Raw genomic sequence first — 57,671 nt, 5'->3', positions numbered from 1 at the left:
CCGGCCTGCATATTGTTGTTGCACATGACCCAGTAGGCGCCCAGTTTGCCGTCCTTCAGGGCGCGGCTTTGCGCCACGGCGTGCAGGCCTGGCTTGTCCGGGATGGTACCGGGCGGCAGCTTCCAGATTTTCTCGGCGATCTGGCGGTGCTTGGGATTGGCCACCAGCATATCGGCCGGCAGGCGGTGCGAGAAAGTGCCCACCTCGCGCGCAGTGCCGCAGGCGGAAGGCTGGCCGGTCAGCGAGAACGGGCTGTTGCCCGGTTCGGAGATCTTGCCGGTCAACAGGTGGATGTTGTACAGCAGGTTGCTGCACCAGGTGCCGCGCGTATGCTGGTTGAAGCCCATGGTGAAGAAGGACATCACCTTGGTTTTCGGATCGGCGTACAGCTGCGCCAGGCGTTCCAGGCGGTCTTTCGAGACGCCGCTCAGTTTTGCCACGGTGTCGACGTCGTAGGCGCTGACGAACTTGGCGAATTCCTCAAAGGTGCTCGGCTTGCTGCCGCCGGCCTCGCCGGCATTGGCGGCGGCTTTCTGCAGCGGATTGTCCGGGCGCAGGCCGTAGCCGATATTGGTGTTGCCGACCACGAAACGCGTGTGCTTGTTGATGAAGTCACGGTTCACGCGGTTGTTCTTGATGATGTAGTTGGCGATGTAGTTCAAGATCGCCAGGTCGGTCTGCGGCGTGAAGACGATAGGCTGGTCGGCCAGCTCGAAGCTGCGGTGCTCATAGGTCGAGAGCACGGCCACTTTCACATGCGGGTGCGACAGGCGGCGGTCGGTGATGCGGGTCCACAGGATCGGGTGCATCTCGGCCATGTTCGAGCCCCACAGCACGAAGGCGTCGGCCGCTTCGATATCGTCGTAGCAGCCCATCGGCTCGTCCATGCCGAAGGTGCGCATGAAGCCCGCCACGGCGGAGGCCATACAGTGGCGCGCGTTCGGGTCCAGGTTGTTGGAGCGGAAGCCGGCCTTCATCAGCTTGGAGGCGGCGTAGCCTTCCCAGATGGTCCATTGGCCGGAACCGAACATGCCGACGCCGGTCGGGCCTTTCTCGTTCAGCACCTTCTTGAACTGCTTGGCCATTTCATCGAAGGCGGCGGTCCAGGATACCGGCTGGAATTCGCCGTCCTTGGCGTATTTGCCGTTCTTCATGCGCATCAGCGGCGTGGTCAGGCGGTCGGCGCCGTACATGATCTTGGACAGGAAGTAGCCCTTGACGCAGTTGACGCCGCGATTGACTTCGGCGTTGATGTCGCCATGGGTGGCCACCACGCGGCCGTCCTTGACGCCGACGTTGACGCCGCAGCCCACGCCGCAGAAACGGCACGGCGCCTTGCTCCAGGTGAGCTGGGTTTTGCCGGCGTCGGTGACGACGTTGGAGGCGGCAGCCGGCAGGCTGATGCCGGCGGTGGCGGCTGCCGTCATCGCGGCAGTCTGGGTAATAAATTCACGGCGGGTGTTTTTCATGGCATTTCCTCGTCCATTGCGGTGGCGGGTTCGGCATGTTGGTAAACCAGGGCGACGTTCAGGACGCCGGGCAGGGCGCGAATGGCGTCCATGGCGTCGAGCGTGCGCGGGGCGCTTTCCGCTTCCAGCGTCACCACCATGCGGCCGTCGTCTTCGACGGCATGCACAATGGCGTGCGGCAGGAGTGCCAGCTGGGCGCGGATGTCCGCTGTTTGGGCGGGCCGGGCGTGGACAATGACGCCGGCGATGTGGATCTCTGCGGCCATCGTCATGCTCCCGGCGGGCGACCGCTCAGCAGCTGGTACATCCAGACGATGAACCCGTACCCGCCCACGGTGGCGACGGCCAGGATCGGGGCCAGCACCACGGTCATGAACAGGAAGACCTTTAATTCTTGCGCTTTCGTGGGCGCTGTTTCTTTGTTTTCCATATTGATCCCATTGTATGGTTACAAATACAAAGCAAAAAATGACGCAGATCAACTATTGCTGCGAGGCGTTGCGGGGACTCAACTCAATCACGATGCTGCTGGTGCCGGGAGCCACGGCGGCGGCCTGGCCTTCCAGGTCGCCCGGCTGCGGGGTGGCGCTGCCGCTGGCGGAAATACGGGCGCCGACCACCAGCTTGGGTGTGTCGGCCAGTTTGCTGCCGGCGGCCAGCAAATTGCTGTCGTCGAGCGTGAACGAGAGCGGCAGCGCGTCGGCCTGGCGCCGCACGGCGGCCAGCGGCATGGGCGGGCCGTCGGCGGCGCGCGCGTACACGTACAGGGTCTGGCCTGGCGCCGGCGCGGGCGTGCCCGGCGCCAGGCGGATGGTGCCCGACAACACTGCCACCGCTGCCGGCAAACCTTGCCGCGCGCGCGCTTCGGCAATGCCGGCGCGGGTCGAAGTGGCGAATTCGGAGTCGGCGGGGATCAGGGCCAGCACCGCCGTCCAGCGCTGCTCGGCACGCGCGTAGTCGTTCTTGGCAAAAGCCGCGCTGCCGGCCAGGGCCAGCGCTTTCACCTGTTGCGGGTCGATCGCCAGCGCGCGTTCGATCAGGCGTTCCGGCTCGCCATCGAGCTTGCCGTCCTGCGCCGTGCCCAGGGCATCGGCATAGTCGGCCAGCACGCCGGCGTCCTGCGGCAGCTTCTCGGCCAGGTGGGCGTAGGCTTTGGCGGCATCGGCGTAGCGGTTCATGGCGCTGTAGGAGCGCGCCAGCATATGCCAGCCTTCGATATTGTCCGGCTCATTGCGCAGGCGTTGCGCCAGGCCTTCCACCATGGCGGGAATGTCCGCTTCCGACGGGCCGTGGTCGGTCGGGGTGGCGGCCGCTTGCAGCAGTTCCGGCGGCATGGTCAGCACGTCGGGACGGCCCACCTGCAGGTAGATGGCGGCGGCGGCGGCCGGCAGGCCGAGGGCCAGCAGCAGCGCCAGGCGCGGTTGCTGGCGCACCAGGCCGGTTGGCGCCGTGCCGGCCGTGCCAGTGGCGCCGGGCGCCGGCGTGGCCCTGCGCGTCAGCAGCGGCGGTACCACGCAGGCCAGCGCCAGGGCGGCCATCAGCGCGATCACGATAACAAAAGTGCTCATGTTTTCTTTCTCCAGAAGCCGCGCAGCGCGAACACGCCGACGGCCAGCAGCAGGGCGGGCCCAAACCACAGCAGGGCGGTGCTGCTATTCAGCGGCGGCTCGTACAGGACGAAGTCGCCGTAGCGCTGCACCATGAATTCCACCACCTGTTTCTCGCTGCGGCCCTGTGCCAGCTGCTGCTGGATCTGGGCGCGCAGGTCGAGCGCCAGCGGGGCGTGCGAGTCGGCCAGGCTCTGGTTCTGGCACACCAGGCAGCGCAGTTCTTCGGCCAGCGCCATGGTGCGCGCATCCAATGATTTGTCAGCCATTGGCCAGCTCCTTCACCATGCGTGCCACCCGCTCGCGCGCGTCGGGCGAGGACAGGGGACCGATATGCTTCATGCGGATGATGCCTTGCTGGTCGATGACAAACGTCTCCGGCACGCCGTACACGCCGAAATCGATGCCGATGCGGCCGTCGTGGTCGAAGGCGACCTGGCGGTACGGGTTGCCTTGCTCGCGCAGCCAGCGCAGGGCGTCGTCGCGCTGGTCCTTGTAGTTCAGGCCGATCACCGGCGCATGCACGGCGCGCGACAGGTCCATCAAGTCCTTATGCTCGATGCGGCAACCCTCGCACCACGAAGCCCACACGTTCAGCACCCACACGCTGCCTTTCAGGTTGGCCGGCGAGATGGTGCCGGACGGGTCGTCCAGGCGCTGCGCCGAGAATTGCGGCACCGGCTTGCCGATCAGCGGCGACGGCAGCTCGCGTGGGTTGCGTTGCAGGCCGACCGCCAAAAAGCCGAGCAGCACAACGAACAGGGCGGCGGGGATGATGAAGCGCTTCATGGCGCCTCCCGCACCAGGGAGCCGGTCGCCAGCACCGGCGCGGCGGCTGGCTGTGCGTCGCCGGCGCCCGGCTCGCGGTCGTGCGCGTGCTGGCGCGCGGCGCGGTAGCGGCGGTCGCTCGCAGCCAGGAAACCGCCCAGCGCGAACAGCAGGCAGCCGCCCCAGATCCAGCCCACGAAAGGCTTGACCTGGATGCGCAGCAGGTAGCGCCCGTCGCCCGTGGCGTCGCCCAGCGACACGTACAGGTCGCGCAGCAGGCTGCGGTCGATGGACGCTTCGGTCATGGTGTCTTGCGCCACTTTATAGCGGCGTTGTTCCGGCAGCAGCACGGCAACGGCCTGGCCGCCGCCGGCGCGCGTCACACCGACGCTGGCGCGCAGCGCGGTGTAGTTCGGGCCGCGCACGTCCTCCAGCTTCTGCAAGGTAAAGCTGTAGTCACCCAGCGTAGCCTGCTGGCCAGGCGCCAGCACCACGTCCTGCACCAGCTCATGGCCCTTGACCATGGTCACGCCGATGACGAACACCGCCAGCCCGGTGTGCGCCGCCAGCATGCCGTACCAGGAGCGCGGCTGGCGCGCCAGCTTGCCGCGCTGCTGCAGCACCTGCCAGGCGGTGCCGGCCAGGATCCAGGCCGCCAGCAGCAGGCCCAGCGCCACCATCGGCGAACTGCGCAGCAGCAGCGCCACGCCGGCCGCCGCGCCCAGCGCGATGGCCGCCGGCCAGCGCAGGCGTTTCGCCAACTGCGCCAGCGTGCCGTGGCGCCAGCCCGCGAACGGACCGGCGGCAACCAGCAGCAGCACCGGCAGCATCATCGGCACGAAGACTTTTTCGAAATACGGCGGTCCCACCGAAATCTTGCCCGCGCCCAGCGCGTCCAGCAGCAGCGGGTACAGCGTGCCAAGCAGCACGGTGCCGGTGGCGGCCAGCATCACCACGTTCTGCAACAGCAGCAGCGACTCGCGCGCCATTGGCGTGAACGCGGTGCGCTGGCGCAGGCGCGGTGCGCGCCAGGCGTACAGCAGCAGCGAGCCGCCCACCACAATCGCCAGGTAGACCAGGATGAAGGCGCCGCGCCGTGGATCGGTGGCAAAGGCGTGGACCGACGTCAGCACCCCCGAGCGCACCAGGAAGGTGCCCAGCAGCGAGAGCGAGAAGGCCAGGATCGCCAGCAGCGCCGTCCAGCTGCGGAACACGCCGCGCTTTTCGGTCACGATCAGCGAATGCAGCAGCGCGGTGCCCACCAGCCAGGGCATGAAGGACGCGTTCTCCACCGCATCCCAGAACCACCAGCCGCCCCAGCCCAACTCGTAGTAGGCCCAGAAACTGCCCATGGCGATGCCCAGCGTCAGGAAGCTCCACGCCGCCAGCGCCCACGGCCGCGACCAGCGTGCCCACGAGGCATCCAGCCGTCCGCCCAGCAGCGCCGCGATAGCAAAGGCAAAGGTCACCGAGAAGCCGACGTAGCCCATATACAGCAGCGGCGGGTGCGCGATCATGCCGGCGTCCTGCAGCAGCGGGTTCAGGTCGTTGCCGTCCGGCGCCGCCGGCAGCTTGCGCATGAAGGGATTGGAGGTGAACAGCATGAACAGCAGGAAGCCCACCGCCACCAGTCCCAGTACCCCCAGCAGGCGCGCCTGCACTTCGCGCGGCAGCTGCCGCGACAGGCAAGCCGCCGCAAAAGTCCAGGCCGACAGCAGCCAGGTCCACAGCAGCAGCGAACCCTCGTGCCCGCCCCAGGCCGCGCTCAGGCGGTACTGCCAGGGCAGCAGGGAATTGGAATGCTGCACCACGTAGCGCAGCGAAAAGTCGTTGGCGTAAAAGCTGTAGAACAAGCAGCCGAAAGCCAGGGTGCAGAAAGCGAACTGGCCCGCCGCCGCCGGCTTGGCCAGCGCCATCCAGCGCGAGTCGCCGCGCTGCGCGCCTGCCAACGGCAGCGTGCCTTGCAGCACCGCCAGCAGCAGGGCCAGCACCAGCGCGAAATTACCTGCTTCGCCGATCATGGGGCGCCTTTCAGCGAAGCCGGCGCGCGGCCTTGCTCCAATGCGTGCGCAGCTTCCGCCGGCATATAGTTTTCATCGTGCTTGGCCAGCACTTCCTGCGCCAGGAACAGCGCGCCGTCACCCAGGCGGCCCTGCGCCACGGCGCCTTTGCCTTCCTTGAACAGGTCGGGCAGGGTGCCCTTATAGTGCACCGGCACCTGCTTGACCTTGTCGGTGATGACAAAACTCACGGTCAGGCCGTCGGCCAGGCGTTTCACGCTGCCTTCCTCCACCAGGCCGCCGATGCGGAAGATGCTCTGGCGCGGCGCGCTGCCTTCCGCCACTTGCGACGGCGTGTAGAAGAACACCAGGTTATCGTTAAATGCGTTCAGCACCAGGGCCACGGCCACGCCGCAGGCGGCCAGGCTGGCGCCGATCAGTGCCAGTCGTTGATGGCGCGGTTTCATTCAGTCTCCGCCTGTTGCTCGCGCTGGCGCAGCGCCCACACTTCCAGCGCCATGGTGGCGAACACCACACCGAAGGAACCCCACACATAGCCGGCATAGCCGCCCATGGCCAGGAAATCCTGCACACTTGTCCAGTTCATTTTGTTCTCCTGCGCAGCCACGCCGCGTTGCCGTGCCGTTCCAGCACGATGCAACGCGCGCGCCGCAGCGCCACTGCAATTGCGTAACACCAGAAAGCAGCCACCATCAAAAGCATGGCCGTGAACATGTCCGGCGCCATGCTCGGCGCCTTGCCGAGCGTGACGGACGGACCCTGGTGCAAGGTATTCCACCAGTACACCGAGAAATAGATGATCGGGATGTTGACCGCACCGACGATGGCCAGCACGCCAGCGGCGCGGTCGGCGCGGCGCGGGTCCGCGATCGAGGCGTGCAGCCCCATGTAGCCGAGATAGAGGAACAGCAGGATCAGTTCCGACGTCAGGCGCGCATCCCACACCCACCACGCGCCCCAGGTCGGCTTGCCCCACAGGGCGCCGGTCCACAGCGCGAGGAAGGTGAACAGGGCGCCGGTCGGCGCCAGCGCGCTGGCCATGATGGACGACACGCCCGTGTGGTAGGACAGGCCGATGGCCGCCCAGCCGGCCATGGCCAGGTAGATCAGCATCGACATCCAGGCCGCCGGCACGTGCACGAAGATGATGCGGTAGGCGTCGCCCTGCTGGAAATCGGTGGGCGCGAACAGCATGCCGAGTACCAGCCCGGCCAGCCCGCTCAGCACGCCGAGCGCGGTAAACCAGGGGATCAGCCGCCCGGCCAGGTGGTAGAAGTTGCGTGGCGAAGCAAAGGCAAATACCGTGAAGCGGCGCCGGGCGCCGTTTGCGGTGGAATAATACGGTCGATTCATTGGATCTCCTTCCTACTCGTGCGCAATCCGCAACGCAGCGGCGGTAGCCCAGGGCGTGGCGGCCAGCGATGCGGCGAGCAGGGCGCCCAGCAACATCAGGTGGGGCGCACTGCCGGTACCATCGCCGGCGGCTACGACTGCGGAGCTGCCGAGAATTAGTAAGGGAATATACAGGGGCATCAGGATCAAAGCAACGAGCACGCTGCCGCCGCGTGCACCCAGCGCCAGGGCGGCGCCGATGCTGCCCAGCAGGCTGAGAACCGGGGTGCCAAGGAGCAGGCCGAGCCACAATACCGTCAGGGCGGTGGCGTCCAGGCCATACTGCAGGGCGACCAGCGGCGCCAGCACCAGCAGCGGCACGCCGGACGTCAGCCAGTGCGCCAGCACTTTGGCCAGCACCAGCAGTTCCAGCGGCTGGCCCGCGAGCAGCAACTGCTCCAGCGAGCCGTCCGCATGGTCGTCGGCGAACAGGCGCTGCAAGCCAAGCAGGGAGGCCAGCAGGGCCGCCACCCACACGATGCCCGGCGCCACGCTGCGCAGCAGTTTGGAATCGGGGCCGATGGCGAGCGGGAAGAGCGAGGTCACGACCAGGAAGAAGGCCAGCGGCATCAGCGCGTCGCTGCGGCGGCGCATGGCCAGCAGCAGGTCGCGCCGCAGCAACTGGGCGGAAGTACTCAGCACGGCGCCCCCAATTGCAGGTGCCGCACGCCGGGAAAATCCGGCTGCTGGTGCGTGGTCAGCACCAGCATGCCGCCGCGCGCGCAATGCGCTTGCAGGATGGCGCCCACTTGCGCGGCGGCTGCCTGGTCCAGGGAGGCGATCGGTTCGTCGAGGATCCACAACGGGCGTTGTGGCGCCAGCAGCAGGCGCGCCAGCGCCACGCGTTTGCGCTGGCCCTGCGACAGCAGGCGCACCGGGCGCTGGGCTGCCGCCGCCAGGCCGATTTCCGCCAAAGCCTGTTCGGCCTCGGCGCGGGTGCAGCGGGCGCCGGGCAGGGCGCCCAGGGCCAGGTTTTCCCAGGCCAGCAAATCCGGCTTCAAGCCGTCCGCATGGCCGATGTGCAGCAGTTCGGAATGGAATTGGGCGCGCGTGGCGAGGATGGGCTGATCGCGCCAGTGCACGGCGCCGCGGTCGGGACGCGCCAGGCCGCACAGCATGCGCAGCAGCGTCGTCTTGCCGCTGCCATTGCGGCCCTGGACCCAGATGGCCTCACCCGCTTGCAGCTTAAAATTAACGCCCGCAAACAAGGTGCTGCGGCCGCGGCGGCAAGTGAGCTGTTGACAGGTCAGTCCCATCAATCCCCTTTCATGAAAGTGGTCACATGGTAGCATCGCCATATTCACTTGCCGTGTGCGAATTGGCAAATCTATAATCTAGATCATGTTTGCACGAAATTTCGCCTCCGTGCTGGCCGTATGCCAGTTTGCCATTCCCGTCCCAGCTTTAGCCGCCGCCGAAAGTGAAGAACCCAAGCGCCGTAGCCTGGCCGCCCATGTGGCGCGCCAGCCGCTGGCGCTTGCCCTCGACGGCCGCCTCGACGACGCCGCCTGGAACCAGGCCGCCAGCAACACGCGCTTTTTCCAGTACCAGCCGGAGGACGGGCGCGACGCTCCCGCACACCTGCGCACCAGCGTCAAGGTGCTGCTGGACCAGGACGCGCTGGTGTTCGGCGTGCGCGCCTGGAATGCCGATCCGGCCAAGCTGAATGGCACCCTGGCGCGGCGCGACAAGGTCGACCGCGACCAGGACTTCATCGGCGTGTGGATCGATCCCAGCGGGCATGGCCGCTCGGCGCAATTCGTGCGCGTCAACGTGGCCGGCGTCATGAGCGACGGCATTTACCGCGCCGACGAGGATGAGGACGACCTGGGCCCGGACTATCCGGTGGAAAGCGCCGTGCACCATCTGCCCGACGGCTATTCGATGGAGATCCGCTGGCCGCTGTCGAGCCTGCGCTTCCCGTACGGCGCAGCCAAGCCGTGGCTGGTGCGCGTCGAACGCAGCGTGCCGCATGCCGACGGCATGCTGCTCCTGAGCGCACCGCTGAAAAAGGAATCGCTGCACTTCATCGCCGAGATGGACGAGCTGGAAGGCATCGCCAAAGTGCTGCCGGAGATGCAGGACAAGCCGTTCTGGGAACTGCGCCCGGAACTCACGCACCGTGTCCACGACAATTACGGCAAGGGCAGCAGCCAGACCAGCGTCGGCCTCGACATCAGCGCCCGCCCGCGCGCCGACTGGGTCTTCAACGCCACGCTCAACCCCGACTTCTCGCAAGTGGAGATCGACGCCCCGACCAGCAACGGCACCAGCCAGATCGCCTTGAGCCTGCCGGAAAAGCGCCCCTTCTTCCTGGAGAGCGCCGACGTATTGGGCATGCGCCTGCCCGCCTTCTACTCGCGCACCATCGCCGAACCGCGCTGGGGCATGCGCGCCACCTGGCGCGGCGCCGCCGCCGACGCCACCGCCCTGGTACTGAGCGACCGCGCCGGCGGCGTGGTGATGCGCGGCGCAGCCTACGGCACCGACGAGTACGTGAATGCCGGCGACAGCAAGGCCACCCTGCTGCGCGCCCGCCGCCATGGCGAAGCAGTGGTGGCCGGCGCCTTCCTGTCCGACCGCGACTACGGCAAGGGCGGCCGCAACACCGTGCTCGGCGTGGACGGCCAATGGCGCCTGCCCGCAGGCCGCGAGGGCGGCGGCAACACCCAGTTGCTGTGGACCGCCATGAGCTCGCGCACCACCTCCCGGTTCGACGACGCTGGCCGCAGCCACGCCACGCACGCCCGCACCAGCGGCTACGGCTACGGCCGCCTGAACTACAGCTCGGACGACTGGTTCAACATCGCCCAGCTCGAAGTCATCGGCAGCAACTTCGCCAACGACAACGGCTTCGTACCGCAAGCCGGCATCATCAAAGGCGACGTCGAGCTGAACCGCCGCATGGGCGCGCACAAGTTCGGCCCGCTGCAAGCCTACGAGACCGAGCTGCACCTGGGCCTGCGCGAAACGCGCACCCTGGCGCACGAAGTAGTGGAACGCTGGGTGCGACCCGGCATCTGGCTGTTCGCCGGCCGCCAGACCCGCTTCTGGGCCAATGCCGGCTTCGACCAGCAGCGCGCCCATGCAGGCGGCCGCCTGCACCGCGTGCATGCCGCGCATGTGGGGATTGAAAGCTCGCCCTCGGCCCGCTTCGTCAAATTGGAAGGCGAACTCACGCTCGGCCGCCAGCTCGACACCGACGCCGATGCGGTCGGCAAGGGCGGCAACCTGGAACTGGAAGCCAGCCTGCGCTTCCCGCTGGCCGGCGGCTGGAGCCTGGAATCGGACCACCGCTGGAACCGCGCCTGGGTCAAACACGACAAGCTGCAGGACTTCAGCGACAGCGGCTGGCGCTGGGTCGGCACCCTGCACGCCACCCCGCGCGACGCCTTGCGCGTGATCGTGCAGAACACCTCCGCCCAACGCCAGGACCGCATGCCGCACCTGATCGAAGCGGAAGACGCCCACTACCGCCACCGCTCGCTGCTGTACAAACGCACCACCCGCCACGACCGCATCGTCTCGGTCGGCGCCACCACCGACGCCAACGGCGCCCTGCCTGGCGCCAACAAAGGCCTCACCCTCAAGGTGCAGTGGGGCATCTGATAGATTCTAGCCGCGGACTTTTCTTTGCTTGTCGCGGTACATCGTGCGGTCGGCTTTGGCCAGCACGTCGGCCACTGAGCTGCCGTCGCCGGGGAAACAGGCGTCGCCGATGCTGGCGGTGACGCGCAGGGTCTTGCCTTCCCAGTGCATGGGCTGGCCGATCCGCATCGAGAGCGCCAGGCGCAGGCTGTGCAGGCGATCGGTGCTGCCATGGGCGAGCGGGATGGCGATCACGAATTCGTCGCCGCCCAGGCGCGCCACCATGTCTTCGCTGCGGATCAGGCCCGACATCCGGCGCGCCACCTCCACCAGCACCGCGTCGCCGGCGGCATGGCCATGCGCGTCGTTGATCGGTTTAAAGCCATCCAGGTCGATGTACAGCAGCCCCACGCTATTGCTGCCCAGGGTGGCATTGGCGCACAGCTCCTGCATGCGGCGCTCAAAGCGCAGGCGGTTCGGCAAGCCGGTCAAGTGGTCGTGTTCAGAGATGTGCTGTGAATGGCGCTGCTCATTGCCCGCATCCTCCAGGTCCTTGCGCAGCATGTGCTTGAGCAGGAAGGCCTGGCGCGAGAACTTTTCGCGCGCCAGCATCGACAGAATCCCGATCAGGTTGGTGCTGGTGAGGAAGAACAAAATCGCCACCAGGGCGCTGCTTTCCGGCCGCCGGTGCAACTCCTGCCAGCCGATGGCGATGGCCGCGTAGCCGGCCGTGAGCGACAGGCCCAGCACACTGGCCGCCAGCGGCGTCACATAGCTCCAGGTATACAGCGCGGTGGTGACCAGGGTCAGGCCGGCATAGTAATGGGTCCACGACGCCTCACCCGGGAGGGCGGACGCAATGATCGCCACCACGCCCACTCCCCACAGCGCGTGCAGGCCGATGGTCAGCGAGCCGTAATGGCGCTCAAACCACTGCCGGTCCTGCCAGGCGCGCAGCAGGCAGGCCAGGGTAGCCAGCAGCACCACCGTGCGTACGCTCCAGGCAAAGCCGAGCGCGCCGGGCAGGGCCCAGATATCGATCACACCGAAGCAGACATATAACAGCATGCAAAGGATGGACGCCTGGCTAAACGAGCGAAACTTCGCCGGCACGATGTCCTGCTGATAGTTTTCCTCCAGCGCTGGCGGGAAATCATTGGCCGCCGCCGGAGGGCGCCGGGCCGGGAAAAACTGGGTAGGGAGTGAAAGTGTGCGCACAGCCGATTCCTCGATGGAATGGTTGGCGAAGTCTAGGCCGGGATCAGGAAGTTGCGCAGGGGTAAGGCGCGAGGTTCGATGCAGTATAGCAATTCGGGGTCAGGTCTGACAATCGGACATTTATTGCACTCCGTGCAATAAATGTCCGATTGTCAGACCTGACCCCGAATTTTGACCCCGAATTTCTCAGAAGCTGCGGGCCAGGCTCAGGGAGAGGGTGCGGCCGCGGCCGGCGAAGTAGGAGGCGGCGTCTTTGTAGCTGGTTGATTGTGGGTAATAACCAACATATTGGCGATCGGTCAGGTTTTCCAGGCCGAGGCCGACTTTGCCCCATGGGGAGTCGACGCTGCCGGCCAGGTCGACCAGGGTGTAGCCCTTGAAGTGCTCTTCCAGGATGGCGGTGCCGACGCTGCGGCCAATGTTGATGTCGCGGTCTTTCAGCTTGGTCGCTTGCAGGCGCAGGTTGGCTTTCGGCATCCATTGCCAGTTGGCGCCGGCGACCAGCTTGTCCGGGCCTTGCGAGCGGGCGCCCAGGGCGACGTCCATCGGAGCGCCGGCGGTGGCGGCGGTCTTGCCCAGGGTGCGCGAGTAGGAGCCGAAGGCCGTCAGCGTGCGCGCCGGGCGCACTTCGCCGGAGACTTCCCAGCCGCGCACGGTGGTCGGTACGCGGTCGAGCTGGCCGATGCCGGCGGAATTGATGCGCAGGGCGGTGCCGAGCTTGGAGCGTGAATCGTAGAACGAGGCGCCCACATTGCCCAGCGCGCCGCGCCAGTTGACGCCGATCTCGTTGTTGCGGGTGACTACCGGTTCCATGTCGAACAGGCTGGCGACGGATTGGCCCGGGCGGTTCACCGCGCGCAACACCAGGCCCACATCCGGCAGGCCGAAGCCTTCGGCGCTGGAGACGAAGGCCGACCAGTTCGGGCTGAAGCGGTACACGGCGCCGATATTCTTCACGTTCTTGGTGAAGGCGCGCTGGCCGCCCTGCACCAGGCGGCTGCCGTAGGCGGCCAGGGTGGTGTAGGTGTCGACGTTCAGCTTGGCGTCTTCATGGCGCACGCCGCCGCGCACGGTCAGCGCGCCGATCTCATATTCGAGCTGGGTGAACGGGGCGACCGAGGTGAAGTCCAGGGTCGGCACCCAGGTGCGGCCGGTGCCGGCCAGCCATTGCTTGGTGCGGTCGCGCAGGTAGTCCAGGCCGGCGGTGAATTCCAGGCCGTCGATCACGGTGTTCGGGCGCACATAGGTCAGCTTGGCGCCGTATTTGTCGGCCACCACTTCGGACTGGTCGAACAGCTTGCCCGCCGGCGCCAGCGTCACATCCTGGAAGGTGGCGGTATTGGTGGCGCCGTACAGGGAGGCGAAGTCCTGTTTGAACAGCTGGGCATTGAAGGAGCCGCCCAGCACGTCGTTGTGGCGGTATTCCAGGCTGCTGGTTTCCACCTTGTTGCGCGGCGGGGCGCCGACCGGGGTGCCCGGCGTGGAACTGGTCGGGGTGCCGCTGGCGAAGTTGGCCGGCACTTGTTTGTAGTCGCCGTCGCCTTCCATGCGGAAGCGGTTGACGGTCAGCTGCAGGCGCTGGTCGCCGAAGTTCTTGCCGATTTTCAGGAACAGGTCGGTCCCTTCGGAGTCCATGGTGTCGCCCTGCACCGATTCGATGCCGAGCGGGCGGCCCTTGCCGTCGTAGCCCAGGCCGCGCTGCTGGATGCTGCCGAAGGCGAGCAGGTCGAAGCCGCCGGATTTGTGCTGCAGGGTGTAGCCGGTTTTCCAGTCCAGGCTGTCGTGCCGTAGTTGCGACGACAGGCGCGCGTTCACGCTGTGGGTGGTGCCTTCGCCCTTGGGCGATTTGGTGATGTAGTTGACGATGCCGCCGGTGGCGCCCATGCCTTGCATGGCGGAGGCGCCGTTGATCACTTCCACCCGTTCGATGATGGCGGTGTCGGCCACATAGCCTTCGCGCATGCCGCCGCGCAGCGGGTTGGTTTGCGGTACGCCGTCCAGCAGGATCAGGGTGCCGCGCCCGCGCAGCGATTCGCCGGTGGAGCTCATTTTCTGACGGCTCGGCGCGTAGCCGGGGATGTAGGTGGCGAGGGCGGCGGATGGGTCGTCGGCCAGCAGGTACTGGGCCTCGAGTTCGCGCTGCGAAATCACGGTGACGGCGCCGGGGATCTTGTCCACGCTCTTGCTGTTGCGGGTTGCGGTGACCACCACTTCGCTCAGCGGGGCCTCGCTGGTCTGGGCTATTGCGGCGTGGCCGGAGGCGGCCAGGCAGGCCAGGGCGACGGCGCGGGTGAGCGGATGCAGGGTGGTCATCGAGTAATTCCTAAACAGAAAGATACAAAAAACAGGACGACAATGATAATCATTCTCATTTATAATTTCAATTAATTTATTGCTGGTTCTTTTATCAATGCTCACCGGTTTGCTGCGCGCGCGCCTGCGCGACCTCCACTTGTATGCGTCCCTGCTGTTCGGGGCGCTGTTCGTGCTGGCCGGCCTGACGGGTGTGCCGCTGGCCTGGATGCATGAACTGGATGCGGCGCTGAATCCGGCCCTGCTGCACTCGCGCCAGGCCGAAGGCTTGCCCGCTGCGGCGCCGACGCCCGTGCAGGTGCAGGCGGCGCTGGACAAGCTGTCCGCCATGCCGGGCTACGGCAAACCGACGCAGCTGATGCTGCCGCATGCGGCGGACGAGGTGTATGTGGCCTGGTACCGCCAGCCCAGGAAGGACAAGGGCGCTTTCGCGACCGATGTGTCGCGCCAGGTCATGCTGGACCGCCATTCGCTGCAGGTGCTGGGTGAGCGCAACTGGGGCGAGTTCGGCGTCAGCCGTCCCCTCCTGATGCCGTCCCTGTTCCACCTGCACCGCTATCTGTTCGCTGGGGAGGTGGGCAAGACGGTGATCGGCATCAGCGGCCTGTTCCTGACCATTACCTCGCTGCTTGGCCTGGCGCTGTGGTGGCCGAAGCATACGCTGGCGAGCCTGGGCAAGGCGCTGACCGTGCGCGGCAAGGTGACGTCGCGCCAGTTCAACTATAGCTCCCACCGCGCGGCGGGCTTCTTGATGACGCCGGTGCTGGCGGTGCTGGGCTTTAGTGGCCTGGCCATGAACCTGCCGGAGTGGGTGCGTCCGGTGGTGGGCGCGGTGGCGACGCTGGAGCCGAATGCCAAGCCGGCCAACGGCCCGGCCGAGGGCCGCCAGCCCATCAGCGTGTCGGCCGCGCTGGAAGCGGCGCAGCAGCATTTGCCGCAGGCCCGCCTGTCGCGCGTGGCGCTGGGCTCGGCCAAGGCGCCGTATGAAATCCGCATGCGCCAGCCGGGCGAGGTGCGCGAGGGCGATGGCAGCACGCGCGTGAGCGTGGATGCGTTCAGCGGGGCGGTGCTGCGGGTGCGCGATCCGCTCAAGTCGGCGGCGGGCGATACCTTCTTCAACTGGCAGTATCCGCTGCATACGGGCGAGGCCTTCGGCTTGCCGGGGCGGGTGCTGGTTTCGGTGTCCGGCCTGGCGCCGCTGTTCTTCATGGTTACCGGCCTGGTGCTGTGGCTGGGGCGGCGCGCCATGCAGCGCAAGGCGCGCGCGGCGGCGCTGGCGGTGGCCGCTCCTGCAACAATACGACATACTGCGGCGGCCTGATTGCGCTAATCTGGCCTTTTCAAGGGAATCCTTCATTGCCCCATGAATCGCGCCATTGTCACCACCGATCACGTTACCGCGACACTGTTGGCCCACGCCCCGCAAGGTGTGGCCGCCGGCCAGCCTTTGCAGCTTGGTTTGCAGTTGGTGCATAAGGATGGCTGGCATACCTACTGGAAAAATCCCGGCGACTCGGGCTTGCCCGTTACGCTGAAGTGGACCCTGCCGGCGGGCAGTTCGGCCGGCGATATCGCCTGGCCGGTGCCGCAGCGGCTGCCCTATGGCCCCCTCATGAATTATGGCTACGATGGCACGGTGCTGCTGCCGGTGCCGGTGCGCGTTGGCGCAGGCGCCGCCGGGCTGGATGTGAAACTGTCGGCGGAGTGGCTGGTCTGCAAAGATATCTGCCTGCCGGAGTCGGGCGAGTTTGCGTTGCGGCTGGCGCCCGGGACGCCTGTGCTGGCGTCGCGGACGGCGTTCGAGGCGGCGGCTGCCGCCGTGCCGCGTGGCGTGGCCGGGGCAAAGGTGGCGGCGCGGGTGGAGGGGGCGGCGGTGGAGTTTACCGCTGACGGCTTGCCGCCGCGCTTGCGTGGCAAGCAGCTCTTGTTCTTCCCGGAGGAGAGCGGTGTGTTCGAGCATGCGGACGCAACCACCCAGCGCTGGGCGGATGGGCGGCTGGTCCTGCGCGCGCCGCTATCGGCCATGCGTAGCGAGAGTCCGCCAGCGCTGAAGTTTGTGCTGGCCGAAGCGGGTGTTCCGGGCGGCGTCGCGCTCTCGGCGCCCGTTGCAGCCTGGCCCGGTCCAGCCAGCGCGTCCGGCGCTGCGGGCGTGGCGGGCACGGCGCCGGTAGCTGCGGGCGCGTTGGATACGGGCGGCGCGGCGGCTTTGCCGCTCATGCTGCTATTCGCCTTCCTCGGCGGCGCCTTGCTCAACCTGATGCCGTGCGTGTTCCCGGTGCTGTCGCTGAAAGCGGTGGCGCTGGCCCAGCGCGCCGAAGGGCGGGGGCGCCAATTGGCGGGCGGCATCGCGTATACCGTGGGCGTGGTGGCGAGTTTCCTCGCGCTGGCGGGCGGCTTGTTGGCTTTGCGCGCGGGCGGTGCGCTGGTTGGCTGGGGCTTCCAGCTGCAATCGCCGCTCTTCATCGCCGCGCTGGCGCTGCTATTCACCTTGATCGGTTTGAACCTGCTGGGCGTGTTCGAGGTCGGCACCTTGCTGCCCGGGCGCGTTGCCGCCTACCGCGCCCGCAACCCGTTGCTGGATGATGCGCTGACCGGCGCGGTGGCGGTGGCCATCGCCTCGCCGTGCACGGCGCCGTTGATGGGGGCGGCGGTTGGTGCGGCGCTGGCGGCGCCGTGGCCGCAGGCATTGTCCATCTTCGGTGCATTGGGGTTGGGGATGGCGGCGCCTTACCTGGCCTTGAGCGCCTGGCCTCGGCTGGCGCGAGTCATGCCGCGTCCGGGGCCATGGATGGTGCGTTTTAAGGCCTTGCTGGCGTTCCCTATGTTTGCCACGGTGGTCTGGCTGGCCTGGGTGCTGGGCCATCAGGCTGGCGTCGATGGCATGGCGGCGCTGCTGGTGCTGCTGCTTGCCGTCAGCCTGGCGACGTGGCTGTGGTCGGGCATGGGGGCGGCTGCCGGGCCGCGCAGCGCGCGCAGGGCGGCTGCCGCGGGCGGCGCGGGAGTGGCGCTGCTGGCCGGAGCGCTTGCCTGGAGCCTGCCGCTGCTGCGGGACGAACCCGCAACCATCGCCACGGTGCCAGCAGCGGCCGCTGGCGCGCCGCAAACCGGCCAATGGCAGCCCTGGTCGCCGCAAGCGGTGGCGCAGGCGCGGGATGCGGGCCGGCCGGTGTTTGTCGACTTCACCGCCGCCTGGTGCATCACCTGCCAGTTCAACAAGCGCACCGCGCTGAGCGACCCCGCCGTGCTGTCAGCGCTGGCGCAAAAACAGGTCCTGCTGCTGCGCGCCGACTGGACCAGCCGCGATCCGCTGATCGCGCAGCAATTGCAGGCGCTCGGCCGCAGCGGCGTGCCGGTGTATGTGCTGTATGGCGACAAGGGCGGCGCGCCGCAACTGCTGCCCGAAGTGCTCAGCGCGGATGCCATCCATAGCGCGCTGTCCCGTTTGTAGTCTTTCTTCCCAAGGAGGTGGTTATGAAACAACTGGCATTGAGTGCAGTACTGGCAATCGGTTTCGCCGCCAGCGGCGCGGCCCTGGCGCAAGTGCAGATCGGCCAGGCCGCGCCCGCATTCAGCGGCACCGACACCGCCGGCAAGCAAGTCGCGCTGGCCGACTTCAAAGGCAAATACGTGGTGCTGGAGTGGGTCAACCCCGACTGCCCGTTCGTGAAAAAGCACTACAAGAGCGGCAATATGCAGGCCACCCAAAAGCATGCTGCCGCCAAAGGCGCGGCCTGGGTCAGCCTGAATACCTCGGGCGCGGCGGGCGATCCGAAAACCGCCGCCAGCCTCGGCGCCTGGACCAAAGAGCAGAAGGCCGTGATCAGCAACCTGGTGCTGGACAAGGGCGGCATTGGTCGTTCCTACGGTGCCCGCACCACGCCGCATATGTATGTGATCGATCCGGCGGGCAAGCTGGTGTATGCCGGCGCGATCGACAGCAAGCCAAGCTCGAATGCGGACGATATTCCCGGCGCGACCAACTATGTGATCCAGGCGCTGGACGAGCTGGCGGCGGGTAAGCCCGTCAGCAAGCCGGTCACCCAACCCTATGGCTGCACCGTGAAATACGACACGGCCAGCTAAATACGCAGCCGGGCAGCGCGGGGAAGTTGCCATTCGTTCACAAATCGGTCACACTGGAATCTGTGAGATTGTGTGAGATTTGTGAGCGGCGGCATGATGAATGGGCTGGACCTGAACCCGGCAGTATTGCTGGACATTATCAACCTGCAGACTGACATTGCCCGCCAGGGCCTGGACCTGGGCGGCGTGATGCAGCTGGTCTGCCAGCGCGCCGGCGCCCTGTGCGGCGCCAATGCCGCCATCGTCGAACTGGCGGAAGGCGAGGACATGGTCTACCGCGCCACCGCCGGCCTGGCCGAGGCTTCGCTCGGCCTGCGCCTGCGCCGCAACGGCAGCCTGTCCGGCCTGTGCGTGGCGCAAGACGCCATCCTGCGCTGCGACGACAGCGAAACCGACCCGCGCGTGGACCGCGAAGCCTGCCGCAAAGTGGGCCTGCGCTCCATGCTGGTGGTGCCCTTGCGCCACGAAGGGCAGAGCGTGGGCGTGCTGAAGGTGGGCGCGCCGCAGCCCAACGCCTTCGGCCAGGAGCAGGCGCAGATCCTGGGCCTGCTGTCCGAGCTGATCGGCGCCGCCATCTACCACGCCGTGCAATACGAATCGAGCGACCTGTATTACCGCGCCACCCACGACGCCCTGACCAGCCTGGCCAACCGTGCGCTGTTCTATGACCGCCTGCGACAACAATTGTCGCAGGCCAACCGTGGCTGTGGTAGCGTGGCTGTGGTGAATGTCGATATGGATGGCCTGAAAGCCATCAACGACACGCTTGGCCACCGCGCCGGCGATGCCGCCATCTGCCAGGTGGCCGAGCGCATCGCGCGCGAGCTGCGCCAGGAAGACCTGGCCGCCCGCCTGGGCGGTGACGAGTTCGGCATCCTGCTGTGCGGCGCCGTCGACCGCGACGGCGTCGGCAAGAAATGCAGCACCTTGGCCGGCGCCATCAGCGCGCCATTTGAATTCGAAGGAAGGCCCCTGCGCCTGGGGGCCAGCATCGGCTACGCGCTCAGTCCCGACGATGGGCGCGACATGACCCAGTTAATGGAATTGGCAGACCAGGCCATGTACCGTGTGAAGCAGGCGCGTAAGGCGGTGGCAGCGTAGTTTTACCGCAACGATTCAGTCAGGTATTGCTATGAGGGAATGAAATAGCAACTACTATTGCTTTTGTGTACCATCTGACATGAAAGTGAGGGACCCATGAAACGCTTCACCTGGCTGGCTTTGCTGGCTTCCGCATCGGTCCAGGCGCAAGATGCGCCAGCGGCCGGCCCCTCCCTGACCACCACGGTGACCTTTGCCAGCCAATACGTGTCGCGCGGCATCCGTCAAACCTGGGACAAGCCGGCGCTGCAGGTCGGCGCCGACTATGTCCACCCGCGCGGCTTTATCGCCGGCACCTGGGCCTCCAACGTCAGCGACAAATTCGTGGAAAAGGCCAAGCTGGAATGGGACCTGTACGCAGGCTATTCCGCCACCGCCGGCGACCTGGGCTACAGCATCATCCTGTACCAGTACCTGTACCCGGGCGCCAAGGTCAGCTCGACCGACTCCACCTTCAACTACACCGAGCTGTCGCTGGGCCTGACCTACAAGGCTTTCTACGCCAAGTACAACTATACGGTGAGCCCGCACTTCTTCGGCATTACGCACGGTCGCGGCACCGGCTACCTGGACGTGGGCATGAACCACGACCTGGGCGCCGGCTATACGCTCAACCTGCATGCCGGCGATGCGCGCGTGGGCGGCGCCGGCAACGAGATCTGGGACTGGCGCGATGCCAAGGTCGGCGTGACCAAAGCGTTCGAGGGCGGCTGGACGGTCGCCGGCGCCGTCACGCGCGGCTGGGGCGCCACCAGCGCCTACCGCGAATACACCAACGGTGTGCCGGATGCCGCCGGCCGGCTGGCCTACTCGAACACCGAGAAGGCTACGTTGGTAGTCACCATCGCCAAGACTTTCTGAGGAGCGCCGCATGCTGTCTAAATTATCGCTGAATGCGAAGATCTGCATTGCAGCCACGCTGCTGGTGATCATCAGCCTGGCCGTCACCGCCACGGTGACCGGCATTAAGAGTAGCCGCACGGCGGAGAAGGATGCCATGGACCTGGCGCGTACCCAGGCCGCCGCCGCCGCGTCGGCGCTGCAGTCGCGCATTGGCCGCAACCTGGCCACCATCATCCAGCTGGGCGCCTCGCAGCGCGCGACGCGCGGCGCCAAGCTGCCGGTCTCGCGCGAGCAGACCGGCGAGATCACCAAGGCCGCCTTGTTCAGCTCCGACGACCTGATCGGCGCCGCCGTGACCTGGGAGCCGAATGCGCTGGATGGCAAGGATGCCGACTACGCCGGCAAAAAGCCGGAATACGACGACACCGGCCGCTATATGCCGTACTACACCCGCGCGGCGGGCGGCGGCGTGAATATCGAGCCGATCGTGTTCGACCCCAAGCCGGGCGCCAACGACTGGTACGACATTCCCAAGAAGACCGGCAAGGTCTTCTTCACCGAGCCGTATGCCTATCCGGTCGGCGGCAAGGACGTGCTGATGGCATCCCTGGTGGCGCCGATCATGATCGACGGCCAGTTCCAGGGCACGGCCAGCGCCGACTTCATGCTGACCAAGCTGGGCGAAATCCTGAAAGAGATGAAGTCGATCGAGGGCGGCCGCCTGTCGCTGGTGTCGAATGGCGGCCTGTACGCCAGCAATCCGGCCGAGGCGCTGGTGGGCAAGCCGGCCGAGGATATTCCCAAGGAGGGTCTGGACAGCATCCGCAACGGCAAGCCTTATGAGTACGAGGACAAGCAGGGCATGGCGCACCTGATCCAGCCGCTGGTGCTGCATCCGGATATTGCGCCGTGGGCGGTGAAAATGAGCTTCCCGCGCGCAGTGGCCACGGCCTCGGCGCGCGAGCTGCTGACCTACACCTTGCTGGTGTCCTTGCTGTGCGCAGTGGCCACCGGCTTCATCCTGGTGGCGGTGGTGTTCCGCCTGACGCAGCCGCTGCGCGAACTGGGCACGGCCATGTCCGGCCTGGCCAGCGGCAATGCCGACCTGAGCGCGCGTCTGGAGGTGCGCGGCAACGACGAACTGGCGGTGATCGGCAGCGGCTTCAATACCTTCGTCGGCAAGATCCACTCGGTGCTGGCGCGGGTGCGCGAGTCGTCCGACAGCGTGGCCGTGGCCAGCAAGGAAATCCGCGAGGGCAATTCCGACCTGTCGGCGCGCACCGAGCAGCAGGCCAGCGCGCTGGAAGAAACGGCGGCCACCATGGAGGAGCTGACCAGCACCGTGAAGCAGAACGCCGACAATGCGCGCCAGGCCAACCAGATGGCGGCGCGCGCATCGGAAGTCGCGTCGCGCGGCGGCGAAGTGGTGGCGCAGGTGGTCGACACCATGGCCTCGATCAATGAGTCCTCGCGCAAGGTGGTGGACATTATTTCCGTCATCGACGGCATCGCGTTCCAGACCAATATCCTGGCCCTGAACGCGGCGGTGGAGGCGGCGCGCGCCGGCGAGCAGGGGCGCGGTTTCGCGGTGGTGGCGAGCGAGGTGCGCAACCTGGCCCAGCGCAGCGCGGCGGCGGCCAAGGAGATCAAGGAATTGATCGGCAACTCGGTGAACCAGGTGGAGGCGGGCAGCGCGCTGGTGGCGCAGGCTGGCAGCACCATGGAGGAAGTGGTGTCCAGCGTGCGCCGCGTGACCGATATCGTGAGCGAGATCAGCGCGGCCAGCGGTGAGCAGAGCCACGGCATCGGCCAGGTCAACGAGGCCATTGGCCAGATGGACGGGGTGACGCAGCAGAACGCCGCGCTGGTGGAGCAAGCGGCGGCGGCGGCGGAGAGCCTGCAGGAGCAGGCCGCCACGCTGGTGGCGCTGGTCGGCGAGTTCCGCCTGGCGCAGAGCGAGACGGGGTCCGGCCCGGCGGCGGCAGGCGCCACGGCGCGCCGTACGCTGGCGCTGCGCGGTTAGCGGCAGCGCGCGGCCGGCCCTACAGCCGGCTGGACGGCCAGGTCGGCTTTTTGTCGGCCTTGGCCGGGGCGCCGAAATCGCGCACCGACAGCATGCGCTCGGCGCCCACGCAGTTGACGGCAAAGCCGTTGCGGCCGGCCGCTTTCACGCAATACAGGGCCTGATCGGCCGCCAGCATCACCTTCTCGACATCGGCCGGCAGCTCGGTGGTGAGGGCGATGCCGATGCTGGCCGTGACTTCCAGCGCCTTGCCGTTCACGTTGAACGGCGCCTTCATGGCGGCCACCACTTTCTCTCCCAGCAGGTTGACGTCGTGCGCGGCGTCCAGGTGCTCGAACACGATCACGAATTCGTCGCCGGCGATGCGCGCCACGGTATCGGTGCTGCGTACGGCCTGGCGCAGGCGATCGGCAAACTGCACCAGCACTGCGTCGCCGGCCTGGTGGCCGTGGTTATCGTTGATGTCCTTGAAATGGTCGATATCCAGCACGGCCAGGCCGATCTGCTGGCCGGCGCGGATGGCGCGCTTGAGCGCCTGCGGGAAGAATTCATCGAACATGCGGCGGTTGTGGGCGCCGGTCAGCGGGTCGGTGGTGGCCAGGCGCTGCAGGTTGCGTTCGGCCGTCTGGTGCTGGCGCGAGACCTGGTAGAAAGCGCGGCTGAGCTGGCCGAATTCGTCGCGCCGGGCGGAATTGAATTGCTCCACGTCGCCCTCGGCGCGCCCGAGCGCGAGCACGCGCCCGTACAACTGGTACAGCGGCGCCAGCATGGCGCGCATCAGCCACCAGCCGAGCAGGCCGGCCAGCAGCGCCGCGAGGGCGGCCGTGCCCAGCGCGCGCAGGCGCACGCCGTCCATGCCGGCGAACACGTCTTGCAGCGGCATGGCCAGGGCGATGGTCCAGTCCACCCGTTTCAGGCGCGTGTGCGCCAGCATGGTGGCGCGGCCCTGGTCCTGCAGGTCGACGCGCCAGCCATCCGGGCCGGACAGGGCAGCATGGGCCAGCGAGCCGGGCGCCTCGCGCGCCAGCAGGCGCGTGGGGTCGGGATGGTAGACCGTGGTGCCGTCGGCCGCCACGATGAACAGTTTGCCGGACGCGTGGCCGCGCAGGGCCTGCAACTGGCCGGCGAAAGCGGGGCGCTGCAGGTCGATGGTCCCGACCAGCACATAATCGATGGCGCCGGCCGCGCCCAGCACCGGTTGCGTGACCGCCACCACCGGGCGGCCCGTCAGCACGCTGCGGAAAGGGGCGGACACCACGCTGTCGCGCACCGCCAGCGTATCGCGGAAGAACTGGCGGCCATGGCTATTCAGCTTGCCCACCATGCGCCGGTCCTGCAGGTTGGCGATCAGCTGGCCGTGGCGGTCGAGCGCGGCAACATTGGCGAACTCATCACGCAGGCCGCTGCGCTGTTCGAGCTGGGCCTGCACCTGGCCATGCGGCACTGGCGTCGCCTGCAAGCCTTCGGCCAGCACGCGCAACACTTGCTGCTTGGAGCTGATGTCGCGGTCCAGGTAGGCGGCGGCGCCGGCCAGGGTCGCCATTTCCTGGTTGCCGATCACCGCGCGCATTTCGCGCTCGGCCACGACCAGCGAGGCGCCGCCCACCAGCACGGAGGCGAGCATGACCATCAGCACCAGCAGGGCCGTGATCTTGAATTTGAATGTTTGATAAGGCGGAATGCGGCGCATAACCTTCTCCAGCGGAGAGACTGCAGGCGAGGGTTTGGCCAGTTGGGAACAGTGCGCGGGTGTACGGCGCAGCGCAAGTATATAGCAAATTATTGCCCGCTGACAAAGAAGGGCGCAGCAGTGGGTTTATGTTAACATCCGGGCTTGTATAGACTGGCCGGAGAACCACGTGCAGCACCCGATTCGCTTCTATAAAAAATCCGCTGGCGGCCTGGGCTCGCTGCATGGTACGGCCAAGGCGCTGCGCAGCAACGGCGCGCTGCCGGCGCTGAAAGTGCTGCCGCGCCTGAATCAGCCGCTGGGCGTGGATTGCCCGGGGTGCGCCTACCCCGATTCGCCCAAGGACAAGGCGGTGGATTTCTGCGAGCAGGGCGCCTGGGCGGTGGCGCATGAAACCACGCCGCGCCGCGCGCCGCCCGAATTCTTCGCCGCCCACACCCTGGCCCAACTGCGCCAGCGCAGCGAAGCGGAGCTGGAGGGCTTTGGCCGCCTGACCGCGCCCATGCTGTACGACGGCGCCAGCGACACCTACCGCGAAGTGGCGTGGGAGCAGGCCTTCCAGCTGGCCGCGCAGGCCCTGCGCAGCCTGGATTCGCCGCAGCGCGCCGTGTTCTACGCGTCCGGCCGCAGCAGCAATGAAGCCGCCTTCCCCTACCAGCTGTTCGCGCGGGCTTTCGGCACCAATAATATGCCGGACTCCTCCAACTACTGCCACGAGTCCTCCGGCATGGCGCTGGGCAGCACGCTGGGCGTGGGCAAGGCCACCATCACGCGCGAGGATTTCGAGCATGCCGAGGCGATCTTCGTCTTCGGCCAGAACCCGGGCACCAACCACCCGCGCATGCTGGGCGACCTGCGCGAAGCGGCGCTGCGCGGCTGCCGCGTGGTGGTCTTCAACCCGATGATCGAGCCGGGCCTGCGCAGCTTTGCCGACCCGCAGTCGGCCAAAGAAACCCTGACCGGCCACGGCGCCCGCATCGCCACCGACTATTTCCAGGTGCGCGTGGGCGGCGACCTGGCCGCGCTGACCGGCATGGCCAAGGCCGTGCTGGAGGCGGAAGCTGCGGGCGGCAAGGTGCTGGACCATGAGTTCATCGCGCGCCATACCAGCGGCTTCGAGGCCTTCGCCGCCACCGTGCAAGCCCAGCCGTGGGAGCAGGTGGAGGCCGACAGCGGCCTGTCGCGCGCGCAGATCGAGCAGGCGGCTGCCGTCTATATCACCGCCAAAGCGAGCATCGCCACCTGGTGCATGGGCCTGACCCAGCACGAATACGCGGTGGAGACGATCCAGGCCCTGGTCAACCTGATGCTCCTGCGCGGCAATGTGGGCCGCCCCGGCGCCGGCCTGATGCCGGTGCGCGGCCACTCCAATGTGCAGGGCGACCGCACCGTGGGCGTGACCAACCGCCCCAAGCAGGAGTGGCTGGACGGCCTGCAGCGCGTGTTCGGCTTCACCCCGCCGGCGGCGCACGGGCTGGACGCGGTGGCCGCCATCAAGGGCATCATGGACGGCTCGGTGCACGCCTTCCTCGGCCTGGGCGGCAATTTCGCGGTGGCCGGGCCGGACACGCCGCGCGTGCTGCAGGCCATGGAAAAACTGCAGCTGACGGTTCACATCGCCACCAAACTGAATCGCACCCACCTGCACCCGGGCCGCGTCGGCCTGCTGCTGCCATGCCTGGGGCGCACCGAGCGCGACGAGCAGCCCGGCGGCCCGCAGTTCGTCAGCGTGGAAGACACGGCCAGCATGGTGCACGCCTCCACCGGGCGCGGCGAGCCGGCCAGTGCCAAGCTGCGTTCGGAGCCGCATATCGTGACCGAACTGGCGCGCGCCACCCTGGGCGAATCGGCCATCCCGTGGCAGGCCATGGGCAGCGAATATGCCACCACGCGCTCGCTGATCGAGCAGGTGGCGCGGACCGCCGTGGCGGGCTTTGAGCAGTACAACGAGCGCATCGCGCAGCCGCGCGGCTTCTACCTGCCGAACAGCGCGCGCAACCGCGACTGGCGCACCGCCAGCGGCAAGGCGCAGTTCACCGCGCTGGAGCTGCCGCGCGACACCATCATGCGCCGCGCCCGCGCCCAGTACGGCGAGCAGGTATTGTGCCTGGCCACCGTGCGCGCACACCGCCAGTACAACACCACCGTCTACCGCGACAGCACGGGCGAGGTCGACCGCTATCGCGGCGTGCACCATACGCGCAAGGTGCTGTTCATCGGCGCCGCCAGCATGGCCAAGCTCGGACTGCGCGACGGTCAGCTGGTCGATATCCACGCCGCCGCGCCGGACGGCATTGCGCGCCAGTGCAATGGCTACCAGCTGGTGCAGTACGACGTGCCGGAAGGCGATGTGTTCGGCTATTTCCCGGAACTGACCCCGCTGATTTCGCCCGACCTGATGGCGCGCGGCTCCAAGACGCCGGCCTTCAAGGAAGTGCCGGTGCTGCTCAAGCCTGCGGAATAATCGGCTCCTCGTGGTGCATCGGCGCATCGAGCGGGATCGTGATGCGGAAAGTGGTGCCCACGCCCGGCACGCTGTCAACGTGGATCTTGCCGCCTAAAATCGTGGTGACGATGTTGTGCACGATGTTCAGGCCCAGGCCTGAACTGCCTTCGCTCATGCGGGTGGTGAAGAAGGGGTCGAAAATGCGGTTGATATGGCTGGCGGCGATGCCGGCGCCGTCGTCGCGGATCAGGATCTCGGCCGTGTCGCCCTCCGGCACCGGCACCGTGATCGACAGCTTGCCATGGTTGCGCTGGTGGAAAGCATGCTGCAGCGCGTTGTCGACCAGGGCCACCACCACCTGGCCCAGCGGGCCGGGATAGCTGTCCATGGCCACCAGCGGCGCCATGTCCAGCACCACTTCATACGGCGTTTTGCGCAGCACCGGCGACAGGGTGTTGAGGTTTTCCTGGATCACCGTGCCCAGGTCGAATTTGCGCCGCTGCGAGCTGGCGCGGTCCACCGCCACCTGCTTGAAGCTCGACACCAGGCGCGCCGCGCGCTCGATATTGCGCGTCATCAGCTCGCTGACGCCTTCCGCCTCCTCCAGGAATTTCGCCATGTCCGAGCGCCGCAAGCCGCTCTCATAACTGGCGCCCAGCGCTTTGACCTTGTCGCCCAGGGTGCTGGCGGCAATCAGGCTGTTGCCGATCGGCGTGTTCAGTTCATGCGCGATGCCGGCCACCATCGAGCCCAGGGCCGCCAGCCGCTCGCTGCGCGCCAGCTCGTCCTGCGCGTGGCGCGCCGCGCGCGTGCGTTCCTCCACGCGCCGCTCCAGCGATTCGTTCAGGGCCGCCAGCTCCTGGTACAGCACGGCCTTTTCGGCCAGGCCGGCCAGGATGTTCTCGCGCATCTCGTTGATCTTGTTGGCCAACAGGTCCAGCTCCGTATTGCCGCCGTGGCGCAGCTGCAGCGGCGTGCTGCCCAGGTTATCGATATTCAGCTGGCCCACGTAGTCGCTCAGTTGCCGCAGCGGCTTGCCCAGCAAGTGGCGCACCACCAGCGTGAAGATGAACCACAGCGCCAGGGTCTTGATGACCGAGTTCACCAGGATCAGCACAAAGCCGTACTGCACCTGGCTGACCACGATGCGGCGGTTGGAGTACACGGTCCATTTGCCGATCGGCTGCAGGGCGCCATTCTCCAGCGGGTAGGAGATCGGGAATTCGCGGCTGAACACCTCGCCGAACAGGCCGTCCTCGCGCACCGGCGGCGCCAGGCGGCCGTCGGCCTGGGCCTGCATATGCTTGCCCTGCTCGTCCAGCACGGTGCCGACGGCGCGCACCAGCTTGCCCTGGTCGTCCACCACCTTGATGCCGACCACGATGGGCAGCTCCTTCATGCCGGCCAGGATGCCGCGCATGATGTCGTCGTTGAAGCGCCACATGGCGTCGGCGATACCGGGGCCGAAGGTGTGCTGCATGGCCTCGATTTCGCGCTCGACGCGGGTGCGCGTGTGCTTGTATTCGGCCGTCAGCTGGAAGGCCGTCACCACCACCGTCACCACGAAGTAGCAGCCGAAGATGATGCGCAGCAAGCGGGCGGCAATCGAGCGGGTCATTTGTTAAATCGGCACGAAGGGAAGAGGGCGCCCGAAAGCGTCGCTAACTGGTTGAAAGTATAAGCTTTACAACGCCCTTTTTCCCTGATTGTTGCAAAACTGTAATACAGATTAAGGATTTTTCATCGTACAATGGCAAGTTTTTCACAAGTAGAATTTTTACAGGATTGCCGTGTCGACAGATGTAAGCTACTTCCAGGCTCGTCTCGGGGCCGTGTTTTCCGTGGCCGGCGCCGCGCCGGAGCTGGGCCTGGGCCTGGTGCTGGACGAGGTCCAGCCGTCGCCCAATCCGCAAGCGTTTGCCCTGACTTTCCAGGGGCCGGGGGCGCCCGAACTGGAACAGCAGACCGTGGAACTGCTGCGCGAAGGCGATGCGCCGCTCGCCATCTTCCTGGTGCCCGCCGGGCGCAACGCCGGCGGCATGCAGTACTACGCCGTATTCAATAACTAACCCCACCGGAACTGATATGACAACGCCTTACCTGGGCGAGATCAAACTCGTCGCGTTCAATTTCCCGCCCAAGGGCTGGGCCTTCTGCAACGGCCAGCAGCTGCCAATCAATCAGAACCAGGCCCTGTTTTCCCTGCTGGGGACGGCCTATGGCGGCAACGGCCAGACCACCTTCGCCTTGCCCGACCTGCGCGGCCGGGTGCCGGTGCACGCCGGTTTCGGCGGCGAGATGATCATGGGGCAGGCCGGCGGCGCGGTGGCGCACTCCCTGATCCAGAGCGAGCTGCCGGCCCACCAGCATGCCATGAAAACCAGTATCGCCGTCGCCAACTCGGGCGACCCGGCGGGCGCGCTGCTGGGCCGCAAGGGGCGGCTGGGGCGCGATATGTTCAACGGCGCGGCCAATACCATGATGGCGCCCGCCACGGTGGCCAGCACCGGCGGTTCGCAGCCGCACCAGAATATGCAGCCCTACCTGGTGCTCAACTTCGTGATCGCCCTGCAGGGCGTTTTCCCTAACCGCACGTAAAGGAGTCTCCATGTCCGATCCTTTTGTCGGCGAAATCCGCATGTTCGGCGGTAATTTCGCACCCAACGGCTGGGCCTTGTGCGACGGCCAGCTGCTGCCCATCTCAGAGTACGAGACCCTGTTCAACCTGATCGGCACCACCTATGGCGGCGACGGCCAGAGCACTTTTGCGCTGCCGAACATGCAAAGCCGCGTGCCCCTGCATGTCGGCTCGCTGGCGGGCTACACCTTTCAACTGGGCGAGATGGCCGGGGTGGAGGAGGTGACCCTGAACACCACCCAAATCCCGAGCCACTCGCACCCGGTGCTGGCCAGCACGGAGCGCGGCAGCGGCGTCTACTCCAACCTGACGGGCTATCCGGCGGCGACGGTCGGCGCGGGCTCGGGCGTGTACGGCCTGAGCGACGGCGGCACCCAGGCCATGGCCGTCAGCGCCATCGCCGGCACCGGCGGCTCGCAGCCGCACACGAATATGGCGCCGTACACCTGCGTCAATTTCATTATTTCGCTGTACGGCGCGTTCCCGATCGCGAACTGAAAGGTAAAGCATGAGTTCTCCATTTGTGGCGGAAATCCGTATGTTCGCCTGCAACTTCGCGCCCCAGGGCTGGGCCACCTGCGACGGCCAGTTGCTGCCGATCTCGCAGAACACGGCGCTGTTCTCGCTGCTGGGCACGGCCTATGGCGGTGATGGCAAGTCCACCTTCGCGCTGCCGGACCTGAACGGCCGCATGCCGATGCACCCGGGCCAGGGCCAGGGCTTGTCGCTGCGCTTCCTGGGCGAACAGGGCGGCGTGGCGTCGGTGACGCTGACCGAGGCGGAAATTCCGCACCACACCCACCAGCTGCAAGCCATGACCACGGCCGCGTCGCAGGTGGCGCCCGGCCCGTCGAGCGGCTTCGCCAAGAACGCGGCGGGCCAGGTGAACCATGTGTTCAGCCAGACGGTGGCCGGGGCGCAGGCGGTGAGCGTCAACCCGGTATCGGTGGCCGGCGCCGGCCAGGCGCATAACAACCGCCAGCCTTACCTGGGCATGCTGTTCTGCATCGCGCTGCAGGGCGTGTTCCCGCAGCGCTGGTGAGCGGCGTGCACGGCCTCGCCTTGCGCCCTGAAACGGCGGCCGACCGCGCCTTCCTGCGCGCGCTGTTCGCGGCCGTGCGCGGACCGGAGCTGGCCGAGGGCGGCCTGGACCCAGCCACCGTGGACGCCTTGCTCGACCTGCAGTGCGCGGCGCAGCAGCAGGCTTTCCGCCACAGCTACCCGGGCGCGCGCTTCGATGTGATCGAAGCCGATGGCGCGGCGGTGGGGCGGCTGGTCGCGGCGCAGCAAGCGGACGGCCTGCTGCTGGTCGATATTGCCCTGCTGCCGGAATGGCGCGGGCGCGGCATCGGCAGCGCCTTGCTGCGCGGCCTGCAGCAGCAAGCCTCGGCGGCACGCCTGCCGCTGCGGCTGAACGTAGTACTGAACAATCCTGCCGAGGCGCTGTATCGCCGCCTGGGCTTTAAAGAAACTGGGCTGGCCGGCATGCACCGGGCCATGGAATGGGAAAACAAAATGGGAGAACAATCGTGAGTGAGCAAGCTATTTCGCGCCGCGCCTTGCTGAAGGCGGGCGGTGGTTCGTTGCTGGCTGCCGGCTTGGGGCTGGCGGCCAAGCCGGCAGCGGCGGCGGACGCAGTGGCGGCCGGCGACTTCGCCTGGACCCGCGCCCTGGCCGAGAGCCTGGTGGGCCAGTCCTTCTGGCTGAACCATCCCGAGCACCGTGCGCTGTCGCTCACCCTGCAGGCGGTGGAAACCGCACAGCTGGCGCCCGAGGGCGGCGGCGCCTTGCAGTTCTATGTGCTGTTCAGCGCCGCCGCCGTGCCGGCCATTCAGGCTGGCAGCTACGAAATCGAACACGAAGCCACCGGCCGCCAGCTGCTCTTCCTGCAGCCATCCGCGCGCCAGGGCGCCCGCGTCACGCTGCGCGCCGACTTCAACCTGCAGGCCTGAGGACAGACCCAAATGCACAAACACGCTTCCGCCAACCGTTTCTACCGCCTCGTCTGGAGCACGCTGCACGGCTGCTGGGTGGCCGTCGCCGAGGGCGCGCGCAGCCATGGCAAGGGCGGCGCGCGCCGCCGTGCCGCTGCCGCCATGAGTTTGCTGGCGGGCAGCCTGGCTGGCGCGAGCGCGCTGGCCGCGGCGCCGGCGCTGCAGGCGAGCGCGCTGCCGACTGGCATGCAGCTGGTGGCGGGGCAGGCCGGCGTGTCCGTGCAGGGCAACAAGATGACCATCAGCCAGGCCACGCAGCAGGCCATCATGAACTGGCAGGGCTTTGACATCGGCGCCAACGCGCAGGTGCGCTTCAACCAGCCCAACGCATCGGCGGTCGCGCTGAACCGCGTGGTGGGCGGCGAAGCCACCACCATCCTGGGCAAGCTGTCCTCCAACGGCAAGGTGTTCCTGGTCAACCCGCAGGGCGTGCTGTTCGGCGCCGGCGCGCAGGTGGACGTGGGCGGCCTGGTGGCGTCCAGCCTGGGCCTGTCCGACCAGTCCTTCCTGTCCGGCAGCTATGCATTCCGCGCCGAGGGCGCCGCAGGCGCGGTGCGCAACGAAGGCGCCATCCGCGCGCCGGGCGGCGTGGTGGCCTTGCTGGCGCCGACGGTGGTCAACAGCGGCAGCATCAGCGCGCAGGGCGGCAGCGTGGCGCTGGCCGCCGGCCGCGCGGTGGGCCTGGACTTCCGGGGCGACGGCCTGATCACGGTGCGCGTGGAGCAGGGCGCGCTCGATGCGCTGGCCGAGAACCAGGGCCTGCTGCAGGCCGACAACGGCCAGGTGCTGCTGACGGCGCGCGCGGCCGAAGCGCTGGCGCGTTCCACCGTCAACAACAGCGGCGTGGTGCAGGCGCGCGGCCTGGTGGCTGATGGCGGCAGCATCCGCCTGGTGGGCGACGGCCAGGTGTATGCGGGCACGCTGGATGCCTCGGCGGCCAAGGGCCACGGCGGCAGTGTGGCGATTGAAGGCGGCCGCGTGGCGCTGGACGGCACGCTGCGCGCCGACGGCTTGCGGGGCGGCAGCGTGGCCGTGAAGGCGGCGGGCGAGTTGTCGAATGCCGCCGAACTGTCGGCTGCCGGATCGGCAGGCCAGGGCGGCAGCATTGTGCTGGCGTCCGGCGCCGGCCTGGTGGAAAACAGCGCGGCGTCGGCCAGCGTGCGCGGCGCTACCGACGGCGGCAGTATCGCGCTGCTGGCTGGCGGCAGCCTGCTGTCGTCTGGCCGGCATGACGCGCAAGGCGTGGCCGGTAGCGGCGGACGGGTGGACCTGGGCGGCGCCGATGTGCGCTTGCTGGGCACCCGGGTGGACGCTTCCGGCGCCACGCAGGGCGGCCTGGTACGGGTCGGCGGCGCCTTCCAGGGCGGCGCCGCGGATCCGGATGCGCCGGATGCGCAGCGCTTCAGCGGGCGCTGGGGCGCCACGGCGGCCATCGCCAATGCCGACGCTACCTTCATCAACGACAGCACCCTGCTGGACGTCTCCGCGCGCGGCGCGGCGGGGCAGGGCGGCACCGCCATCGTGTGGTCCGAGAAGCAGACCACCATGCTGGGCGCCATCAAAGCCACCGGCGCGGCCAGCGGCGGCGCGGTGGAAATCTCCGGCAAGGAGGATTTGCGCTACGTCGGGCTGGAAAGCATCAGCCTGGGCCGGGGCGGCCACCTGCTGCTGGACCCGAAAAATATCGTGATCGGCAATTACGCCAATGTCTGGACCTATGACGCCATTCTCGGCAAGGGGTTCAGCGGCGGCAAGAATCAGGGCGTGTCCGGCCTGGATGAAGGCGACGGCTTCGGCTACAGCGTGGCCCTGACCTCGGATGGCAAAGGCCTGGCGGTGGGCGCGCCGTTCGACGACGGCTTGGCCGGCGCGGCCGACAAGAATTACGGCGCGGTGCGCCTGTTCACCTTCAGCGGCGACAACTTCAGCGGCGCCAGCCTGGCCGGCACCATCGGCCACGGCTTCACCGGCGGCTCCAATGTGAACATGGCGGCCAGCCTGGCCGGGCAGGACATGTTCGGCAGCTCGGTCGCCCTTAGCAAGACGGGCGATGTGCTGGCCGTCGGCGCGCTGGGTGCGGACCTGGCGGGCAAGGTGTACACCTTCAGCTTCGGCAGCGGCTTCAGCACGCCGGTGCTGAAGCAGACCATCAGCAGCGCGACATACGGCGCCGGCAGCGGCTTCGGCGTGTCCGTCGCCTTGAACGGCGCGGGCGACAAACTGGCGGTGGGGGCGCTCTATGCGAATGGCGTCGAATTGTTCACCGGCGCAGGCGGCATTTTCGGCAGCGTCGGCGCTTTCAGCGGCGGTACCTCGGCTGACGCGCAGTTCGGCACCGCCGTAGCGCTGAACGAGGCGGGCACCCAGCTGGCGGTCGGCGCGCCGGGCGAGAACAACGCGCGCGGCATGGTCTACCTGTACAACACCCCGTTTGCTGCGCGCAGCCTGGCGGGAACCATCGGCCAGGGCGGCAGCAAAGCCAATATCACCCTGCGCGAGGGGGCATTGTTCGGCTCCGCGCTGGCCATCAATGACGCCGGCACGCGCCTGGTGGTGGGCGAGCCTGGCAACGGCGGCCTGGAAAGCGGCGGTCCCGGCCCGGGCGCGGTGCGCGTGTTCGACATGGGCGCAGACTTTGCCTCGGCCAGCCTGACCGCATCGCTTGGACGCGACTACACGCAAGGCACCGATATCAGCCTGGACCTGGACAACTACGGCAACTTCGGCTTCGCGGTGGCCATTAACGGCGCCGGCGACGGCCTGGTGGTGGGCCAGCCCTTCACCAATTCCAGCGATGGCACTACCGCCGCCAGCGGCGCGGTATCCGTGTTCCGCCTGGTGCCGGCGCCCGCCGCCGGCTCGCTGACGTTCAACCATGCGACGGCCAAGGCCCACCTGAACGCGTCGATGGATGCGCAAAAGCTGGCCGAGGCCCTGGCGGCCGGCACCAGCATCACGCTGCAGGCCAATAACGACATCACCTGGGAGAGTGGCAGCGCCATTAACGCCGGCGGCAGCGGCAACCTGACGCTGCAGGCGGGCCGCAGCATTGCGCTGAATTCCGATATCACCATGGGCGGCACGCTGAACGCTGTGGCCAACGCCAGCACGCCAGCGGGTGTGGTCAACGCCAACCGCGCAGCCGGCGATGCCGCCATCACGGTCGGCAACGGCAATTCCATCAGCGCCGACAACGTCAACCTGACCATCGGCACCGGCGCCGGGCAGACCTATTCCGGCAGCGGCGACATTACCATCGGCGGCACTGTGCGCGGCAAGACCGTGCGGGTCGTCAACCAGGGCCCGAGCGCGGGCAGCGATGTGATCATCAATGCCGGCGGCAGCCTGGTGGGCTCCGGCGGCAATGGCGCGGCCACTGTGGTGGTGGTGGCTGGGGGCGGTGCCGGCACCGGCACCTTCACCAACAATCGGGGCGCGAACGCGCTGCAGGGCGGGGCGGACGGCTACTACCATGTCTACGCCGACTCGCCGCAGAACGTGCTGGAAGGCCTGAGCGGCTACAGCAAGCATTACAACCAGTCCTATACCGGCAGCACGCCGTCCTACGCGAGCGGTGCCAACTGGTTCATGTACAAGCTGGCGCCAACGCTGACCGTCAGCGCGCAGCCGGCGACCAAAGTGTACGACGGCAGCAGCACGCTGCCTGTCTTCACCTACAATCCGACCGGCTTTATCGACGGCGACGTTTCCGCCGGCTTCACCGGCTCCGCCGCCGCCACTGGTTTCACCAAGAACGTCGGCACCTACGGCCTGAATATCGGCACCCTGGCCAGTTCGCTGGGCTACGTCATCAACTTCACCGGCGGCACGCTGCAGGTCACGCCGCGCCAGCTGACGGTGTCGGCGACCGGCATCAACAAAGTGTACGACGGCCTGCTGTCGGCTGGCGTTACCCTGGGCGACAACCGCGTCGCGGGCGACCAGCTGACGGCCAGCGCGGCGTCCAGCGTCTTCGGCGACAAGAACGCGGGCAGCGGCAAGGCGGTCAGCGTGAGCGGCATTGCGCTGTCCGGCACGGACGCGGGCAATTACACGCTGGCCTCGACCTCGGCCGCCACCACGGCCAACATCACCCAGCGCACGCTGAACGTGCACGCGAACGCCGCCGACAAGGTGTACGACGGCGGCCTGGCGGCCAGCGTCACCCTGGGCGACGACCGCGTGGCGGGCGATACGCTGTCGCTTTCAAGCAGCGGTGCCGCCTTCGGCGACAAGAACGCCGGCACGGGCAAGGCGGTGCAGGTGAGCGGCATCGCCGTTGCCGGCACCGATGCGGGCAACTACGCGCTGGCTTCGACCAGCGCCGCATCCAGCGCCGCCATCACGCCGCGCCAGCTGACCGTTGGCATGAATGTCGCCAACAAGGTGTACGACGGCGGCGTGGCCGCCGTGGCCAGCTTCACCGATAATCGCCTCGGCGCCGATGTGCTGAGCGTTTCCGGCAGCGCGGCTTTCGCCGACAAGAACGCCGGCAACGGCAAGACCGTCACGGCCAGCGGCCTGGCGCTGTCGGGCGCGGACGCCGGCAACTACACGCTGGCATCGGCCACCGCCAGCGGCACGGCGGCCATCACGCCGCGTGCCCTGGCGCTCACCGTTACCGGCGCCAACAAGGTGTACGACGGCGGCACCGCCGCCAGCGTCAGCTTCGGCGACGACCGGGTGGCGGGCGATACGCTGACCGTGGCCGGCAGCGCAAGCTTCGCCGACAAGAACGTGGGCAACGGCAAGGCCATTTCGGTGGCCGGCATTGCCTTGTCCGGCACCGACGCGGCCAACTACTCGCTGGCCGGCACCACGGCTGCCACCACCGGCAACATCACGCCGCGCACGCTGACCGTGGGCACCAGCGGCGGCAACAAGATCTACGACGGCGGCACGGCGGCAACGGTGACCCTGACCGACGACCGCGTGGCCGGCGATACCCTGGCGCTGGCCAGCGGCAGCGCCGCCTTCACGGACAAGAACGCGGGCAGCGGCAAGGCGCTGAGCGTCGGCGGCATCACCGTGGGTGGCGCGGACGCCGGCAACTACGTGCTGGCTTCCACCACCGCGACCGGCAGCGCCGATATCGCCGCACGCAGCCTGGCCGTCACCGCCGGCGGCGTGGACCGCACCTACGACGGCAGCACCGCCGCCACGGTCACCTTCGGCGACGACCGGGTGGCTGGCGACGTGCTGGCCGTCAGCGGCAACGCGGCATTCGCCGACAAGAATGCCGGCAACGGCAAGGCCGTGAACGTGAGCGGCATCGCTTTGTCCGGTGCCGACGCCGGCAACTACGTGCTGGCTTCTTCCAGTGCCGCCACCACGGCCAATATCGGCAAGCGCACGCTCAACGCCAGCGCGACCGGCGTCGACAAAGTGTACGACCAGGGCACGGCGGCCAGCGTGACGCTGGGCGACGACCGGGTTGCCGGCGACTTGCTGGCGCTGACTTACAGCGGCGCCGCCTTCGCCGATAAGAACGCCGGCAGCGGCAAATCGATCAGTGTAAGCGGCATCGCGCTGGGCGGCACGGATGCGGGGAACTACACCCTGGCGTCGAGCGGCGCCACGGCCAACGCCAATATCGACAAGCGCACGCTGGCAGTGACCGGTGTGACGGCGGCCAACAAGCAGTACGACGGCAGCACCGCCGCCAGCGCGAGCTACACGGACGACCGCCTGGGCGGCGACGTGCTGTCGATCGGCGGCACGGCAGTCTTCGCCGACAAGAATGCCGGCACCGGCAAGACCGTGACCGCCAGCGGCCTGGCGCTGTCCGGTACCGATGCGGGCAACTACGTGCTGGCGTCCACCAGCGTGAGCACCAGCGCCGATATCACAACGCGCACCCTGAACATCGACCTGGCCGGCAGCAATAAGGTGTATGACGGCACCACCAGCGTCACGGTGGCGTTCAGCGACGACCGCGTGCAGGGCGACATCCTGACCGTGAGCGGCAGCGGCACTTTCGCCGACAAGCATGTGGGCACGGGCAAGACCATCCAGGTCGGCGCGGTGACCTTGGCCGGGGCCGATGCGGCCAACTATACGGTGTCGGGCGCGGTGGCCACCACGAGCGGCGACATCACCCGCCGCACGCTGGTGGTGAACGCGGTGGGCGCCAACAAGGTCTATGACGGCACCACGGCGGCCAGCGCAACGCTGGGCGACGACCGCGTGGCGGGCGATGTGCTGAGCGTGACCGGCGGCAGCGCAAGCTTCGCCGACAAGAACGCCGGCAGCGGCAAAGCCTTGTCGGTGAGCGGTATTGCGCTGTCCGGCGCGGACAAGGACAACTATGTGCTGGCATCCAGCACCGCCAGCGGCAGCGCCGACATCACCGCGCGCAGCCTGACGGCCAGCGCCACCGGCGTAAACCGCGTGTACGACGGCAGCACGGCGGCGAGCGTGATTTTTGGCGACAACCGGGTGGCGGGCGACGAGCTGGCCCTGAGCGGCAATGCGGTGTTCGCGGACAAGAACGCCGGCAATGGCAAGGCGGTCAGCGTCAGCGGCATCTCACTCTCCGGCGCGGATGCGGGCAACTACACGCTGGCCGGCACCACGGCCAGCACCAGTGCCAATATCACGCAGCGCGCGCTGGCGGTGACAGCCACCGCGGCGAACAAGGCATACGACCAGACCGCCGCCGCCAGCGCCGTCCTGGGCGACAACCGCGTGAGCGGGGATGCCCTGACGCTGGCCTACGGTGCCGCAGCCTTCAGCGACAAGAACGCGGGCAACGGCAAGAACGTGAGCATCACTGGCATCACGCTCGGCGGGACAGATGCCGGCAACTACAGCCTGGCATCCGCCAGCGCGAGCGCCACGGCGGATATCACGCCGCGCGCGCTGACCGTCAACGCCACCGGCAGCAACAAGGTGTACGACGGTAGCGTGGCTGCCGTGGTGAACTATGCCGACAACCGCCTGGCGGGCGATGTGCTGAGCGTCAGCGGCAATGCCGTTTTCGCCAACAAGAACGCCGGCAACGGCAAGGCGATTACCGTCTCCGGCCTCGCCTTGGCCGGCGCCGACGCGGCGAACTACGCGCTGACCGCCGGCAGCGCCACGGCCAGCGGCGATATCACGCAGCGCACGCTGAACGTGAGCACCAACGGCACCACCAAGGTGTACGACGGCACCGTCGCTGCGCAGCTAAGCTTCGCAGACAACCGCGTGGCCGGCGACACCCTGGTGCTGTCCGGTAGCGGCAGCTATGCCGACAAGAACGCCGGCAGCGGCAAGGTCGTGAACGCCAGCGGCATCACCCTGGGCGGCGCGGACGCGGCCAACTACCAGCTGGCGGCGACCACCGCCACCGGCACCGGCTCCATCACGCCGCGCGCGCTGACCGTGAACGTGACGGCGGCCAGCAAGGTGTACGACGGCGGCACGGCGACGTCGGTCGCGCTGGCCGGTGACAACCGCATTGCCGGCGACCAGCTGACGCTGGCGGGCGGCAGCGGCAGTTTCGCCGACAAGAATGTGGGCAACAACAAGGCGGTCAGCCTGAGCGGCGTCTCCCTGAGCGGCGCCGACGCGGCCAATTACACCGTATCGGTGGTGGCCAATTCCACCGCCAGCATCACGCCGCGCGCGCTGCAGGTGAGCGCGACCGGTATCGACAAGGTGTACGACGGCACGCTGGCGGCCAACGTCGCCTACGCCGACAACCGCCTGTCCGGCGACAGCCTGCAGGTAAGCGGCAACGCGGCGTTTGCCGACAAGAACGCGGGCCAGGGCAAGGCGATCACGGTGTCCGGCATTTCGCTGTCGGGCGCCGATGCGGGCAACTACAGCGTGGGCGGCGGCACCTCCACCACCGCGTCCATCACGCCGAAGGCGCTGACGGCGATTGCGAACGGCAGCATTAGCAAGGTGTACGACGGCGGCACGGCGGCGCAACTGGCGGCCGGGCAGGTCGGCCTGGCGGGCTTCGCCAGCGGCGAGGGCGCGAGCGTGGGCGCCTTGCTGGGGCAGTACAACAGCGCCAACGTGCAAGGCGCGAACAGCGTCACGGCGGCGCTGCAGGGCGGTTCGGTGTCGGCTGGCGCGGGCACTTTGCTGTCGAACTATGTGCTGCCGGCGAACGTTACGCTGGCGGGCAGCATCAGCGCGCGCCAGGTGTCGATCGGCGGCGTGGCCGTGGCCAGCAAGACCTATGACGGCACCACCAACGGCAGCCTGTCCAGCATTGGTTCGCTGAGCGGGCTGGTGAACGGCGAGGGCCTGGTGCTGCAGGCGCCGGCCAGCGTGCAGTTCGAGAACCGCAATGCCGGCAACGGCAAGGTGGTGACGGCCAGCGGCTACACGCTGGCGAATGGTAGCGGCCTGGCGTCCAACTACGTGCTGGCCAATAGCAGCGTCACCACGACCGGGAACATTGCCCAGGCCTCGCTGGTGGTGCGCGCCGACGACCAGGTGCGCGCCTTCGGCAACGCCAATCCGGCGTTGACCTGGACCGCGTCCGGCCTGGTGGGCGGCGACACGGCGGCCCTGTTGGGCGAAGTGCTCACCAGCACCGGCGCCGGGCTCGACGCGCCGGCGGGCAGCTATGCCATTAACATCAGCGGCAACAGCCTGCAGAACTATGCGGTGAGCTATGTCAACGGTGTGCTGACCGTGGCGCGCGCGCCGCAGCAGATTGAGAACCTGATCGGCGGCCTGGTCAATCCGGCGGCGCCGATGCCGGGCCAGGGCGGCGGCATGTGGGCGCAGCTGGGCAACGGCGGCGCGGCACTGGTCTCGCTGCCGGACAGCAGCGCCACGCAGGACGGCGCGCAGGACGGCTCAGCCGCAGGCAGCGCCGCAGTGGCTGGCCAGCTCGCGCAGTCCATCCGCAATGGCGGCGGCACGCCGCAGCAGTCCGACAATGAGACGCGGGAATACACCATCGGCGGCGGCAGCCGCGTGATGGTGCGCGGCGGCGGCGTGAATAGCGCTGGTGCGCCTAACTGATAAGAAGCGGGAAGAGAGCAAGTGCAGAAACATACCAAGAACAGCCTGGCCCTGGCCATCCTGTGCAGTCCGTCCCTGATGCTGGCCCCGGCGCTGGCCCAGGCGCAAACCCTGCCCGATGCGGGCCGCATCCTGGAGCAGAACCGCCCGCCCGCGCTGGTGCGCCAGCCGGCCGCCAGCGGCAAGGTGGTGCCGGACGCCGCCCCGCTGCCGGGCCTGGCGCTGGAAGGCGCGCAGAAGGTGCTGGTGCGCCGCTTTGTGCTGCAGGGCGTGAGCGCCTTCGCGCCGGCCGCCTTGCAGCAGGAACTGGCGCCGTTCACCGGACGGGAACTGAGTTTCGCCGAGTTGCAGCAAGCCTGCAACGCGGTCACCGCCTACTACCGCGCGCGCGGCTACTTTGTCGCCAGCGCCGTGCTGCCGGCGCAGGAAATCGGCCAGGGCGAAGTCGCCATCCAGGTGCTGGAAGGCCGCATCTCGCAAGTGCGCATGGCGCCCGACGCCAGCGTGCGGCTGCGCCCGGACCTGGCGCGGCGCTATTTGGATGCCCTGGTGCCGGCCGGTCAGCCGGTGCAGGAAGACCGCCTGGAACGCGCCTTGCTGCTGACGCAGGACTTGCCCGGCCTGGCCGCCCGCGCGGAATTGAGCAAAGGCCAAGGGCTGGGCGAATCCGAACTGGCCGTGCAACTGCGCGAAGGCCCGCTGGCTGCCGGTTCGCTCAGCATCGACAATTCCAGCAACCGCTACACCGGCGCCACGCGCCTGTCCGGCAACCTGGCGCTGAATGACCTGGGCGGCTACGGCGGGCAGGTCTCGCTGCTGGCCTCCACCGCCGGCGACGGCTACCGCTATGGCCGCGCGGGCTATATCGCCCCGTTGGGCGGCAGCGGCCTGAAAGCCGGCGCCGCCTTCTCGCGCATGCGCTACAAGCTGGGCGAGGAATTCAAGGCGCTGGACGCGCACGGCACTGCCTCCGTGGCGCAGCTGATCGCCACCTATCCGCTGCTGCGCACGCGCAGCACCAACCTGCAGCTGCGCGCCGGCTACGACGACAAGCGCTACGAGAACTTCGCCAGCGGCGCGGCCACCAGCGACAAGCATGTCCGGCTGCTGCCGCTGGCCCTGGCTTTCAGCCGCCAGCAGGAAGACGCCGCCACCCAGGCCAGCCTGGAACTGGGCCTGGGCCATCTTGACCTGGACGGCAATGCCGCCGCGGCGGCGGCCGATGCCGCCAGCACGCGCAGCGCCGGCCGCTTTGCCCACCTGGGCTACCAGCTGGGCCGCCTGCAGCGCTTAAGCGGCAATCTCGGCCTGCTGCTGAACGCCAGCGGCCAGTTCGCCTCGCGCAACCTGGAGTCGGGCGAGAAGATGTCGCTGGGCGGCCCGGGCCGCGTGCGCGCCTACCCGGCGGGAGAAGCCAGCGGCGACGAAGGCCATGTGCTGTCGGCCGAGCTGCAGCTGGAGCTGCCCGCCTGGCGCACCGGCCTGGCCGCCTTTGTCGATGCCGGCCATGTGCGCCTGAACAAGCATGTGTATGCCGGCGCCTTGCCGGCCAACGGCCCTGGCAACAGCTACACGCTGAAAGGCGCCGGCATCGGCGCCACCTGGCGCGGCGCCGGCGGCGCATCGCTGCAAGTGCAGGTGGCGCGCAAGATCGGCGCCAATCCGGCGCCGGGCAGCAAAGGCGAAGACGCGGACGGCAAATCGTCGCGCGTGCGCGGCTGGCTGACCGCCAGCCTGCCGTTCTGACGCCGCCTCACTTGAGCCATTTGTCCTGCAGCTCTTTGTAGCGCGGCGACTTGCGCAGTTTGGCGTAGCCCTGGTTGAAGAGCGCCAGCATGGCGCGGCTGTTTGGAGCGTCCTTGCTGAAGGCGATGAATACCTGCGGCGTGGCGACCGTGCCGACCAGGGCGAACCGGCCCGCGAACTCGGCCGGCTTGCTGCGGAACAGGGCGTCGGCGATGCGCGCCTCCGCCGCCATATAGTCGATGCGGCCGGCCAGCAGCATGCGGAAGCCATGCTCGTTCTTGTCGACCACGTGGCGCACGATGCGGCTGTTGACGTCGAAAGCCTCGCCGTACTCGTATTCGCGCTGCACGCCGACGGTGCGGCCTTCCAGGTCGCGCACGCGCAGGTTGCGCTCGGGGCTGCCGGCGCGCGCGTAGATATTCATGTGGGTGGAGAACAGCGGCTGCTGCGGCCACAGGTAATGCGGCGCGATCAGGCTGTTGGGCACGGCGTCGAAGCAGGCCAGCAGCCGCCCGGCCCGCGTTTCGGCCATGCAGCGCGAGTAGGGCAGGGCTTTGAAATGCACCGCCACCCCGGCCAGGGCGTAGGCCTCGCGCACCACGTCCACCGCGAAGCCGCGCGCGTGCCCGTCCGGCCCGGACGAGTAGGGCGCCCAGTCGTCCTCCGCGCCGATGGTGATGGTGGGGCCGGCGCTGGCGGGTAGCACCAGCGCCGCGAGCATGGCGGCGAGCAGGGCGAGAATCCAGGCCCGCCTCATGGCGGCCGCCCCTTGTTGTAGGCGCGCAGCCAGGCGGCGAAATCGGAGGCCGGCAAGGGCCGCGCCACCAGGTAGCCCTGCATGGCGCCGCAACCCTGCTCCTGCAGCAAGGCGCGCTGCGCCTCGGTTTCCACCCCTTCGGCCACGGTTTGCAGGTTGAGCGCGCGCGCCAGCGCGATGATCGACTGCACAATGGCCAGCGCGGCGCGGTCCTGCAGCAGCTCGCGCACGAAGGACTGGTCGATCTTGAGCACGTCCAGGCGGAAATGGCGCAGGTAATTCAGGCTGGAGAAGCCGGTGCCGAAATCGTCGATGGCGATGGAGAAGCCGAGTTCTTTGAGCCGCTCCAGGGTGGCGGCGGTCCGCCGCACATCGGCCATCAGCATCGATTCGGTCAGTTCCAGCTCGATCGCGGCCGGCGCCGTGCCCAGTTCGGCCAGCATGCGCCCCATATTCTCGGCAAACTCCGGCTGCGCGAACTGGCGCGCCGACACATTCACCGCCAGCACCGGCACCAGCAGGCCGGCGGCGCGCCAGGCGGCGTGCTGGCGGCAGGTTTCGGCCAGCACCCAGTCGCCGATGGCGCCAATCAGGCCGCATTCCTCGGCCACCGGGATGAAGCGGTTGGGCGGCACCAGCTGGCCCGCGTCGTTGCGCCAGCGGATCAGCACTTCGGCGCCGTTCAGACGGCCGTCCGCCATCTCGAGCTTGGGCTGGTAATACAGCTCGAACTGGCCGGCGTCCAGCGCGCGGCGCAGCTCCATCTCCAGCTTGAGGCGCGACAGGATGCTGGCGTTCAGCTCCGGCGCGTAGAACTGGAAGTTGTTGCGGCCCTGTTCCTTGGCCAGGTACATGGCGGCGTCCGCGTTGCGCACCAGCACCTCCGGCGTGTCGCCGTCATCCGGATAGCAGGCAATGCCCATGCTGGCCGACACGTGCAGGCGCATGCCCATCACCTGATAGGGCTCGGCCAGGGTGGCCAGCATGGCCTGGGCGCGCGCGGCGATGGCAGCGCCGTGGCCGGCGCCGGGGCAGAGCAGCACGAATTCGTCGCCGCCCATGCGCCCCACCGTGTCGCCGCCGCGCAGCGCGCCTTGCAGCCGCAGCGCCACCTGCTCCAGCAACTGGTCGCCGCAGGCGTGGCCGAGCGAATCGTTGATGTTCTTGAAGCGGTCGATATCGACGAACAGCACGGCCCCCTGGCTGGCATCGCGTTTCGCTTGGGCCAATGCCACGGCCAGGCGGTCGGCCACCAGGCGCCGGTTGGGCAGGCCGGTCAGCTCGTCGTGGAAGGCCAGGTGCGCGATGCGCTGCTCCTGCACCTTGCGCAGCGAAATGTCGGTAAACAGGGCGATATAGTGTTCCGGCTCGCCCTCGGCATCGCGGCACAGGCTCATGGAAAACCAGGCGGGGAAGGTGTCGCCGTTGCGGCGGCGGCAGGTGAATTCGCCCTGCCAGGCGTTGTCGGCGAGCAGCGTTTCCCACATGGTCTGGTACTGGATGCGGGTGCCCACGTCGGCAAATAGCAGGGCCGGGTCCTGGCCCAGCACCTCGTGCGCCGGATGGCCGCAGATGCGGGTGAAGGCGGGGTTGGTGGAGATGATGCGGTTGTGGCGGTCGCAGATCAGGATGGCATCGTTGCTGGCTTCGAACACGCTGGCGGCCAGGCGCATGCGCAGGGCGCTCAGCGCCAGGTCGCGCAGGGCGTGGTGGGCGCGCAGCAGGAAGCGGGTGCGGTGCGCCAGCGTGCCCCACGAGATCGGCTTGGTGATGAAGTCGGTGGCGCCGCTCTGGTAGGCGCGCTGGATCGATTCCTTGTCGTTGACGCCGGTGACCATGGCGATCGGCACGTCGCGGCCGTTGGGCAGGCCGCGCAGCTGTTCGCACAGTTCCACGCCGTCGCCGTCGGGCAGCATCACGTCCAGCAGCACCACGTCGGGATGGCAATCCTCGAACAGGGCCAGGGCCTGCGCCGCGCTGGCCGCTTCCACCACGTCGAAGCCGCCTTCCTCCAGGGTGGCGCGGGTGATCAGGCGCGCCGCCAGTTCATCGTCCACCACCAGCACCAGCGCTTTGCTGCGGCGTTCCATCATGCCTCCCGCGCCTGCAGCGCGCGCAGGGCGGCGCTGGTGGCGTCGTAGAGCTGCGCCAGGTCGGCCATGGCCGGCGCCAGCTCCTCCAGCTGGCCGTGGCGCGCGCGCTGCTCCAGCTCGGAGCACAGCTCGGACAACTGGCGCGCGCCGACGTTGGCGGAGCCGTTCTTCAGCGAATGGGCGGCGCGGTAGAGCAGGGCGCCGTCGCCGTTGTGCGCCGCCTGCCGCATGTCGCTGTACAGGCCGGGCGCCTGCTCCAGCCAGGCGTCCACCACGCGCTGCAGCAGGCCGGGACGCAAGCGGCGCAGCGTGTCGAGGGCTTCCTCCTCCAAGATGCCGTCGCCCGCGGTCGCGCTGCCCGCCGCCGGCGCCTCCATCGCGTCCGCGGCCGCCGCCCCGGTCCCGCCCGCGCCCGGCCGCGCGCCGCGCGCCGGTGCAGGGGATAGCCAGCGCCGCAGCATATCGCCCAGCTGGTCCTGGGTGAACGGTTTGGAGAGGTATTCATCCATGCCCACCGCCAGGCAGCGCTGGCGGTCGCCTGCCACCGCGTTGGCGGTCAGCGCCACGATCGGCACATGGCGCTGGCTGCCCTCGCGCGCGCGGATGGCGGCGGTGGCCTGGAAGCCATCCATCACCGGCATCTGGCAATCCATCAGGATCAGGTCGAATTGCTGGCGCTCCAGCAGCCCGATCACGTCCAGGCCGTTGGCCGCCACTTCGACCGACACGCCCAGGTTGTGCAGCATGGCCAGCGCCACCTCCTGGTTGGCCAGGTTGTCCTCCGCCAGCAGCACATGGCCCGTCAGCCGCAGACGGCGCGCGCGCGGCCGCGCCGCCCCCTTGCCGCCCGGCGTCTTGCGCAGGGCCTGGCACAGCGAGTTATAGAGTTCCGACTGGCGCACCGGCTTGGTCAGCACCTGCGGCGCGTTGGCCTCGCCGCTGCCGTGCCACTGCATGCCGGCGGAGCTGAGCATGATGACCGGGACCGCCGCCAACTGCGGTTGCTGCTGCATATAGGTGACCAGGCCGGCCCCGTCCTCGTCCGGCATCATCATATCGGTGATCACCAGCTCGAACGGCTGCGCGCTGCGCGCCAGCGCCTGGCGCGCGCTGGCCACATCCTGCACCTGGGTCACGCGGCAGCCCCACGAATGCAGCTGCTCGGTCAGGATCTCCAGGTTCACCTCATTGTCGTCCACCACCAGCACGCGCATCGGCTGCAGCATGGCCTCCTGCTCGTCCGGCGCCGCAGCGGCGCGCGCCAGTTCCAGCGTGAAGGCGAACTCGCTGCCCACGCCTTCCTCGCTGCGCACGGTGATGACGCCGCCCATCAAGCCCACCAGGCGCTGCGAAATGGCCAGCCCCAGGCCGGTGCCGCCGAAGCGGCGCGTGGTCGAACTGTCGGCCTGGGTGAAGGCCTCGAACAGGATGGGCAGCTTGTCCGCCGCGATGCCGATGCCGGTGTCGGTGACCGAGAAATGGATGCGCGCGCGCTCGTCCGGCGCCTCCTCCACCTCCGCCCGCAGCACCACCTGTCCGCGCTCGGTGAACTTGATGCCATTGGCCAGCAGGTTGGTCAGCACCTGGCCCAGGCGCTTGCTGTCGCCGCGCAGCATCTGGGCGCGCGGAGGTGCTGCGCAACTGAGTTCCAGTCCTTTGCCATGCGCCACCGGCGCAAAGCGCTCGGCCACGTTCTCCAGCAATAGCGTCAGGCTGAAGGCCGCGTCATCGAGCTCGAAGCGGCCGGCCTCGATCTTGGAGAAGTCGAGCAAATCGTTCAGGAGCGAGAGCAGGTCGTCGCCGGAACGGCGCACGATGCGCACAAAGCGGCGCTGGCGCTCATCCAGGTCGGTATTGCCGAGCAGGTCGGTCATGCCCAGCACCCCGTTCAGCGGCGTGCGGATCTCGTGGCTCATCATGGCCAGGAATTCGCTCTTGGCCCGGCTGGCCGCTTCCGCCGCGTCGCGCGCGCGCACCAGGTCGGCCGTGCGGTGGGTGATCTCCAGTTCCAGGTGGTCGCGATGGCGCGCCAGCTCCGCATCGCGCGCTTCGATCTGCGCCAGCATTTCATTGAAGCGCTGTGCCAGCTGGGCCGCCTCGTCCTGGTCGCGGCCCGGATCGGCGCGCAGGCTGTAGTCGCCGCGCGTGCCGACCGCATTGGCCAGGCGCGACAGGCGCAGCAGCGGCGCGCTCAGGCGCCCGCCCATATACCAGGCCAGGAAACCCACGCCCAGCAGCCCGGCCAGGCCCTGGATGCCGGCCGTCAGCATGGCCTGCACCATGGCCTCGTCCACATAGCGCAAGCTGCCGCGCAGCTCGACCTGGCCGATCACCACCTCCTTTTGCCGGATCGGCGCGCGCGCCACCAGGGCGGCATCGGCCCCGGGCTGCGCGCCGCCGGGCTGGAAGCGCACAAACACCCGGCCGCCGGGATGGCTGACCGTGGCTTGCACCACTTCCGGTACGCTGGCCAGCGCCGCCAGGGTCTGGCGCCCGCCTTCCGGATCATCGAAGGTGAGGGCGGCGGCGCTGCTGTAGGCGATCATCTCGGCCAGGCCGTCCAGCGAGCGCTGGGCCTGGGCGGTGAGGGTGGCCTGCTGCGAGCGCAGGAAGACCAGCTCGAACACCAGCAGCATCAGGGCGCACAGGGCCAGCACCAGCCAGGTGATTTTCTGTTTGAGCATGAGCCGGTGCCACATATGCCCTTCCTCGCCCTAGCGCAAATTGACGGCCAGTTTCAGCAACTGCGAACTGACCTTGTAGTTGCCCCGTTTTAGCATGTCCATATTCACCTTGAACTGGACCCGCCCATTCAATTCCACCAGCCCGATCGCGCCGCCGGCCTCGGTGAAGTCGTCCTGGTCGCCCACGGTCAGCACCTTGGGGAAGCTGGCGCTGACGCGCTCCAGCATGTCGCGCGCGGTGCCGTCCTGGATGTAGAGCAGGTGGCAGGCCCCCACATCCGGCCCGCTTGCCGGCCGCACCTGGATGGTGCGGCTGTCGATGCTGCGGCCGTTGACCTGGCCGAAGGCCGCTTCCGTGCGGCGGTCGGCATTGGCCAGGCACAGTACCAGCGGGCCATTGCCCTGGTCCGCCGGCCACTCCGTAAATTTCATGAAGTTGAAAACCAGGGCGGCCTTGATCTGTTCCTTGGAGACGGTCGCCTGCGCGGTCGAGACGGGCGGCCAGCAGGCCGCCAGCAGCAGGGCGTAGCGAAGCGTCACCGAAACGAGGTCAGGCTGCATCCCAGCAAGTATAAGCCTTGCCCCCATTCCCGTTGGACTATTTGAAAGATTGTTGTGCCCAAGCCAAAACTGTTACGCCGCAGCGCAAAATAGGACTACTATTCCCCGGTCACCGTTGCCGGAGGATGCGATTTTGGATACGGACCTGTTCAACGTCAGTGTGGAAGCCCTGCTGGACATGCCGTTCAGTACCGCCAGCCGGCAAACCCTGTCGGCGCGCGACGCCCCGGCGGTGATCTCCGTGATTACGGCGGAGGATATCCGCCAGTTCGGCTACCGCTCGGTGGCCGAAGCCTTGGTGCAGGTGCCCGGCATGTACGCCATTTCCGACCGGGTCGCGCCGAATGTGGGCGTGCGCGGCATCCATGCCGGCGTGCGCGCCTGGTCGCGCATACTAAAAGTCATGCTGGACGGCCAGCCGCTGGCCTTTCGCAGCGACGCCAGCAACTTCCTCGGCCCCAGCCTGTTGAATATGGAAGCGGTGGAGCGCATCGAAGTGGTGCGCGGCCCGGCCTCGGCGCTGTATGGCGCCGATGCCTTTTTAGGCGTGGTGAATATAATTACGCGCGGCGGCGAGCAGCGGCACCACGCCGTAACCGCCAGTTACAGCGGTGGCGGCGAAAAGGGCGCGGCGCTGGCAGGGCATGCCCAGGCCAGCCACGGCCCGTGGCAGTTCATGGCATCCGTCGCGGGCGCCGGGTTGGAACGCCAGGACGCCGGCCTGCCCGCCAGCTCACCGCTGTACCGGCGCGTGACCGCCGCCGGCAGCAGCAGCACCTCGGCCGACGACGACACCCGCCCGCGCAACGCCCTGCTGCGGGTGGGCTACGCCGCGCCTGCGCACGACACGACACTGATGGCGCACGCCTACCGCCTGGACAGCGACGCCCAGTTCCTCGACTTCGGCATGCTGAGCCGCGACAACCGCCTGGCCCTGCACCAGCGCACTGTGCGCCTGCAGCACGAATACCGTGGCTGGGAAAACTGGATCCTGCGCGCCAGCGCCGCCCACGCCGAGGGCGATCCCGACGCGCGCGAACGCCTCTCACTGGGCGCCACCGCCAGCTACCCGCAGCGCGAAATCGGCTTCGCCGAAACGGCCTTCAACCTGGAAGTGCAGCGCCGCTTCGGCGAGCAGCACAGCGTGGTGCTGGGCCTGGACCGCAGCCGCGACGCCGAAGAACGCATGCGCGTCTACAGCGTGGACGTGGCCAGCGGGCGCCGCACCCTGGTCTCCGGGCAGGAAGCGCGCGAACGGATCACCAACACCGGCGCCTACCTGCAATACAGCTTCCGCCCCTGGAGCTGGCTGGGCGTGACCGCCAACCTGCGGCGCGACCGCCACAGCGTGTTCGGCGCCGACAACAACCACCGCATCGCCCTGGTGGGCAGCCTGTCGCCCACCTTGCACTACAAGCTCTTGCACGGCACATCCTACAAGGCGCCCACCGCCAGCCAGCTGTACGCCCAGCCGCTGTATCCCGGCGAGGTGCTGGGCAACCGGGCCCTGCGCCCGGAAACCTCGGCCAGTACGGAAGCCAGCCTGCACTGGCAAGCCACGCCCAGCCTGGCCTTGTCCGCCAACGCCTACCGGCTCACGGTGCGCGACAAGACCGAGCTGCTGCCGCTGGGCGCCAACCTGCAGCCGCAAAACAGCGGGCGGCAGGAGGGCAAGGGCTGGGAAGGGGAGGCCCTGTGGCAGCTGGGCGCGCAGCGCTGGCGCGCGCAGCTGGCCTGGGCCGATACCGACGACCATTTCCAGCCGCGCCTGCAGCCGCTGCAGGTAACGCCCACCGCCAGCTACCCGCGCCTGGTGGCGCGCCTTAGCTGGCAGTACCTGCATGCGGACTTGGGCCAGTTCGCGCTGTCGGCACGCCACGTGTCGCCGCGCCGCGCCAGCAAATCCAACAGCCAGGAGAACTTGCTGCGGCCCTACCAGTTGGCCTCCTACGCGTTGGCCGACGCCAACTGGCAGCGCAGCCTGGGGCGGCACACGCTGGCGCTACGCGTCAGCAACCTGTTCGACCGGCAGTATGCGGAACCCGGCTACGGCGGCATTGACCTGCCGGGCGAGGCGCGCACCGCGACCGTCAGCTACAGCTACCGTTTCTAAAGCGGAGGAACGCATGGACAAATGGAGCAAGGCAATGGCCGCGATGACGGCGCCGGTCCTGGCGCTGGCCCTGGCCAGCTGCGGCGGCGGCACCTCGGTCGACGCCAATCCCGCCGCCGTGACCGCGCCCGGCACGGTGAAACTGGGCCTGCTGGTCACACGCACCGGCACCGCCGCCAACCAGGGCCAGTTCGTGGAATACGCGGCCCGCCTGGCGGTACAGGAGATCAATGCCGCCGGCGGCGTGAACGGCCAGCCGCTGGAACTGGTGCTGCGCGACGACAAACTCGACGCCGACACCGGCGTGCAAAGCGCGCGCGAACTGCTGGCCATGGACCTGCCCGCGATCTTCGGCCCCTTCTCCAGCCGCGTCGCCATTCCGGTCGCGCAGCAAGCCACGATAGCCGCCGGCATGCCCTTCGTGGTCAGCGGCTCCTCGCCGCAAATCACCACACTGGAAGACAACGGCACGGTATGGCGTACCGTCGCCTCCGACGTGCTGCAGGGCGCCGCCGTGGCCGACCATATGTTGGCGCAAGGCCACAGCCGCATCGCCATCCTGCACGTGGACGACGTATTCGGCCAGGGCGCCAGCGAAGCCGTGCGCGCCCGCCTGGCCGCGCGCGGCGCCCCGCCGCTGACCAAGGTGCAATACCCCGCCAGCAAGACAGTCGGCTTTGACGCTGAATTGACAGCCCTGCTGGCCAACGGCGTGCCCGACGCCGTCTTCATCGCCGGCTTCGCGCTGGACGGCGCCAGCATCGCGCGCGGCCTGAAAGAACGCCTGGGCGCGCGCATGCCGCGCCTATACGGCGCCGGCAACTTTGGCGTCGCCTTCATCAACAACGCCGGCGAAGCAGGCATCGGCATGCAGGCGGTATCGCCCACCGCCCCGCGCGAATCGCCCGACTACGCCGCCTACCGCACGGCCTTCGTCAAGGCAGTAGGACTGGAGCCGGAAGGCACCTCCTTCACCGGCTACGACGCGGTCTACCTGATCGCCCTGGCCATGGCGCAGGGCGGCGCCAATACGCGCGCCGCCGTGCTGGCCAATATGGCAAGCATTTCGCACGCAGAGGGCGCAGCGGCGGTGCAGATCCACCCCGGCCAATTCGCACAAGCCTTGAACGCGATCAAAGCCGGACGCGATATCGACTACCAGGGCGTGGGCAGCGTGATCGACTTCGACGCCAACGGCGACCCGACCGCCGGCACCTACCTGATCCTGGAAGCCGTCAAAGCCGCCGACGGCAGCGTGAGTTTTGTCGAACGCAAGGTCATTTCCTTCCCCTAGCCGGGCAGGGCGCCGCCCCGGACCCTAGCCATCTGCTAGCCCCGGGCCCTTGCCGTTGCTGGCTTCTCGCTCAATGTTGCTGTTTTTTTCAGCGCCCCGGATACTGGAATGCTCAACAACCAGGCGGGGATGGCCATGACCAAATTTCATCATGTCACGCACTATGGCGAAATCGCCATGCCGGGATCGACGGTGCAAGGGGAGCTGCCGGACGACTTCACCATGAATTCCCCGGTCGGCATTGCGCGCGACCACTACGACCGCATCTGGGTATGCGACACCGGCAACAGCCGCGTGCTGGTATTCACCGCCGACCTGAACACGCTGCTGCACGTGATCGACACGCCCGGCGCCGGCAGCGAACAGGCGCGCCGCCTGCTGATGCCTTTCCACCTTTGCCCCCACCCCGAGCAAGACCTGATGTACTGCACCGACATGGGCAACGGCCGCGTGGTGGTGTTTGAATACGACGAGCATTCGGCGGACTTCCAGTTTGCCTTCGGCGATGCGGCGGACGGCATCAACGGCAAGAACTTCATCCCGCTGAGCGACCCGAACGGCATTACCATCGTGCGCGAGGCCAGCGGCCAGCACTTCGTCTACGTCAGCGACGAATTCTTCCACACCAAGGACAACGACAACAGCCGCTGCGTGAAGTTCACCACGGAAGGGAAGTTCGTGCTCCAGTTCCGCGTAGTGGACGACGCCAACAGCGTGCACAACCTGCTCTGGCCGCAGGGCCTGGCCTCCGATACGCACGGCAACATTTACCTGGCCAATACCGGTCACTACGAAATCCTCAAGATCGACACCGCCTGGCCGGTCAAGAACGAAAGGGTGCAGTGCCCCGGCGAGACATCCCTGCTGCACAGCTTTGGCGACCCCACCGGCATTGGCAAATTCAACGTCATGCGTTCCGTCTGCGTGATCAACGAACGCATCTTCGTGCCCGGCCAGCTGGAAGACTCCATCACCGTGTACGACACCAACGGCAAGCTGCTCACCGTGGTGGAGGGCATGCTGCCGCTCTGGAGCAGCAAGCCCCAGGTGGCGCACTCCATGGCGGACATGGTGTATGGCGCACTGCAGGACGCGATCTTCGTCGGCCCTTACCAGATTTGCGAAGCCGCCGAACCCAATGTGTACTACGTGACCGAACCCTTCGCCTCCATCGTGCTGAAGATGCGCATTGCGCCCGACAGCGACGGCGGCGACCAGGCCGCCATCCTGCTGGATGCCGTGGGCCACCGGCGCGACAACCAGACGATCAAGTCCGCCACCTCCCAGTTCAATTGCATGACGTCCGTGATCGGGGTTGACCCCGCGCGCGCCGGCACCGGCAAGCTGCCGCAACTGAACTGGATAGACAGCTGGGCTACCGCCACCGCGAACGTCTACAAGTACTGGTACGACCAGGTGGCGAAGCACGCCAAAGTGGACCCGCTGGCCAGCGCCTCCACCTCGTCCTTCAATATCGATTCCGGCAACTGGTGCATGAAGACCTTCAACACCGCCGCCGACCCCATCGCCCAACTGCACGACATGATGCGCGGCTTCTTCATGCCGGGCGGGCTGGCCATGGCCGTCTACTACCCGTCGGAGGCGCAACCGCTGCTCGGGCAGATTTGCCCCGGCACGCCGCTGGTCTTCATCACCAATTTCAATGCCGGCACCGTCTCCATGTTCCAGTTCGGCCCCGGCGGCCATTTGCTGAACTACGGCTTGCCCTTCGGGCGCGACGGCATTGGCGGCGACGGCACGCTGCATGCGCCGCAAGGGCTGGAAGTGAACAGCCACGGCGAAATCTACATCGCCGACTCGGGCAATAACCGCATCTCGATGTGGCAGCTGCAGCCATCGGGCATGGTTTCTTTCGTGAAGAACTTCCAGTGGGAAGAGAAGGGCGTGCCGCTGACCAAGTTCGCGCCCAGCGACGTGACCATCGACGCCCAGGACCGGGTTCTTGTCTGCGACCAGTTCAACGACTGCATCCGCGTGTTCGATAGGCAGGGCAAGAGCCTTTGGCATTACGGCAAGTCGGGCTATTGCGACGACCCGGACAAAGACTTCGACAAGTTCTATCTGCCGGCCAGCCTGTGCGCCGACAGGGAAGGGCACCTGATCGTCAACGACCTGGTGAACCGCGCCCTGAAAATCTTCCGCATCGGCGAGGACACGCTAGAATATGTGACGGGGGATGTTGTTTTCAAAAAACACCCCGAAGCAGGCGGCGTTTGGATGCCATTCTTCATATACGCGCGCGACCGGCGCGTGTACGTGCCCGACACCACTTACAACGTCGTCAATATCTACGCCTACCAGCCAGAATGATGGAGGGGTGCCATGGTGCGTGTCATGTTGGCCAGCCTGTTGCTGCTGGCGTCCAGCCTTGTGCAGGCTGCCGACAGGAATACTTTCACCGTTGGCGTTGAAGACTACAAGAACTGGCTGCCGTACTCGGAAGTGCGGAATGGCGTCTATGGAGGCCTGGGCAAGGACATCCTCGACGCCTTCGCCCGCCACATGGGATACACCTTTGTTTACGAGATCTATCCCCTGAAGCGGCGCGACCGCCTGTTTGTCGATGGAGCGGTGGATCTGGCCTTCCCGGATAATCCCAACTGGGTGGTGGACATGAAGCGCGAGCTGAAAATCAGCTACGCGCCCATGCTGGAATTTACCGACGGCGTGCTGGTGCGGCCCGAAAACCTGGGGAAGGGCGTTGGCCAGTTGAAGACGCTCGGCATCCCGCTCGGCTTCACCCCATACCCCTACCAGCAGTTGATGTCCGCCGGCGCCCTGCGCATCGAAGAAACTGCCGACTACGATGCCCTCTACGAAAAACTGATCATGCGGCGCGTGGATGGCGCCTACATGAACACCCGCATTGCCCGCCACTACTGGACCAAGATCCGCAAGCTGCCGCAAGTGCCAGTGGTGTACGACCCGAACCTGCCGCACGCCTCCGGACAGTGGTACCTGTCCTCCCACAAGTACCCGCGCGTGGTGGAGGAGTTTCGCCGCTTCATGCAGACCAATAAGGCCGAGGTGGAGGAGTTGAAGAAGAAGTACAACTTCGTATCCTCTGAGGACCAGTGAACGTGGTGAAGCTGACTAATGTTTCTCGGCCTGCTTCTCCGATGTCGACCAGGAAGTTCAAGCCCGGCGTCCTTAATATGGTTAAGCAGTGCGCGATCGGGCAAAGTCGACCAGGTCGCGCGGATAGAAGCGGTCCTCTCGGTAGGTCGCATCGTCAATGCCCAGCACAAAGGTGATGGCGGCCGCCTCGAAAGACCAATAGCCAAAGTACTGCATGCCTTTTCGATTGGTGCCGAAGTAGGGCTCGTTCTCGCTCATGTCGTACCAGGCGCGCATGTACTCCGCCATCATCTCTGCGCGCTTTTCGGGTGCGCAGGAAAATACCGGCAAAGTTTGCGCGTAGGGTTTGCCGCGTGTGCACTTCTTCGGTGCTTCGCCGCGTCCGGGTACCCATGGCGCTACGAGCCGCTCCAGCAGGGCGTCGCGGCGCTGGTTGCCGTGGTCGAGGACGGGCATGATGCGGGCTAGCTGGTCCTGGTGGCCGAGCAGGATGCCAAAGCACACCAGCGACAAGGCGGTATGGTAATCGTCGCCGCGCAAGTCAACCCAAGTTTTGAAGTCATCGTAATCGTCGTCGTCATCCGCTTCACGTGAACCCGCGCCGGGATCAAGGGACATCAGCAAACGCCCATAGTTTTCCCAGAAGCCGACAGCTAAAGGGTAGAAAGCCTGCAAGTCTTCCAGCGCGTGGCCGGCGCTGAAGCAGTTGCGCAGGTGATTGACGGATTCAAATGCCAGTTGGGACGCCGCGTCGTAATCATCGGGGTCGCCGCATTCGTAGAACGTCCTCTGCGTGGTGTATTCCAGGTTGTCCTCGTAGCTCTCGTAGCGCATGCGGCCGGAACGGCGTTTGCTCTCGAAATCGGCCATAGAGAATTTCTTGGACTGCCAGTACTCCTGCAACCCGTCGAAGCCGGACGGAATCGGTAACTCGCTGGGACCCAGCGCGGCAGGGGCGCTATAGGTGGGCACCTTGGCGCCGTACTCGGCGCGCGCGAAATCGACGATATCCTTCGGGTAGTAGGGCATATCGCGATAGCTGGTGTCGTCGATGCCCAGCACCAGTGTGATTGCCGCAGCCTCCCATGACCAGTAGCCGACGAAATCGTATCCCGTTTCGTGGCGGTTGAAGTAGTCTTCCCGCCGGCTGGATTGGTACCACTCGGCGAGGTAACGCGCCATTAATTGCGGGCGTTCCGCTGCTGGCGCGGCAAAAATGGGGAGTGTTTTCGAGTAGGGCAGGTTGCGCCTGCACATATTGATGCCCGGCTCCCGGCCGTCGATGCAGCAACTGAACAGGCGTTCGAGCAGGCCATCGCGATCGTCGTTGTGGTAGTCCAGCAATGGGGCGAGCCGCTGGAGCATGTCTGGCTTGCCGAGCAGAAGGCCGAAGCAGGCCATTGCCAACGCTTGGTGGTATCGAGGACTGGCCAGCGGCACATGCGCCCAGGGCGTGTCACGCTCCCCACTGTCGTTGTAGGCCTGGTTGTAGTGGGCATAAGTCTCCCAATATTCAACTGCGCGGCCATAGAACTGTTGAAGATCGGTGATCGGGTGCCCGGCGCTGTAGCAATTGACCAGGTATGCTGTGGCGTCGCTTGAAAGCAGTTCAGTTATGTCCATTAACCTGTAATACGAACTGGCGCCCGGACTTTGCGCGAGGTGCTGCAGGTTATCAGCCACTTTTTCGAACGTCTCCACGTGATCGGAAAACACCTGCTCGTAGCCATAAAACCTCAGTAATGGCTCGCGCAGTGATTGATAGAAGACGTCTTCTGGCAGGCTGTTATACATGGCGTTGTTTATTTTGCAACTATGAGGGCGCCATTACACCTCAGAATTTTGTTGGCGGCAAGGGATGTTCAATTGAATCTGCCCTCTCAGGACTAAGGTTGGAGGTCGGTCACTAATTTGCTTTCTAGCGCGGCCGGAAGACCAGCACCGGTACTGGTGTGTTTAGTAGCACGCGGTGCGTTTCGCTTCCCAGTAGCATGCCGCGGACACCTTTGTAGCCGTGGGTGGCCATGGCGATCAGGTCGCAGCCGTAGTCGAGAGCGATGGCGACGATGGTTTCGTAGGGCTGGTCGGAGCGGCGCTGCACCACGTCGCAGGGCACGTTGTGGTCGCGGGCCACTTTGGCTACTTCTTCCAGCACGGCGGAGGAGTGGACTTCGCTGTCTTTCAGGTACACGCCGCGTGTGTCTTCCAGCATGTCGGGGTGGTAGGTGAAGATGTGGAATTCCGGGATCACGTGCAGCGCAGTGACGCGGGCGCCGGCTTCCTGCGCGAATTTGATGGCTTCATGCAGCGCGGCGCTGGAGGCGGGCGATCCGTCGGTGGGGAAGAGGATGTGTTTGAACATGGCTGGCTCCGTGCGTGGATTAGATAGGTTCAGTGTGTGCTGCGCTGGAGCGTGGTTCCATGACTTAGGTCAATTCTGGCGGCGCCGTGAAGCAAAACCCTGTGAACAAGTTGCTGAGAATGCCGAACGGGCGAAACGAATTTCTGGGAAAGGGGTTATCTCGTCTTTTTAGCTGCTTTCGGTTTAGCTGACGGGTCGTCTGGGGTGACGAAGCCGATCGGCCGCTTGGGAGCTGCTGGCGGTGGCGCCATCAGCTCTCGCAACGTGTCGATGATCTGCTTGAGCTGTACGCGGTTGTTGTGCTCGAATGTTTCCTGTTTGAACGACATCAGATCCGTTTTGTTCTCCAGCTCGTCCAGGCGCAGCGCCAGTTCTTTGTTCGTCACTACCAGTTCGCGCAAGTGAACGAAGGCGCGCACCACGTACACGCCGACCTCGATGGCTTGCGGCGAGGCCAGCACGTTGGCGGCCTGGATGGCGCCGTGCTCGGTGAAGGCATACGGCAGCGCCTTCGAGAATTTCAACTTCGCGAGGTGGTCGCAATTTGCGACCACCTCCTGCTTTTCGGGGGCGTTGAGCTGGAACATGAAGTCGGCCGGGAAGCGTTCCCGGTTGCGCTTGACCTAATGCGCGGCAAGCCTCGGCCTTCAGGCCGAGGTCAAGCGCGCGGGTGCCGCAGGCATCCTTCCGTGCGACTGCGATACGGAATGCTGTATAAAATTACAGTATGGAGCGCCTTCAATCATATCGATTTGAGTTGATGCCAAACGGCCGGCAGCGGCGGGCAATGCAAAGCTT

42 protein-coding genes and 1 pseudogene (1 of these 43 running past the window's edge) are annotated in these 57,671 nt (G+C 67.2%); 20 read left to right on the top strand and 23 right to left on the bottom strand.

Annotation, left to right across the window (positions count from 1 at the left end; translation table 11 throughout):
- The 12 genes in view from napA to ccmA are tightly spaced (at most 52 nt apart) and all read right to left on the bottom strand, a layout consistent with a single transcriptional unit that may run on beyond the window.
- Positions 1-1,469, bottom strand: partial view of a periplasmic nitrate reductase subunit alpha gene (napA, locus tag GTP41_RS20485; RefSeq protein WP_161027440.1) — the 5' portion only. It extends 1,027 nt beyond the left edge of the window; 1,469 of the gene's 2,496 nt are visible here — the first part of the coding sequence; the start codon lies at positions 1,467-1,469; its stop codon lies beyond the left edge, outside the window.
- Positions 1,466-1,735, bottom strand: coding sequence for a chaperone NapD (locus GTP41_RS20480; RefSeq protein WP_161027439.1), 270 nt, complete (start codon positions 1,733-1,735; stop codon positions 1,466-1,468). Before GTP41_RS20480 ends, napA begins: the two co-directional genes overlap by 4 nt.
- 2 nt (positions 1,736-1,737) lie before the next feature.
- The gene (gene napE, locus GTP41_RS20475) at positions 1,738-1,899 is read right to left on the bottom strand and encodes a periplasmic nitrate reductase, NapE protein (protein ID WP_161027438.1); all 162 of its coding nucleotides are present in this window, start codon (positions 1,897-1,899) and stop codon (positions 1,738-1,740) included.
- Positions 1,900-1,951: 52 nt separating this feature from the next.
- Entirely contained in the window at positions 1,952-3,037 is a 1,086-nt protein-coding gene (locus tag GTP41_RS20470; protein WP_161027437.1) for a tetratricopeptide repeat protein, read from the bottom strand.
- Positions 3,034-3,345 carry a cytochrome c-type biogenesis protein gene (locus tag GTP41_RS20465; protein WP_161027436.1) on the bottom strand — a complete coding sequence of 104 codons (312 nt, stop codon included), beginning with the start codon at positions 3,343-3,345 and terminating at the stop codon, positions 3,034-3,036. Before GTP41_RS20465 ends, GTP41_RS20470 begins: the two co-directional genes overlap by 4 nt.
- Positions 3,338-3,865, bottom strand: coding sequence for a DsbE family thiol:disulfide interchange protein (locus GTP41_RS20460; protein WP_161027435.1), 528 nt, complete (start codon positions 3,863-3,865; stop codon positions 3,338-3,340). Before GTP41_RS20460 ends, GTP41_RS20465 begins: the two co-directional genes overlap by 8 nt.
- Positions 3,862-5,865, bottom strand: a complete 2,004-nt coding sequence (locus tag GTP41_RS20455; RefSeq protein ID WP_161027434.1) for a heme lyase CcmF/NrfE family subunit — start codon at positions 5,863-5,865, stop codon at positions 3,862-3,864. Before GTP41_RS20455 ends, GTP41_RS20460 begins: the two co-directional genes overlap by 4 nt.
- A complete protein-coding gene (gene ccmE / locus GTP41_RS20450) occupies positions 5,862-6,311 on the bottom strand; it encodes a cytochrome c maturation protein CcmE (protein ID WP_161027433.1) in 450 nt (149 codons plus the stop codon). The genes GTP41_RS20455 and ccmE overlap by 4 nt, the downstream gene beginning before the upstream one ends.
- Entirely contained in the window at positions 6,308-6,451 is a 144-nt protein-coding gene (gene ccmD / locus GTP41_RS20445) for a heme exporter protein CcmD (RefSeq protein WP_161027432.1), read from the bottom strand. The genes ccmE and ccmD overlap by 4 nt, the downstream gene beginning before the upstream one ends.
- Positions 6,448-7,218, bottom strand: a complete 771-nt coding sequence (locus GTP41_RS20440) for a heme ABC transporter permease (protein WP_161027431.1) — start codon at positions 7,216-7,218, stop codon at positions 6,448-6,450. The genes ccmD and GTP41_RS20440 overlap by 4 nt, the downstream gene beginning before the upstream one ends.
- Positions 7,219-7,230: 12 nt before the next feature.
- Complete coding sequence (ccmB, locus tag GTP41_RS20435) at positions 7,231-7,899, bottom strand: heme exporter protein CcmB (RefSeq protein WP_161027430.1); 669 nt, start codon at positions 7,897-7,899, stop codon at positions 7,231-7,233.
- A complete protein-coding gene (gene ccmA / locus GTP41_RS20430) occupies positions 7,893-8,513 on the bottom strand; it encodes a cytochrome c biogenesis heme-transporting ATPase CcmA (RefSeq protein WP_161027429.1) in 621 nt (206 codons plus the stop codon). Before ccmA ends, ccmB begins: the two co-directional genes overlap by 7 nt.
- An 85-nt stretch (positions 8,514-8,598) precedes the next feature.
- Here ccmA and GTP41_RS20425 point away from each other — a divergent pair, with 85 nt between their 5' ends.
- Positions 8,599-10,866, top strand: a complete 2,268-nt coding sequence (locus GTP41_RS20425) for a DUF5916 domain-containing protein (RefSeq protein ID WP_161027428.1) — start codon at positions 8,599-8,601, stop codon at positions 10,864-10,866.
- 6 nt (positions 10,867-10,872) lie between these two features.
- Here GTP41_RS20425 and GTP41_RS28010 read toward each other — a convergent pair whose 3' ends face one another.
- On the bottom strand, positions 10,873-12,063 hold the full coding sequence (locus GTP41_RS28010) for a diguanylate cyclase (protein ID WP_161027427.1): 1,191 nt from the start codon (positions 12,061-12,063) through the stop codon (positions 10,873-10,875).
- A gap of 186 nt (positions 12,064-12,249) precedes the next feature.
- A complete protein-coding gene (locus GTP41_RS20415) occupies positions 12,250-14,376 on the bottom strand; it encodes a TonB-dependent receptor (RefSeq protein WP_161027426.1) in 2,127 nt (708 codons plus the stop codon).
- Between the two features lie 97 nt (positions 14,377-14,473).
- Here GTP41_RS20415 and GTP41_RS20410 point away from each other — a divergent pair, with 97 nt between their 5' ends.
- The 6 genes from GTP41_RS20410 (at position 14,474) to GTP41_RS20385 (ending at position 22,426) form a co-directional block, all read left to right on the top strand.
- Positions 14,474-15,697 carry a PepSY-associated TM helix domain-containing protein gene (locus tag GTP41_RS20410; RefSeq protein WP_161027425.1) on the top strand — a complete coding sequence of 408 codons (1,224 nt, stop codon included), beginning with the start codon at positions 14,474-14,476 and terminating at the stop codon, positions 15,695-15,697.
- Between the two features lie 42 nt (positions 15,698-15,739).
- Positions 15,740-17,824 carry a protein-disulfide reductase DsbD family protein gene (locus tag GTP41_RS20405; RefSeq protein WP_202419821.1) on the top strand — a complete coding sequence of 695 codons (2,085 nt, stop codon included), beginning with the start codon at positions 15,740-15,742 and terminating at the stop codon, positions 17,822-17,824.
- A gap of 23 nt (positions 17,825-17,847) precedes the next feature.
- Positions 17,848-18,459, top strand: a complete 612-nt coding sequence (locus GTP41_RS20400) for a redoxin domain-containing protein (protein WP_161027424.1) — start codon at positions 17,848-17,850, stop codon at positions 18,457-18,459.
- A gap of 93 nt (positions 18,460-18,552) precedes the next feature.
- Positions 18,553-19,560 carry a sensor domain-containing diguanylate cyclase gene (locus GTP41_RS20395; protein WP_161027423.1) on the top strand — a complete coding sequence of 336 codons (1,008 nt, stop codon included), beginning with the start codon at positions 18,553-18,555 and terminating at the stop codon, positions 19,558-19,560.
- A gap of 96 nt (positions 19,561-19,656) precedes the next feature.
- On the top strand, positions 19,657-20,421 hold the full coding sequence (locus GTP41_RS20390; RefSeq protein ID WP_161027422.1) for a TorF family putative porin: 765 nt from the start codon (positions 19,657-19,659) through the stop codon (positions 20,419-20,421).
- A 10-nt stretch (positions 20,422-20,431) separates the two neighbouring features.
- Entirely contained in the window at positions 20,432-22,426 is a 1,995-nt protein-coding gene (locus GTP41_RS20385; RefSeq protein ID WP_161027421.1) for a methyl-accepting chemotaxis protein, read from the top strand.
- Positions 22,427-22,445: 19 nt separating this feature from the next.
- On the opposite strand, the gene GTP41_RS20380 is transcribed toward GTP41_RS20385, so the two are convergent.
- The gene (locus GTP41_RS20380; RefSeq protein ID WP_161027420.1) at positions 22,446-24,116 is read right to left on the bottom strand and encodes a sensor domain-containing diguanylate cyclase; all 1,671 of its coding nucleotides are present in this window, start codon (positions 24,114-24,116) and stop codon (positions 22,446-22,448) included.
- A 169-nt stretch (positions 24,117-24,285) separates the two neighbouring features.
- Here GTP41_RS20380 and GTP41_RS20375 point away from each other — a divergent pair, with 169 nt between their 5' ends.
- A complete protein-coding gene (locus GTP41_RS20375) occupies positions 24,286-26,580 on the top strand; it encodes an FdhF/YdeP family oxidoreductase (RefSeq protein ID WP_161027419.1) in 2,295 nt (764 codons plus the stop codon).
- Here GTP41_RS20375 and GTP41_RS20370 read toward each other — a convergent pair.
- Complete coding sequence (locus GTP41_RS20370) at positions 26,564-28,180, bottom strand: sensor histidine kinase (protein ID WP_161027418.1); 1,617 nt, start codon at positions 28,178-28,180, stop codon at positions 26,564-26,566. The two genes, GTP41_RS20375 and GTP41_RS20370, sit on opposite strands and share 17 nt — an antisense overlap.
- A gap of 172 nt (positions 28,181-28,352) precedes the next feature.
- Between GTP41_RS20370 and GTP41_RS20365 the strand changes: the two genes are divergently transcribed.
- The 8 genes from GTP41_RS20365 to GTP41_RS20330 are packed head-to-tail and all read left to right on the top strand — an operon-like array spanning position 28,353 to position 41,910.
- Positions 28,353-28,631, top strand: a complete 279-nt coding sequence (locus GTP41_RS20365) for a DUF6916 family protein (protein ID WP_161027417.1) — start codon at positions 28,353-28,355, stop codon at positions 28,629-28,631.
- 16 nt (positions 28,632-28,647) lie between these two features.
- Positions 28,648-29,160: a phage tail protein gene (locus GTP41_RS20360; RefSeq protein ID WP_161027416.1), complete on the top strand. Its 513-nt coding sequence runs from the start codon at positions 28,648-28,650 to the stop codon at positions 29,158-29,160.
- Positions 29,161-29,170: 10 nt separating this feature from the next.
- Positions 29,171-29,698 carry a phage tail protein gene (locus tag GTP41_RS20355; protein WP_161027415.1) on the top strand — a complete coding sequence of 176 codons (528 nt, stop codon included), beginning with the start codon at positions 29,171-29,173 and terminating at the stop codon, positions 29,696-29,698.
- A 10-nt stretch (positions 29,699-29,708) separates the two neighbouring features.
- A complete protein-coding gene (locus GTP41_RS20350) occupies positions 29,709-30,242 on the top strand; it encodes a phage tail protein (RefSeq protein ID WP_161027414.1) in 534 nt (177 codons plus the stop codon).
- Positions 30,239-30,733 (top strand): GNAT family N-acetyltransferase, encoded by a 495-nt coding sequence (locus GTP41_RS20345; RefSeq protein WP_161027413.1) that lies wholly within the window; start codon positions 30,239-30,241, stop codon positions 30,731-30,733. Before GTP41_RS20350 ends, GTP41_RS20345 begins: the two co-directional genes overlap by 4 nt.
- Positions 30,730-31,152, top strand: coding sequence for a DUF6916 family protein (locus GTP41_RS20340; protein WP_161027412.1), 423 nt, complete (start codon positions 30,730-30,732; stop codon positions 31,150-31,152). The genes GTP41_RS20345 and GTP41_RS20340 overlap by 4 nt, the downstream gene beginning before the upstream one ends.
- 12 nt (positions 31,153-31,164) lie before the next feature.
- Positions 31,165-40,164 (top strand): YDG domain-containing protein, encoded by a 9,000-nt coding sequence (locus tag GTP41_RS20335; RefSeq protein WP_161027411.1) that lies wholly within the window; start codon positions 31,165-31,167, stop codon positions 40,162-40,164.
- 21 nt (positions 40,165-40,185) lie between these two features.
- Positions 40,186-41,910, top strand: a complete 1,725-nt coding sequence (locus GTP41_RS20330; protein ID WP_161027410.1) for a ShlB/FhaC/HecB family hemolysin secretion/activation protein — start codon at positions 40,186-40,188, stop codon at positions 41,908-41,910.
- A 7-nt stretch (positions 41,911-41,917) separates the two neighbouring features.
- Here the strand turns inward: GTP41_RS20330 and GTP41_RS20325 are convergent, their stop codons facing one another.
- Genes GTP41_RS20325 through GTP41_RS20310 form a run of 4 tightly spaced genes read right to left on the bottom strand, consistent with a single transcriptional unit; the run spans position 41,918 to position 47,984 of the window.
- The gene (locus GTP41_RS20325) at positions 41,918-42,667 is read right to left on the bottom strand and encodes a substrate-binding periplasmic protein (RefSeq protein WP_161027409.1); all 750 of its coding nucleotides are present in this window, start codon (positions 42,665-42,667) and stop codon (positions 41,918-41,920) included.
- The gene (locus GTP41_RS20320; RefSeq protein ID WP_161027408.1) at positions 42,664-44,760 is read right to left on the bottom strand and encodes a putative bifunctional diguanylate cyclase/phosphodiesterase; all 2,097 of its coding nucleotides are present in this window, start codon (positions 44,758-44,760) and stop codon (positions 42,664-42,666) included. The genes GTP41_RS20325 and GTP41_RS20320 overlap by 4 nt, the downstream gene beginning before the upstream one ends.
- Positions 44,757-47,444 (bottom strand): response regulator, encoded by a 2,688-nt coding sequence (locus GTP41_RS20315; protein ID WP_161027407.1) that lies wholly within the window; start codon positions 47,442-47,444, stop codon positions 44,757-44,759. Before GTP41_RS20315 ends, GTP41_RS20320 begins: the two co-directional genes overlap by 4 nt.
- Positions 47,445-47,474: 30 nt before the next feature.
- On the bottom strand, positions 47,475-47,984 hold the full coding sequence (locus GTP41_RS20310; protein WP_161027406.1) for a YfiR family protein: 510 nt from the start codon (positions 47,982-47,984) through the stop codon (positions 47,475-47,477).
- Positions 47,985-48,138: 154 nt separating this feature from the next.
- Between GTP41_RS20310 and GTP41_RS20305 the strand changes: the two genes are divergently transcribed.
- The 4 genes from GTP41_RS20305 (at position 48,139) to GTP41_RS20290 (ending at position 54,511) form a co-directional block, all read left to right on the top strand.
- Positions 48,139-50,118 carry a TonB-dependent receptor plug domain-containing protein gene (locus GTP41_RS20305; protein ID WP_161027405.1) on the top strand — a complete coding sequence of 660 codons (1,980 nt, stop codon included), beginning with the start codon at positions 48,139-48,141 and terminating at the stop codon, positions 50,116-50,118.
- 13 nt (positions 50,119-50,131) lie between these two features.
- The gene (locus GTP41_RS20300) at positions 50,132-51,412 is read left to right on the top strand and encodes an ABC transporter substrate-binding protein (protein WP_161027404.1); all 1,281 of its coding nucleotides are present in this window, start codon (positions 50,132-50,134) and stop codon (positions 51,410-51,412) included.
- Between the two features lie 135 nt (positions 51,413-51,547).
- Positions 51,548-53,743: an NHL repeat-containing protein gene (locus tag GTP41_RS20295; RefSeq protein ID WP_161027403.1), complete on the top strand. Its 2,196-nt coding sequence runs from the start codon at positions 51,548-51,550 to the stop codon at positions 53,741-53,743.
- A gap of 12 nt (positions 53,744-53,755) precedes the next feature.
- The gene (locus GTP41_RS20290; protein WP_161027402.1) at positions 53,756-54,511 is read left to right on the top strand and encodes a substrate-binding periplasmic protein; all 756 of its coding nucleotides are present in this window, start codon (positions 53,756-53,758) and stop codon (positions 54,509-54,511) included.
- Positions 54,512-54,592: 81 nt separating this feature from the next.
- Here the strand turns inward: GTP41_RS20290 and GTP41_RS20285 are convergent, their stop codons facing one another.
- The 3 genes and pseudogenes from GTP41_RS20285 to GTP41_RS20275 form a co-directional block, all read right to left on the bottom strand.
- Entirely contained in the window at positions 54,593-56,305 is a 1,713-nt protein-coding gene (locus tag GTP41_RS20285; RefSeq protein WP_161027401.1) for a PoNe immunity protein domain-containing protein, read from the bottom strand.
- 124 nt (positions 56,306-56,429) lie between these two features.
- Complete coding sequence (locus GTP41_RS20280; RefSeq protein ID WP_161027400.1) at positions 56,430-56,873, bottom strand: universal stress protein; 444 nt, start codon at positions 56,871-56,873, stop codon at positions 56,430-56,432.
- A 155-nt stretch (positions 56,874-57,028) separates the two neighbouring features.
- Positions 57,029-57,484, bottom strand: a pseudogene (locus GTP41_RS20275) (ORF6N domain-containing protein); the annotation flags it as partial.
- Between the last annotated feature and the right edge of the window lie 187 nt (positions 57,485-57,671).

It is taken from the genome of Pseudoduganella guangdongensis (assembly GCF_009857475.1).
GTDB classification, from domain to species: Bacteria; Pseudomonadota; Gammaproteobacteria; order Burkholderiales; family Burkholderiaceae_D; genus Rugamonas; species Rugamonas guangdongensis.
This window is presented reverse-complemented; position numbering and strand designations above follow the sequence as displayed.

Excerpts from the sequence above, each read along its gene's own strand:
- GTP41_RS20320 (WP_161027408.1), bottom strand. The coding sequence starts at position 44,760 with ATGATGGAACGCCGCAGCAAAGCGCTGGTGCTGGTGGTGGACGATGAA.
- GTP41_RS20300 (WP_161027404.1), top strand. The coding sequence starts at position 50,132 with ATGGACAAATGGAGCAAGGCAATGGCCGCGATGACGGCGCCGGTCCTG.
- ccmD (WP_161027432.1), bottom strand. The coding sequence starts at position 6,451 with ATGAACTGGACAAGTGTGCAGGATTTCCTGGCCATGGGCGGCTATGCC.
- GTP41_RS20480 (WP_161027439.1), bottom strand. The coding sequence starts at position 1,735 with ATGGCCGCAGAGATCCACATCGCCGGCGTCATTGTCCACGCCCGGCCC.
- GTP41_RS20360 (WP_161027416.1), top strand. The coding sequence starts at position 28,648 with ATGACAACGCCTTACCTGGGCGAGATCAAACTCGTCGCGTTCAATTTC.
- GTP41_RS20415 (WP_161027426.1), bottom strand. The coding sequence starts at position 14,376 with ATGACCACCCTGCATCCGCTCACCCGCGCCGTCGCCCTGGCCTGCCTG.
- GTP41_RS20460 (WP_161027435.1), bottom strand. The coding sequence starts at position 3,865 with ATGAAGCGCTTCATCATCCCCGCCGCCCTGTTCGTTGTGCTGCTCGGC.
- GTP41_RS20370 (WP_161027418.1), bottom strand. The coding sequence starts at position 28,180 with ATGACCCGCTCGATTGCCGCCCGCTTGCTGCGCATCATCTTCGGCTGC.
- GTP41_RS20285 (WP_161027401.1), bottom strand. The coding sequence starts at position 56,305 with ATGTATAACAGCCTGCCAGAAGACGTCTTCTATCAATCACTGCGCGAG.
- napE (WP_161027438.1), bottom strand. The coding sequence starts at position 1,899 with ATGGAAAACAAAGAAACAGCGCCCACGAAAGCGCAAGAATTAAAGGTC.
- GTP41_RS20470 (WP_161027437.1), bottom strand. The coding sequence starts at position 3,037 with ATGAGCACTTTTGTTATCGTGATCGCGCTGATGGCCGCCCTGGCGCTG.
- GTP41_RS20385 (WP_161027421.1), top strand. The coding sequence starts at position 20,432 with ATGCTGTCTAAATTATCGCTGAATGCGAAGATCTGCATTGCAGCCACG.
- GTP41_RS20390 (WP_161027422.1), top strand. The coding sequence starts at position 19,657 with ATGAAACGCTTCACCTGGCTGGCTTTGCTGGCTTCCGCATCGGTCCAG.
- GTP41_RS20395 (WP_161027423.1), top strand. The coding sequence starts at position 18,553 with ATGATGAATGGGCTGGACCTGAACCCGGCAGTATTGCTGGACATTATC.
- GTP41_RS20355 (WP_161027415.1), top strand. The coding sequence starts at position 29,171 with ATGTCCGATCCTTTTGTCGGCGAAATCCGCATGTTCGGCGGTAATTTC.
- GTP41_RS20405 (WP_202419821.1), top strand. The coding sequence starts at position 15,740 with ATGAATCGCGCCATTGTCACCACCGATCACGTTACCGCGACACTGTTG.
- GTP41_RS20280 (WP_161027400.1), bottom strand. The coding sequence starts at position 56,873 with ATGTTCAAACACATCCTCTTCCCCACCGACGGATCGCCCGCCTCCAGC.
- GTP41_RS20350 (WP_161027414.1), top strand. The coding sequence starts at position 29,709 with ATGAGTTCTCCATTTGTGGCGGAAATCCGTATGTTCGCCTGCAACTTC.
- ccmE (WP_161027433.1), bottom strand. The coding sequence starts at position 6,311 with ATGAAACCGCGCCATCAACGACTGGCACTGATCGGCGCCAGCCTGGCC.
- GTP41_RS20290 (WP_161027402.1), top strand. The coding sequence starts at position 53,756 with ATGGTGCGTGTCATGTTGGCCAGCCTGTTGCTGCTGGCGTCCAGCCTT.
- ccmA (WP_161027429.1), bottom strand. The coding sequence starts at position 8,513 with ATGGGACTGACCTGTCAACAGCTCACTTGCCGCCGCGGCCGCAGCACC.
- GTP41_RS20440 (WP_161027431.1), bottom strand. The coding sequence starts at position 7,218 with ATGAATCGACCGTATTATTCCACCGCAAACGGCGCCCGGCGCCGCTTC.
- GTP41_RS20400 (WP_161027424.1), top strand. The coding sequence starts at position 17,848 with ATGAAACAACTGGCATTGAGTGCAGTACTGGCAATCGGTTTCGCCGCC.
- GTP41_RS20335 (WP_161027411.1), top strand. The coding sequence starts at position 31,165 with ATGCACAAACACGCTTCCGCCAACCGTTTCTACCGCCTCGTCTGGAGC.
- GTP41_RS20325 (WP_161027409.1), bottom strand. The coding sequence starts at position 42,667 with ATGAGGCGGGCCTGGATTCTCGCCCTGCTCGCCGCCATGCTCGCGGCG.
- GTP41_RS20455 (WP_161027434.1), bottom strand. The coding sequence starts at position 5,865 with ATGATCGGCGAAGCAGGTAATTTCGCGCTGGTGCTGGCCCTGCTGCTG.
- GTP41_RS20465 (WP_161027436.1), bottom strand. The coding sequence starts at position 3,345 with ATGGCTGACAAATCATTGGATGCGCGCACCATGGCGCTGGCCGAAGAA.
- GTP41_RS20425 (WP_161027428.1), top strand. The coding sequence starts at position 8,599 with ATGTTTGCACGAAATTTCGCCTCCGTGCTGGCCGTATGCCAGTTTGCC.
- GTP41_RS20295 (WP_161027403.1), top strand. The coding sequence starts at position 51,548 with ATGACCAAATTTCATCATGTCACGCACTATGGCGAAATCGCCATGCCG.
- GTP41_RS20410 (WP_161027425.1), top strand. The coding sequence starts at position 14,474 with ATGCTCACCGGTTTGCTGCGCGCGCGCCTGCGCGACCTCCACTTGTAT.
- GTP41_RS20315 (WP_161027407.1), bottom strand. The coding sequence starts at position 47,444 with ATGCTCAAACAGAAAATCACCTGGCTGGTGCTGGCCCTGTGCGCCCTG.
- GTP41_RS20380 (WP_161027420.1), bottom strand. The coding sequence starts at position 24,116 with ATGCGCCGCATTCCGCCTTATCAAACATTCAAATTCAAGATCACGGCC.